At 41.7% G+C, this 53,381-nt stretch carries 49 protein-coding genes and 1 riboswitch; of the genes, 14 read left to right on the top strand and 35 right to left on the bottom strand.

The window, feature by feature from the left end:
• Positions 1–714, top strand: a 714-nt coding sequence (locus TY15_RS13480) for an exosporium glycoprotein BclB-related protein (protein ID WP_042374813.1), incomplete at its 5' end; no start/stop codon positions are given.
• 310 nt (positions 715–1,024) lie between these two features.
• On the opposite strand, the gene TY15_RS13475 is transcribed toward TY15_RS13480, so the two are convergent.
• Together TY15_RS13475 and TY15_RS25170 are read right to left on the bottom strand one after the other, a co-directional pair.
• On the bottom strand, positions 1,025–2,308 hold the full coding sequence (locus TY15_RS13475; protein ID WP_074432812.1) for a UDP-glucose dehydrogenase family protein: 1,284 nt from the start codon (positions 2,306–2,308) through the stop codon (positions 1,025–1,027).
• 532 nt (positions 2,309–2,840) lie between these two features.
• Positions 2,841–2,972, bottom strand: coding sequence for a hypothetical protein (locus tag TY15_RS25170; RefSeq protein ID WP_257000217.1), 132 nt, complete (start codon positions 2,970–2,972; stop codon positions 2,841–2,843).
• A 213-nt stretch (positions 2,973–3,185) separates the two neighbouring features.
• Between TY15_RS25170 and TY15_RS13470 the strand changes: the two genes are divergently transcribed.
• Positions 3,186–3,368, top strand: a complete 183-nt coding sequence (locus TY15_RS13470) for a hypothetical protein (RefSeq protein ID WP_040204255.1) — start codon at positions 3,186–3,188, stop codon at positions 3,366–3,368.
• 46 nt (positions 3,369–3,414) lie between these two features.
• On the opposite strand, the gene TY15_RS24290 is transcribed toward TY15_RS13470, so the two are convergent.
• Entirely contained in the window at positions 3,415–3,579 is a 165-nt protein-coding gene (locus TY15_RS24290; protein WP_157042260.1) for a hypothetical protein, read from the bottom strand.
• A 54-nt stretch (positions 3,580–3,633) separates the two neighbouring features.
• Positions 3,634–3,718, bottom strand: a riboswitch (cyclic di-GMP riboswitch).
• Between the two features lie 244 nt (positions 3,719–3,962).
• On the opposite strand from TY15_RS24290, the gene TY15_RS13465 reads away from it, so the two are divergent.
• Positions 3,963–4,730 (top strand): M15 family metallopeptidase, encoded by a 768-nt coding sequence (locus tag TY15_RS13465; RefSeq protein WP_040204257.1) that lies wholly within the window; start codon positions 3,963–3,965, stop codon positions 4,728–4,730.
• A 210-nt stretch (positions 4,731–4,940) separates the two neighbouring features.
• Here the strand turns inward: TY15_RS13465 and TY15_RS13460 are convergent, their stop codons facing one another.
• The 4 genes from TY15_RS13460 to wecB form a co-directional block, all read right to left on the bottom strand.
• Positions 4,941–6,122: a toxic anion resistance protein gene (locus TY15_RS13460; RefSeq protein WP_040204258.1), complete on the bottom strand. Its 1,182-nt coding sequence runs from the start codon at positions 6,120–6,122 to the stop codon at positions 4,941–4,943.
• On the bottom strand, positions 6,119–6,778 hold the full coding sequence (locus TY15_RS13455) for a 5-bromo-4-chloroindolyl phosphate hydrolysis family protein (protein ID WP_040204260.1): 660 nt from the start codon (positions 6,776–6,778) through the stop codon (positions 6,119–6,121). Before TY15_RS13455 ends, TY15_RS13460 begins: the two co-directional genes overlap by 4 nt.
• A gap of 384 nt (positions 6,779–7,162) precedes the next feature.
• Complete coding sequence (gene gloA2 / locus TY15_RS13450) at positions 7,163–7,549, bottom strand: SMU1112c/YaeR family gloxylase I-like metalloprotein (RefSeq protein ID WP_040204261.1); 387 nt, start codon at positions 7,547–7,549, stop codon at positions 7,163–7,165.
• A 156-nt stretch (positions 7,550–7,705) separates the two neighbouring features.
• Complete coding sequence (wecB, locus tag TY15_RS13445; RefSeq protein ID WP_040204263.1) at positions 7,706–8,857, bottom strand: non-hydrolyzing UDP-N-acetylglucosamine 2-epimerase; 1,152 nt, start codon at positions 8,855–8,857, stop codon at positions 7,706–7,708.
• A 292-nt stretch (positions 8,858–9,149) separates the two neighbouring features.
• On the opposite strand from wecB, the gene zupT reads away from it, so the two are divergent.
• Entirely contained in the window at positions 9,150–9,959 is an 810-nt protein-coding gene (gene zupT / locus TY15_RS13440; protein WP_040204265.1) for a zinc transporter ZupT, read from the top strand.
• A gap of 81 nt (positions 9,960–10,040) precedes the next feature.
• Here the strand turns inward: zupT and TY15_RS25255 are convergent, their stop codons facing one another.
• From TY15_RS25255 to TY15_RS13430, 3 genes are read right to left on the bottom strand one after another with little or no spacing between them, the layout of a single operon-like run.
• Positions 10,041–10,994, bottom strand: a complete 954-nt coding sequence (locus TY15_RS25255) for a YifB family Mg chelatase-like AAA ATPase (RefSeq protein ID WP_306454183.1) — start codon at positions 10,992–10,994, stop codon at positions 10,041–10,043.
• Positions 10,995–10,997: 3 nt separating this feature from the next.
• A complete protein-coding gene (locus tag TY15_RS25250) occupies positions 10,998–11,537 on the bottom strand; it encodes a magnesium chelatase domain-containing protein (protein WP_306454184.1) in 540 nt (179 codons plus the stop codon).
• On the bottom strand, positions 11,522–12,139 hold the full coding sequence (locus TY15_RS13430; RefSeq protein WP_244440930.1) for a transposase: 618 nt from the start codon (positions 12,137–12,139) through the stop codon (positions 11,522–11,524). The genes TY15_RS25250 and TY15_RS13430 overlap by 16 nt, the downstream gene beginning before the upstream one ends.
• 332 nt (positions 12,140–12,471) lie before the next feature.
• Between TY15_RS13430 and TY15_RS13425 the strand changes: the two genes are divergently transcribed.
• Entirely contained in the window at positions 12,472–12,735 is a 264-nt protein-coding gene (locus TY15_RS13425; RefSeq protein ID WP_040204267.1) for a hypothetical protein, read from the top strand.
• A 198-nt stretch (positions 12,736–12,933) separates the two neighbouring features.
• Here TY15_RS13425 and galU read toward each other — a convergent pair whose 3' ends face one another.
• The 17 genes from galU to TY15_RS13330 form a co-directional block, all read right to left on the bottom strand.
• Positions 12,934–13,845: a UTP--glucose-1-phosphate uridylyltransferase GalU gene (gene galU / locus TY15_RS13420; RefSeq protein WP_040204268.1), complete on the bottom strand. Its 912-nt coding sequence runs from the start codon at positions 13,843–13,845 to the stop codon at positions 12,934–12,936.
• Positions 13,846–13,968: 123 nt separating this feature from the next.
• Positions 13,969–15,291: a sensor histidine kinase gene (locus TY15_RS13415; protein WP_040204270.1), complete on the bottom strand. Its 1,323-nt coding sequence runs from the start codon at positions 15,289–15,291 to the stop codon at positions 13,969–13,971.
• A 1-nt stretch (position 15,292) separates the two neighbouring features.
• On the bottom strand, positions 15,293–15,970 hold the full coding sequence (locus tag TY15_RS13410) for a response regulator transcription factor (RefSeq protein ID WP_040204271.1): 678 nt from the start codon (positions 15,968–15,970) through the stop codon (positions 15,293–15,295).
• 304 nt (positions 15,971–16,274) lie between these two features.
• Positions 16,275–16,787, bottom strand: coding sequence for a hypothetical protein (locus tag TY15_RS13405; protein WP_040203175.1), 513 nt, complete (start codon positions 16,785–16,787; stop codon positions 16,275–16,277).
• A gap of 210 nt (positions 16,788–16,997) precedes the next feature.
• On the bottom strand, positions 16,998–18,299 hold the full coding sequence (locus TY15_RS13400) for a putative bifunctional diguanylate cyclase/phosphodiesterase (protein WP_040203173.1): 1,302 nt from the start codon (positions 18,297–18,299) through the stop codon (positions 16,998–17,000).
• 176 nt (positions 18,300–18,475) lie between these two features.
• A complete protein-coding gene (locus tag TY15_RS13395; protein ID WP_040203172.1) occupies positions 18,476–18,814 on the bottom strand; it encodes a hypothetical protein in 339 nt (112 codons plus the stop codon).
• 187 nt (positions 18,815–19,001) lie between these two features.
• On the bottom strand, positions 19,002–19,910 hold the full coding sequence (locus TY15_RS13390) for a sugar-binding transcriptional regulator (RefSeq protein ID WP_042374854.1): 909 nt from the start codon (positions 19,908–19,910) through the stop codon (positions 19,002–19,004).
• 274 nt (positions 19,911–20,184) lie between these two features.
• Complete coding sequence (gene lpdA, locus TY15_RS13380; protein ID WP_042374812.1) at positions 20,185–21,615, bottom strand: dihydrolipoyl dehydrogenase; 1,431 nt, start codon at positions 21,613–21,615, stop codon at positions 20,185–20,187.
• A 13-nt stretch (positions 21,616–21,628) separates the two neighbouring features.
• Entirely contained in the window at positions 21,629–22,963 is a 1,335-nt protein-coding gene (locus tag TY15_RS13375) for a dihydrolipoamide acetyltransferase family protein (RefSeq protein ID WP_040203166.1), read from the bottom strand.
• Between the two features lie 16 nt (positions 22,964–22,979).
• Positions 22,980–23,969, bottom strand: a complete 990-nt coding sequence (locus TY15_RS13370; protein WP_040203164.1) for an alpha-ketoacid dehydrogenase subunit beta — start codon at positions 23,967–23,969, stop codon at positions 22,980–22,982.
• An 18-nt stretch (positions 23,970–23,987) separates the two neighbouring features.
• On the bottom strand, positions 23,988–24,971 hold the full coding sequence (locus tag TY15_RS13365) for a thiamine pyrophosphate-dependent dehydrogenase E1 component subunit alpha (protein WP_040203162.1): 984 nt from the start codon (positions 24,969–24,971) through the stop codon (positions 23,988–23,990).
• 236 nt (positions 24,972–25,207) lie between these two features.
• Positions 25,208–25,561, bottom strand: coding sequence for a PTS glucitol/sorbitol transporter subunit IIA (locus TY15_RS13355; protein ID WP_198138245.1), 354 nt, complete (start codon positions 25,559–25,561; stop codon positions 25,208–25,210).
• A 24-nt stretch (positions 25,562–25,585) separates the two neighbouring features.
• Complete coding sequence (locus TY15_RS13350; protein ID WP_042374811.1) at positions 25,586–26,863, bottom strand: NAD(P)H-dependent oxidoreductase; 1,278 nt, start codon at positions 26,861–26,863, stop codon at positions 25,586–25,588.
• A 295-nt stretch (positions 26,864–27,158) separates the two neighbouring features.
• Positions 27,159–28,100 (bottom strand): sugar-binding transcriptional regulator, encoded by a 942-nt coding sequence (locus tag TY15_RS13345; RefSeq protein WP_040203156.1) that lies wholly within the window; start codon positions 28,098–28,100, stop codon positions 27,159–27,161.
• Between the two features lie 128 nt (positions 28,101–28,228).
• The gene (gene srlE / locus TY15_RS13340) at positions 28,229–29,242 is read right to left on the bottom strand and encodes a PTS glucitol/sorbitol transporter subunit IIB (protein WP_040203155.1); all 1,014 of its coding nucleotides are present in this window, start codon (positions 29,240–29,242) and stop codon (positions 28,229–28,231) included.
• A 19-nt stretch (positions 29,243–29,261) separates the two neighbouring features.
• Complete coding sequence (srlA, locus tag TY15_RS13335) at positions 29,262–29,789, bottom strand: PTS glucitol/sorbitol transporter subunit IIC (protein ID WP_040203154.1); 528 nt, start codon at positions 29,787–29,789, stop codon at positions 29,262–29,264.
• Positions 29,790–29,802: 13 nt separating this feature from the next.
• The gene (locus tag TY15_RS13330; RefSeq protein WP_040203179.1) at positions 29,803–30,228 is read right to left on the bottom strand and encodes a transcriptional regulator GutM; all 426 of its coding nucleotides are present in this window, start codon (positions 30,226–30,228) and stop codon (positions 29,803–29,805) included.
• A 333-nt stretch (positions 30,229–30,561) separates the two neighbouring features.
• On the opposite strand from TY15_RS13330, the gene TY15_RS13325 reads away from it, so the two are divergent.
• Positions 30,562–31,374, top strand: a complete 813-nt coding sequence (locus tag TY15_RS13325; protein WP_040203152.1) for a Cof-type HAD-IIB family hydrolase — start codon at positions 30,562–30,564, stop codon at positions 31,372–31,374.
• 133 nt (positions 31,375–31,507) lie between these two features.
• Here TY15_RS13325 and galE read toward each other — a convergent pair whose 3' ends face one another.
• A complete protein-coding gene (galE, locus tag TY15_RS13320) occupies positions 31,508–32,479 on the bottom strand; it encodes a UDP-glucose 4-epimerase GalE (protein ID WP_040203151.1) in 972 nt (323 codons plus the stop codon).
• Positions 32,480–32,668: 189 nt separating this feature from the next.
• Between galE and TY15_RS13315 the strand changes: the two genes are divergently transcribed.
• From TY15_RS13315 to TY15_RS13300, 4 genes are all read left to right on the top strand, one after another.
• Positions 32,669–34,150: a sensor domain-containing diguanylate cyclase gene (locus TY15_RS13315; RefSeq protein ID WP_052353773.1), complete on the top strand. Its 1,482-nt coding sequence runs from the start codon at positions 32,669–32,671 to the stop codon at positions 34,148–34,150.
• Positions 34,151–34,305: 155 nt separating this feature from the next.
• Entirely contained in the window at positions 34,306–36,681 is a 2,376-nt protein-coding gene (locus TY15_RS13310; RefSeq protein ID WP_052353772.1) for a putative bifunctional diguanylate cyclase/phosphodiesterase, read from the top strand.
• Between the two features lie 185 nt (positions 36,682–36,866).
• Complete coding sequence (locus TY15_RS13305) at positions 36,867–38,309, top strand: N-acetylmuramoyl-L-alanine amidase (RefSeq protein WP_040203149.1); 1,443 nt, start codon at positions 36,867–36,869, stop codon at positions 38,307–38,309.
• 209 nt (positions 38,310–38,518) lie between these two features.
• Complete coding sequence (locus TY15_RS13300) at positions 38,519–39,817, top strand: NCS2 family permease (protein WP_040203148.1); 1,299 nt, start codon at positions 38,519–38,521, stop codon at positions 39,815–39,817.
• A 72-nt stretch (positions 39,818–39,889) separates the two neighbouring features.
• Here TY15_RS13300 and TY15_RS13295 read toward each other — a convergent pair whose 3' ends face one another.
• The 6 genes from TY15_RS13295 to TY15_RS13270 all read right to left on the bottom strand — a co-directional run bounded on the left by TY15_RS13295 (position 39,890) and on the right by TY15_RS13270 (position 46,623).
• Positions 39,890–41,158, bottom strand: a complete 1,269-nt coding sequence (locus TY15_RS13295) for an MFS transporter (RefSeq protein WP_040203147.1) — start codon at positions 41,156–41,158, stop codon at positions 39,890–39,892.
• A gap of 186 nt (positions 41,159–41,344) precedes the next feature.
• Positions 41,345–42,352: a MupG family TIM beta-alpha barrel fold protein gene (locus TY15_RS13290; protein ID WP_040203144.1), complete on the bottom strand. Its 1,008-nt coding sequence runs from the start codon at positions 42,350–42,352 to the stop codon at positions 41,345–41,347.
• A complete protein-coding gene (locus TY15_RS13285) occupies positions 42,349–43,710 on the bottom strand; it encodes a PTS transporter subunit EIIC (protein ID WP_040203143.1) in 1,362 nt (453 codons plus the stop codon). Before TY15_RS13285 ends, TY15_RS13290 begins: the two co-directional genes overlap by 4 nt.
• Before the next feature lie 107 nt (positions 43,711–43,817).
• Positions 43,818–44,672 (bottom strand): MurR/RpiR family transcriptional regulator, encoded by an 855-nt coding sequence (locus TY15_RS13280; RefSeq protein ID WP_040203142.1) that lies wholly within the window; start codon positions 44,670–44,672, stop codon positions 43,818–43,820.
• 26 nt (positions 44,673–44,698) lie between these two features.
• The gene (gene murQ, locus TY15_RS13275; protein WP_040203140.1) at positions 44,699–45,610 is read right to left on the bottom strand and encodes an N-acetylmuramic acid 6-phosphate etherase; all 912 of its coding nucleotides are present in this window, start codon (positions 45,608–45,610) and stop codon (positions 44,699–44,701) included.
• Positions 45,611–45,759: 149 nt separating this feature from the next.
• Positions 45,760–46,623, bottom strand: coding sequence for a Cof-type HAD-IIB family hydrolase (locus TY15_RS13270; RefSeq protein WP_040203139.1), 864 nt, complete (start codon positions 46,621–46,623; stop codon positions 45,760–45,762).
• Positions 46,624–46,817: 194 nt separating this feature from the next.
• Here TY15_RS13270 and glcD point away from each other — a divergent pair, with 194 nt between their 5' ends.
• The 4 genes from glcD to TY15_RS13250 all read left to right on the top strand — a co-directional run bounded on the left by glcD (position 46,818) and on the right by TY15_RS13250 (position 51,482).
• Positions 46,818–48,230 carry a glycolate oxidase subunit GlcD gene (glcD, locus tag TY15_RS13265; RefSeq protein WP_040203138.1) on the top strand — a complete coding sequence of 471 codons (1,413 nt, stop codon included), beginning with the start codon at positions 46,818–46,820 and terminating at the stop codon, positions 48,228–48,230.
• Positions 48,227–49,564: a (Fe-S)-binding protein gene (locus TY15_RS13260; protein ID WP_040203136.1), complete on the top strand. Its 1,338-nt coding sequence runs from the start codon at positions 48,227–48,229 to the stop codon at positions 49,562–49,564. Before glcD ends, TY15_RS13260 begins: the two co-directional genes overlap by 4 nt.
• Before the next feature lie 203 nt (positions 49,565–49,767).
• Entirely contained in the window at positions 49,768–50,274 is a 507-nt protein-coding gene (locus TY15_RS13255; RefSeq protein WP_040203134.1) for an Lrp/AsnC family transcriptional regulator, read from the top strand.
• Positions 50,271–51,482: an aminotransferase gene (locus TY15_RS13250; RefSeq protein WP_040203132.1), complete on the top strand. Its 1,212-nt coding sequence runs from the start codon at positions 50,271–50,273 to the stop codon at positions 51,480–51,482. Before TY15_RS13255 ends, TY15_RS13250 begins: the two co-directional genes overlap by 4 nt.
• 164 nt (positions 51,483–51,646) lie before the next feature.
• On the opposite strand, the gene metG is transcribed toward TY15_RS13250, so the two are convergent.
• On the bottom strand, positions 51,647–53,287 hold the full coding sequence (gene metG / locus TY15_RS13245) for a methionine--tRNA ligase (protein WP_040203130.1): 1,641 nt from the start codon (positions 53,285–53,287) through the stop codon (positions 51,647–51,649).
• Between the last annotated feature and the right edge of the window lie 94 nt (positions 53,288–53,381).

The following is a 53,381-nucleotide window of genomic DNA, read 5'->3' as shown; positions in this document are numbered from 1 at the left end:
GGCGCTGCTGGTGTTGCTGGCGCTACCGGTCCTCAAGGTCCTACTGGTGCTGCTGGTATTGCTGGTGCTACTGGTCCTCAAGGCGCTACTGGCGCTGCTGGTATTGCTGGTGCTACTGGTCCTCAAGGCACTACTGGTGCTGCTGGTATTGCTGGTGCTACTGGTCCTCAAGGCGCTACCGGCGCGCCGGGTACAGGAGCAATTATTCCTTTAGCTTCGGGTGGTCCAATCGTCATGACAACAATTGCAGGTGGATTAGTTGGAACGGCTAGTGTTCTTGGATTCGGCAGTTCCGGGACAGGCATAAGTCTGCTAGGCGGAACCATCGATTTAACAGGCGATTTAGCCGGTCCTCTAATTAATTTTGCATTTTCCGTTCCTCGCGATGGAACCATTACATCCATTTCCGCATTCTTTAGTACCACGGTTGCATTAGCACTAGTAGGGTCGTCGGTTACAATTACTGCTCAGTTATACAGCGCTCCTGCCACGAGCAACGTGTTTACTCCAATCCCTGGTGCCTCAGTAACATTAACACCGGCTCTGACTGGCGTAATTGCATTAGGTACAATCAGCAGCGGAATTACAACATCTTTGGCCATACCAGTCGCTGAGACAGATCGTTTATTAATGGTCTTTTCCTCATCGGCAACAGGACTAAGTCTTATTAATACTGTTGCTGGCTACGCAAGTGCAGGATTTACCATTGAGTAATAAATAGAAAATAATGAAAAGGGGCTTCTATTCAAAAAGAATAGGCCCCCTTTGTATTAAAAAAACACCATCCAATAAAGAAAACTCGCCGATTGGCGAGTCCCTAAGGGCGAAGACAGAGGCGTAGTTCGTCGAAAAGCACAGCTTTTCGACTGCGATGCCAATGCTCCGAAGCTTTCCTTAGTGCACATATGCCTGAAAGGAAAGTTATACTTTCCTTTCAGCCAAAAAAAAAGAGTAGAAATCTACTCCTTCTCATCGTTTTAAATATTTTAAAATGAGCAAATAATAACATGTGTGCCTTACAGTTCTAATAATTAGCAACTCCTAAATAATGAAATCCAAAACCTTCCGTGTCATCCCGATCAATGATATTCCTGCCGTCAAAAATAAACGGCTGCTTCATTAACTGCTTGATGCCCGTCCAATCCAAGTTTTTATACTCATCCCAATCCGTACCAATGACTAAGGCATCCGCACCAGCTACCGTTTCCTCTATCGTAGCTAATTGCAAGAATGGCGACTCCTCCATTTTTACAATTGGATCATGCGCCTTCACCTGTACCTCCTCTTGTAACAATCTCTCAATTACTTTTAGACTAGGTGATTCTCGCGTATCGTCCGTATTAGCCTTAAAGGCTAATCCCAACACAGCAATTGTCTTATTTTTCAAATCATCGCCAAGGGTTGCTTTGATTTTTTCAATCAAATAGTGAGGCTGTTCCTCGTTTACAGTCACGACACTCTCTAATATCGATAACGGAACCTTATTTTCTTTCGCAGTTTTAATTAAGGCATTCACATCCTTTGGAAAACAGGATCCGCCATAACCCAAACCAGCATGAAGGAAATGTGGTCCAATCCGATGGTCAAGACCAATACCTTTTGAGATATCATTCACATTGATCTGAAGTTTATCACATAATCTCGCTAATTCATTAATAAAGGAAATTTTCATCGCTAGGAAGGAATTGGCAGCATACTTAATCATTTCGGAGGCTGTTGGATTGGTTTCAATGATTGGACATTCAAAATCCTTATATAAATCACGCATCATTATGGTCGCTGTTTCACTTGTTGTCCCAATGACGATTCGATCAGGTTTTAGAGCATCCTGGAGAGCGGAACCTTCCCGAAGAAACTCAGGATTGCTGACGACATCAAATGGAATTTGAGTCCTTTGTTTGTCGCTAACCCATTGGGTCACTAACTCAGCCGTTCCAACAGGCACTGTACTTTTCGTGACAATCACTTTATATTTGTTCATATATTTCCCAATTGATTCGGCAACGCTTTTTACATAGGAAAGATCTGCACTTCCATCCGCATCTTGTGGTGTTCCGACACAAATGAAAATCAAATCATTCTCTTTCACCGCTTTTTCTGTTTTCCTTGTAAAGGTTATATGTTTAGCAGCGACATGCTTACTTAACAAGGCATCGAGCCCTGGCTCGTAGAAATGAAGTTTACCCTCTTTTAAGGATCGGATTTTGTTTTCATCAAGATCTAAACCCGTTACCTGATGACCCATTTCACAAAAAATAAGGCCTGTCGTCGTCCCCACATAACCAGTGCCGACGATTAAAATTTTCACAGTTACTTATTCCCCCTTTGATTCAAATAGATAAAAAGATTGGTGACCATCCTTCCTTATTCAACTCATAGCCAGTCATTTCACAACGATTTTGAAACGCACCCTTCCCTTCTAACCTACTATTTAATTTATTCGCAAATGTAATTTGTGGAAGGTTGTCCAACCTATAAAGGGCAATAAATGGGGCGTTGTCCGTAGAGCTCAATAAGGATAGGGTCATTAGTCATGATTCATAAAAATGAAAAAATCACTTATACACAGATCCCCCCACAGTTATCAACATTTTTTATATTTCTATCCACAATTATCGCAATATTATCAACAGTTAAACTATAGTTACGCACATGATATGTGCATAACTGTTTGTTTATTTTATGAAAAATAAAAAATATTCACAAAGTTAATACATTTATCCACAATACAAAGGAAAATATCCACAAATCCCCAATATCTATCAATAGTTTTGCAAAAATTACTCACAAATAAAGACCTAGATAAAATTCTAGGCCTTTGGTACTCATCTTGTTATTTTTCAACTTTCAGGGGGTTCCGATTCATCACTGCGCTCAACGATTTCCTTTAGCTCTCCTGTATCCCCTTTAGCATTAATGATTTCAAAAATTTGATTTAACCCTTCACTTGTTTCATCCTGCTTATCTTTCAAAAAAACACCACCTTTTTCATATAGAATGTCCATTTACTGGTTAACTATTTATGATTTTCCATTATTTTTTAATGTGATAATTCCCGTAACAGTATCAACTGCTGGGTCAGGGAGAATGTCGAAAATATTCTTGTCCAGTTTGACAAGTTTCTTCTTTCTTCACCATTGTGATTTGCTATCTTAAAAGAAATAATAGGCAAGGGGGACAAATGAATGCACTTTGAATTATTGTTAGATGCCGTACTTGGTGAACGGCAAATATTCCATATAATTGAATGCCCTGTCTGTGGTTTTGAAGAAATCTATTATGAACATCTACTAACGAAAAGACTGGTTGGACGAGCCTGTTTCAACTGTAATTTTGTCCAGAGGTTTGAAAAACAACAAAAAGCCTAGGTTAGTTCCTAGGCTTTTCCTATTTTATCACTTAAAATAGTATCCATTACATTTTCATTTCGAATTCTACCGCCTTGCTACTATGATAAGTTGCTTTAACCTTTAGCTTCATTCTTAATTCTTCACTTAGGCAATCCTGCTGTAAGAGTTCATTGTGCCGGTGCTGGAACAGATGATAATAATATTTACCCCTAATGAACATTTTTAACACATGAAAACCTCCTCGATTGTTGGTTTACATAAATCGCGGGAGTTAGTCGTCGTGTTCGGTAACTGGCTAGCATCGTTGTTACACCTTAGCCCCTTTAGTTTTGCGTCACCATTTTTCAATGGTTTTGCCGTTTCGTACGATTTATGTGTTTATTAAAAATATAAGCAACATAACAATAAAATAAAAGAGTCTTAAGGCCCATCGTGTGTAAATATATGGTTGGTTTTGGTCATCTTGTTTACAAATGTGTTACACCTGAAACTTGTGCCATTCTTTAACGTCATATCGTTGTATACTTTATTATGGTCTTACGTTTTAAATGTCATAAATAGTGTCCATGATGGATATATAGAAATGAATTTTTATTATAAAGGAAGTTTATCATGCCAAAATTACTTTTCACTATTCTATTTCTAATGCTAGTACTCACTACAGCCGGCTGCTCAGGAAATTTTTCTCATAATAGCGAGAAAATAGTTAGTAAACCGCCCGTCCCTGCTAACAAGTCATCAGTACCTAGGAAAAATGAAAATAGTACCCAACAGGATACGAGTATCCAAGTCATTTCAGATCCAGAAGTCATTCCTGTGCTTGTCAATAAGAAGAATAAATTGCCAGAAAGTTATAATCCTAGCGATTTAGTTTTTCCAGACATTCCATTTACATTTAAAGAGAAATTACCAAAAAGAGAAATGCGCACCGAAGCGGCTGACGCTATCGAAAAATTATTTGCTGGTGCAAACCAAGATGGAGTGAGTCTCCTTGGTGTTTCAGCCTATCGATCCCACGAAACGCAGACTGCCTTATTTAATCACTACGTTAGCATGGATGGATACGATTCCGCCTTAACCTATAGTGCCTTGCCAGGAACGAGTGAGCATGAAACAGGCCTTGCGATTGATGTAACAGGCGGGAATGGAAAATGTGCGGCCGAGGAGTGTTTCGAAGGAACGCTTGAAGCTGAATGGCTCCAAAACCACGCAGCCGAATACGGCTTTATCATCCGCTATCCAAAAGGAAAAGAGTCAATCACCGGCTACAAATACGAACCATGGCACCTCCGTTACGTCGGAGAAGCCATCGCCAAAGAAATCATGAACCGTGGCATCACCCTTGAAGAATACCTAAATACCACACCGGTGAATCACTAATTGGTGCCTGACACCCTTTATGGACACTGTCCACCCGTAGTGGACACATCCGTGATTAATTCAGAATTAAGCTGCTTTTTCATAAACAAAACAGGGCCTCCGCTGAAGTGTTCAGCGGAGGCCCTGTTTTGTGTTAAATTAGTTTATATGTTTCGAGGTTGAGAAATGTCCAGCTCTGTACGCCAAAAAGTGGGCAACTTAACGTTTTTCTTATTTCCCTTTTATTTCTAATAGCTTTAGACGAAGGTCGTTTTCCATGTTTGCGAGTTCCTGCTCAGCAAGGCGGCGTTTGTTTCTGCCTTCTTCTTGGATTCGCATCGTTTCTTCAAGTGTGGAGATTAAGCTTTCCTGTGTTTTCTTGAGTGTTTCAATATCGACAAGACCGCGCTCGTTTTCTTTCGCTGTTTCAATCGTATTTGTCTTTAACATTTCCGCATTCTTTAATAATAGCTCATTGGTGGTTTTCGATACTTGTTTCTGTGCCTCAACCGCATGACGCTGGCGGATTAATGTTAAAGCAATCGCTACTTGATTCTTCCATAAAGGAATAGCTGTCACAATCGATGATTGAATCTTTTCTGCTAGCGCCTGGTTCGTGTTTTGAATCAATCGGATTTGCGGTGCACTCTGAATCGTGATTTCACGACTTAATTTTAAATCATGCAGACGCTTGTCTAAGCGGTCAGCAAATTGAATCATGTCATTGACTTCTTGGAACTTCATTTGATCATTGGTAGTTTCTGCTGCTTTTTTTAACTGAGGAATGATCTTTGTCTGCATTTCTTCCAACTTGATTTCACCAGCTGCAATATAAATATTCAGGGCATGGAAATATTCTTTATTCGTTTCATAAAGCTGTTCAAGAAGTTTAATGTCTGATAAAAGGACATTTTTACTACGATCGAGCTTCACGCTGATTCGATCAATCTGTGCACCTGTTTTTTGATATTTAGAGAGCACTTCTTGAAGTGAGCCAGAAATTTTCCCAAACATACGTGCAAATAAGGATGGCTTCCCTTCCTTCAAGTCATCTGGATTTACCTCATTCAGCCGCTTCATTAAATCATTGATGATATCCCCAATTTCGCCAACATCTTTTTTCTGCACATGCTCAAGCATGGCATGAGAGAAGGATAGTAGTTTTCCTTGGGCTTGGGTACCGTAAAGGATCATGGCTTGATGGTTGGTCGGATCGATTTGTTCAGCAAGCTGGTACGCCTTTGCTCTGTTTTCCTCTGGAATGACATCAATTAACTTTACCGGTTTTGGTTCATTGGCTTGAGTTTGCTGTGGAGTTACACTTTTGCTGAGCTCTAGTTGATCGCCAAAAGGATTAGCGAGAATATCATCTAATAAATCTCCAGATTTCTGGAGTGGATTGTTTTCACTCATTTTTTTAGCCACCTATTTTCATCAGGGAATTTCAATTCTTTTTTCTTTTCAATGGTATGCTTAGCCACATCAATTTCAAAATTCAATGTGTCGATGTCATTGGAAATCACATGATACAAGTCCTCTTCCAATACCTTAGATAGTTCGTTTAAGGTTCTCCGCGTTTCAATAAGGGATTGCCCCATTTCTGCATTTTTCTTCGGTTGCGCAGATAAGAAGCTATACTTTTCAGTCAGCTCAACAATCGAATCTAAATGGGAAAAATAAAATTCTTCTGCTTGGTAAAAACGCTTTGGTTCCTTGCTCGTCATCTTGTGTATTTTTTTGGTAATCCTGTGTATGTCAATTCGTTGTTTAACAGAATAGATATCACGAATCTTGAAGATGTTCTTATTCAAGCGTTTGATTTTCAGCTTCGCTTCCCTTAGATTTTTCTGAATGTAACGATATTCCTTTCTAGAGAGCTGGTGCTTTTTCAAATAGGTTGTGTTCATAAATAAAGACATGACCACATGGGTAAGAATTCCCCCTAGGATGGCATAGAAAATAGATGTCCAGAAGGTGAAATCCAATGGTATAAAGCATATAAGCCATGTAAGAACAGTTATAGGAACTGCTACAAACGAGCGAACGAAAAATGACAAAATCGGGTTCATACTGAATCGACTCCTGACTTATTAATCCTTTATATTCATACGAATAAACATAAAGGAATGTTTCACTAACTTAAAAAAAACCTCATCAAAACAAGTCCTAATCATTTACTACTTCCACAATACACCAAAAAACTCCTGCCTACCATAGACCATAAACGGAAAGAAACCTAAGACTTAAGACGTATTTTTTGGTGATGTTGTTTTTGGTGGTGTCAGGCACCGCTCGTGGACACCGTCCGCCTGGAGTAGACACTATAAACAAACGAGTCCTAGTTATAGTTTGGACTCGCCCGGTTGTTTTTCCTTCTATTAACTTAAAGGATGGTTATTTTTTAATTGCGACAGTAATTCCGGCCGATATTTATTCCTCCGTCTTACGATAAATTACCGTTCGTACAGTTCAATTGGCAGTCCATCTGGATCGGCGAAGAAGGTGAATTTTTTGCTAGTTTGTAAATCGATACGGATCGGTTCAACTGTAATGTGATGACGGATTAATTCCTGTATTGCTTCTTCAATGTCCTCTACTTCAAACGCAATATGCCGTAACCCTCTAGCTTCTGGATAGCTTGGGCGTTCCGGTGGATTAGGGAATGAAAATAATTCAATCTGGTATTGTCCGCCCACTTCTAACTCTAGCTTATAGGAATCCCTTTCTGCTCGGTATATTTCACTTAGCGGTGTTAGTCCTAGAACGTCCACATAAAAATTCTTTGATCGTTGGTAATCTGAACAAATCACGGCAACATGATGAATCTTCTTTAACTTCATATACAATAACCTCCTAAAACAATCTCACAAACAAAAACCCCCTTGCCTACCTAAATAGACTAGAGGGCCAAACAAACTCGCAACATACCTCAAATAGAGTTAATTGTCCTCCTGAGGCGGAGGGTGTCCACGAGTGGTGCCTGACACCACTTTAGTTTAATTGCCCCCCACAAAGTCCTCAGGTCTCTCTTGGCCCTTGTTGAAGTGGTAGAGGATGGCTTCGACGATTCTCTTCGATGCATAGCCGTCTCCATATGGGTTTGAGGCTTTTGCCATTTGATCATGGGCAGCTCTTTCTGAAAGCAGTTCATCCGCCATACCAAAAATTGTCTCTTCATCGGTTCCTGCCAATTTTAAGGTACCAGCTTCTATTCCTTCTGGACGCTCGGTGGTGTCTCTTAGTACAAGCACTGGTACCCCTAATGATGGAGCCTCTTCCTGAACACCGCCAGAGTCAGTCAAAATTAAATAGGCTCTTGAGGCAAAATTATGGAAATCAATGACATCAAGCGGTTCAATCAGATGAATTCTGTCATTTTCCCCCAATATACGATTGGCGATTTCACGAACAACAGGATTCATGTGCACGGGGTATACTACTTGAACATCATCATGCTTTTCCACCACACGGCGAATTGCACGGAACATATTTTCCATTGGTTCTCCTGTATTCTCACGGCGATGTGCTGTCATTAAAACTAGGCGATCTTCGCTAAGTTTTTCTAATACAGGGTGAGAATAATTTTCCTTTACAGTCGTTTTTAAAGCATCGATTGCAGTATTGCCTGTAATGAAAATAGCTTCCTCCCTTTTATTTTCCACTATCAGGTTTTGCTTTGATTGAATAGTTGGTGAAAAATGTAAATCTGCCAAAACCCCCGTCAACTGACGATTCATTTCCTCTGGATATGGAGAATATTTATTATGCGTCCGCAGTCCTGCCTCCACATGACCTATTGGAATAGAATGATAGAAAGCAGCCAGACTTGCAACGAACGTGGTCGTCGTATCACCATGAACCAACACAATGTCAGGTTTCACTTCTGCTAAAACCTGATTTAGCCCTTCTAAACTTCGAGTCGTGACATCAATTAATGATTGTCTTGCTTTCATGATATTTAAATCGTAATCCGGTGTTATATCAAAAATTGTCAAGACCTGATCAAGCATTTCACGGTGCTGAGCCGTTACCGTTACAATTGATTGAATTTGGTCAGGATATTTTTCTAATTCTTTTACAAGTGGAGCCATTTTAATAGCTTCCGGCCTCGTTCCGAATACGGTCATTACCTTCAACTGATTTTTCATAAAAACCTCCGGGTATACTAGATCCTCTCTATGCCACTATACAAAATTGAGATTATCGACAGGATCCAGCATATTTATTTTTTCAATTATAAATTATTTCCCCATAATTCTACACTAATATGATAACAAATTCTTTACTATTCCAAAAGCAACGCAATTAACCTAATTAATTAGATATTTCTCATCGGAAACATTTCTGAATACGTGCATATAGAATATAACTAAACAGAAAAAGTCTAGGCGGAATGATGGGTATTTGATAAGATCCCGTTCATAAAGGAGTGAAGCGAGGTTGACTGAAAATCTGCTATTAGCTTTTGGATTAACATTATTTGCTGGCCTTGCCACCGGAATAGGCAGCGTTCTGGCATTTTTCACCTCACACACCAACACAAAATTTTTATCTCTTACCCTTGGCTTTTCTGCTGGGGTGATGATTTATGTCTCCATGATCGAAATTTTTGTAAAAGCCAAAATTGCACTTGTTGATGCGCTTGGACTCGTGCCAGGAAACTGGCTGACGGTCGGTAGCTTTTTTGCTGGCATGCTCTTAATTGCCAGTATCGACAAATTTATCCCCAAGCAAAGCAATCCACATGAACTGAAAAAAGTCGAAGATATGAATCTTCAAAGTAGCAATGGAACAACGCCCGATTTGTTAAAAATGGGAACTTTTACGGCCCTTGCGATCGGAATTCATAATTTTCCTGAGGGGATTGCCACCTTCACTTCTGCACTCCAAGATCCTAAGCTCGGTATCGCCATCGCCGTTGCAATAGCCATCCATAATATTCCTGAGGGAATTGCTGTTTCCGTTCCTGTCTACTTCGCAACAGGTGATAAGAAAAGAGCCTTTAAGCTTTCCTTCTTGTCAGGATTGTCTGAGCCAATTGGGGCATTAGTTGCTTATCTTTTCTTAATGCCGTTTCTAAATGAAATCATGTTTGGCATCATTTTTGCTGCGGTTGCAGGAATAATGGTATTTATTTCACTCGATGAATTATTGCCCGCTGCCAAAAGATACGACGAAGCACACTTATCAATCTATGGTCTGATCGGCGGCATGGCGGTCATGGCATTAAGCCTATTACTATTTATATAAAAGGGCCTCTTTTTCACTACATCTACCTAGTTAATGGTGCCTGACACCTTTAACTTCTCCCTTAAATTAAAAAATCTTTTATTACAGTTGATTGAGTTGAATGGCCTCCTCGATACTGTTGTCGGTAATGGAGGGGCACGCTTGCAGATCTGAAATCGTGCGGGCGAGGCGTATGATTTTGATTTGGCTGCGGTTACTCCAATTTTCTTTTAATGCTTTTTCCTGAATGATGGACTGTTGGGTGATTGATAAAGGACTTGCCCGCAAAAGTATTTCATACGGGACGCTACTATTACAGAGCTCTTTTCCATATCTTTCATATTGTCTTTCCCTAGCTTTTCTTACTCTTTCACGCACAATGCTAGACCGCTCCCCATTTCCCAACTTGGCGGTTTCATCAAATTTAATTGGTCTGAGGGATAGGTTAATATCAAATCGATCACGAAGCGGTCCTGAAAGTCTATTTTGATAAGAAAGAATTTGCTTTGGTGAACAGGTACAATAATGTGAATTTGAGCCAGCATATCCGCACGGACAAGGATTCATGGCTGCTATCAAAACAAAGGAAGCGGGATAGGTTATCGATGCATGGGTTCGGCTAATCGTTATGTGCCCACTCTCTAACGGTTGCCGTAACATATCTAATGTTTTTTTCGTGAACTCTCCAATTTCATCCAGAAAAAGTACACCACGATGAGCAAGCGAAATTTCACCTGGCTTTGGGTATTGCCCCCCGCCGATAATCGCGATGCCAGAGGCAGAGTGATGTGGATTTCGAAATGGAGGCATATTACATCGTGTGTAATTATTACGACTTAATTGATACAAACTGAGTACCTCTAGTTGAGCTTCCTTTGTTAATGGGGGAAGTATGGATGGAAAACTTTCGGCTAGCAAACTTTTCCCACAACCAGGTGGACCGGTCATTAAGACATGGTGTTCCCCAGCCGCTGCGACCTCTAGCGCGTGTTTGGCACTGGAATGCCCAACGATTTGTTGAAAATCCACATCAATTTCTGCATTAGAAAAATCCATTTCCTATTTCTTTTTTAAAATAGGAGGTACCCATAGACCTGTAAGATGTCCAATGACCTCTTTTAGCGAAGATATATATACGATGTCTAATCCTTCGATATCGAGCGTAGGGAAATGATCATCAACTGGTATATAAAGCCTCTGTAAGCCTAGTTTTTGGGCTGCAAGAACCGCAGGCAAAAGCCCCTCAACAGTTTGTACTGATCCATCTAAAGATAACGCCCCTAAGAAACCCGTATTTTCTGGAATGATTACCTCTAATTCATGCAGGCTCACTAACAAAGCAATCGCCATCGATAAATCAAATAATGACCCCATTTTCTTTTGATCCGCTGGTGAAAGGTTAATTATTATTTTATTACCTGATAAAACATATCCTAAAGAACGAAGAGCTGCAATTATCCTCTCTTTCGACTCTTTCACAGCGGTATCGGGTAAACCGACAATTTTAAAAGAATCATTCCCTACATACGTCCCCACTTCGACATTAACCCGATAGCCTTCCATACCCATTAAGCCGATACTCGTTACTCGTGCCCACATGGAAGCCACGCCCCCTCATGCTTGAGAAGTTTGCCGTTTTCCCAAAAAAACCTCTCAGTTGCAGCCGATTTTACATATTGTTCATATTGTTGGGGTTGCGGATCAGGAAAGTACGAAAGAATGGATTTGGGGTCAATATGAGGATTTTCTTCACCATATAGATAAGCCCGATAGCTGCTCCAAGGATAATCCTCAGGCTCGTCCACCATTCCTGCATTTACCGGGTTTAAATGAATATATTTGCTCACATCAATCTCATATTCTTGTGAATTTAGTAGTTCAGCACCATAGCGTTTATCAAACACATGGCCAGAAAAGTCATACTTTTTGTTAATATATTTGGCATATTTTGTATTGAGATTTTTCATGATGATGCTAAGGGGGGTATCAAGGGTTTCAAGTTGAAGATGGATATGATTGGTCATCAAGCAATAGGTGTGGAGATGAAAGGGGTATCGAGTTCTTGTTTCTTCTAAAAAAGAAAGATATTTCTCATAATCCTCCTCCTCATAAAATAGCCAACTCTTCCTAATCCCTCTGCTCGTGATATGAAACTTTGCTCCTTCAAACCACAAGCGAACATTTCGAGCCAAACTAATCACTCCTTTACGATATGATTACGATAAGATGATATCTGGTGTCAGGCACCACGGCTTACTTCTTTATTATACTAGGATTTTCCATGTTAGTTAGGGCTATTTGAAGTTGTAACAAAATGTTCAAAGCTGATTCTAGTATAAGCCCTGCTCATCCAAAGTGGGTGGTACCATTTGTCCAGGAAAACAACCAAGCCTGAAATTCGTCAATAACGTATAAAATGAGAAATGTTTAAATATTTATTTAGTAGATGCAACTCCATCAAGATTCAATCAAGACGGGTTTAACTAAACTTCTGTAGAGGACATTTTATTTCTTACTTTTTCTTAAGGGGGGAATGTCTCTGAAAATTATACGATTGCTTCAAAGAGTAGTGGGAATTCTCCTTCTTGGTTATGGAATTTATCTTATCTTCGGTACGCAGGATTTTTTTGGTACCATATTAATTATTTTGGCATTTTTAATTTTCCCAAGTTTAAATAAGGAGAAAGGCCAATCCCACGGCGATAGAGTTGATACTCACGACCAGTACCATAATTCAAGCGTCGATCACGACACTTCCTCCGGTGGCGGGGATTCAAACCAGGAAGGTGGAGATTAATCATTCTCCCTCATGCCATTCCAAAAAAATGTCCCTATTCTGTGAGCAGAACAGGGGCATTTTTTTGGAATGGACGGATGAATCAAACATCCTATTTTAACAATTCTTATAATAATAGCCAACCATCTTCCCAATAGCATGTCCCTCTCAGATGGACATTGTCCACGGACGGTGCCTGACACCATTTACCGACACCATTTATACTTCCTTTGTAGGGGTTTCTAGTTGATTACTTTTTTCGTTATCTGCGATGAGTTCTTTTAGGAATTGGATTAGTTCATCGTGAATGCCTTCTTGTTGGAGGGCAAACTCAATGGTTGTTTTGACGAAGCCCAATTTCTCTCCGACATCAAATCGTTTCCCTTCGAAATTATAAGCAAACACCCGTTGAATCTGATTGAGCTTTTGAATGGCATCTGTTAACTGAATTTCACCACCTGCGCCTTCCTCCTGCTGGTCTAAGTACATAAAGATCTCTGGCGTTAAAATATATCTTCCCATAATCGCTAAGTTTGATGGTGCCGTACCTGGCTTTGGCTTTTCTACAAAATTCTTAACTTGATAAAGCCTTCCATCCTGCTCCATCGGATCAACAATCCCATAGCGATGTGTCTCATTTTCTGGAACATGCTGCACCCCAATGATCGATGAAAAGGTGGATTCATATTGATCAATCAGCTGTTTTAAACATGGAGTGTCACTTTGAACAATATCGTCCCCTAAAAGGACTGCAAAGGGTTCATCCCCGATGAAATTCCTGGCACACCAAACCGCATGACCTAAACCTTTTGGTTCCTTCTGACGGATATAATGGATGTCAGCAAGATTAGAGGTATAGTTCACTTGTTTTAAGAGATCCCATTTTTCTTTTTCCATTAAATTTTTCTCTAGCTCTGGGGCAAAATCAAAATGATCCTCAATCGCACGTTTCCCTTTACCTGTGACAATAATAATATCTTCAATACCAGCTGCAATTGCTTCTTCGACAATATATTGAATCGTTGGTTTGTCCACAATAGGAAGCATTTCTTTTGGCATGGCCTTTGTCGCGGGTAAAAAGCGTGTCCCGAGCCCCGCAGCAGGGATAATGGCTTTACGAACTTTTTTCACGGAATGTCTCTCCTTTTAATCACTTTAACTATTTTGTAAATTATTACAATACATTCAGCTTTCCCCAAATTAAATAGACAATAATCAAAATGATTATAACATACCTGATAGTATTAGACATGGTTACATCGGAATACTTGTTTTAAAAACAGCACCCTCGATCTCCCCATTATAAGCCATGATGGACCCACCATGTCCCTCTATAATAGCCTTCGTTATCGCAAGTCCAATTCCTGAACCCCCAGCCTCACCACTATAAAATCGGTTAAACACTTTTTCCTCCTCGCCTGGAGAAAATCCTTGTCCATCATCGATTATCTCGATCATCATTTTCTTGTTCTCATGGTAACATTTTACCAAAACTGCTGTCTCCGCGTAACGAATGGCATTCCCTAATAAGTTAATTAAAGCACGCGTCAATTTCTCTTTGTCTAATGTCACTTTACCCATTAGCTGATTGTCGATGACTATGTTGATTCCCCTCTGATCAGCAACAACCATAACACTTTGAATGGCAGCTCGAATTACTTCTTCAAGTGATGTCACACCAAACCTGAAGCTATCTTCCATCCCCTCAAGCCTAGCTAAGTAGGTAATCCCCTCAACAATTTGTTTCAAGCGTTGGCTTTCGACAATAATTACGTTCAAGCTCCGCTCCACATTCTCGCCTACCACCACTCCATCCAGAATTCCCTCTGCATTGCCCTGAATCGCCATCAAAGGGGTTTTCAATTCATGCGAAGCATTCTGAAAAAATAACTTCTGGTCCTCATCATATTGCCTGAGTTTATGGGATAAGAGATTGAAGCTTTCTGCTAACTCCCCAATTTCATCCCTCGATTGGAGATCAATCTCATCAGTTCGCACCTTAAGAGAAAAATGTTTCATATGCTCCGCCAACCTTTGAATTGGCCGCGTCAGTTCCCGTTTGAAAAATAGCCCCAATACCACGGCGATTAAACCTGAAATAGCTAAACTGATGAGCTGCGACCTTCGCATCAACTTATTGACTTCCTGCAACTCCTCCAGATGCGCCACCAATGTAACATATCCAAGTGTCTTACCATTTTTATTCGAAATCGTAACTGTTTCAAAAACAAATTTTCTCCTGTTGCCTTGCCCAAATTTCATATCAATCAAGGCCGGATCATTCAAATCTGTATAAATGACCTCCCGCTCACTGCTCCATATGATCAATTTCGAAGACATTAATCGCTCCGAGACAGCAAGTGCCTTTCGATTCGTTAGCCTATCTTTCACTGTAGCACTCGATAGAACGGATTTGCCGAGTAATTGACTAACCACTTTTGCCTCTTTCTGTAGCTGAGCCTCCGTTTCATGAATTAAATAACTCTGGGAAATAAAGCGGAAGGACAAGCTAGTTAGTAAAAAAATACTGATGATTAGTAAAAAATATGTCAATAGGAGCTTTGTGCCAATCTTCATGCTATTCATCCAACCTATACCCATAGCCCCAAATGGTGGAAAGCTCAACTGAAGACTGATGCATTTCAAGCTTTTTCCGCACCCGTTTGACAAGGTCATCGATCAATCGCCCGTCCCCAGCAAATTCATACCCCCAGATAAACCCTAGCAGATCTTCTCTTGTAAAAGGTTTTCCTATATTTCGTGCCAAAAAGACGAATAATTCGTACTCTTTAGTTGTCAATTTAATTTCTAGACCATCCTTTTCTATGTAACGCCGCTCGAGGTCAATGGTTATATCCCGAATGATAATTGTTTGCTTCAGACAATCGCTTGCTTTTTCCATTCGTTTAAACAAATTCTTGATTCGTACCATCAGCTCTCTTGGACTAAAAGGCTTCGTCAAGTAATCATCGCCGCCAAGCTCCAACCCCAAAATCCGGTCAAACTCGCCATCACGTGCCGAAACAAAAATAATGGGTATATCGCTTGATTTCCTTATTTCCTTACAAAGCTCTAGACCATCAATATGGGGCAGCATAATATCAATAATCAGTAAATCTGGCTTTAAGCGCAGCATCTCTTGATAAACATTCTTCCCATCTGAAAAAAGAGTTATCTTATAGCCTTCATTTTCTATGTATTTTTGCAAAATATCACGGATGTTTTTTTCATCATCCACGACAAAAATATGCTTCATCACCAGATCACCTCGTTCCCATTATATAAAGAAAACTAGCCGATTGGCGAGCCGTAAGGAGAAGACAGGTACGCTATACTAATTGGAAGGCTTATAGGAAAAGCGCAAGGCGCCCGCCTATCGGCGACAAGCACAAGACGAGCCGGCCGAAAGGTTGTTCTTTAACCTTTTGGTCGGATTGGCTTGTGACCTCGAGCCGATGGCGCCTGGAGCTGGACAATTCTCAAAGTCAAAATTTATACTTTCTTATCTTATAAAAAAGAGAAGATAGCTCTTCAACACTATCTCCTCTTACGAAGTCTCCCTATTTCAATAGATCAATGAGCTTATCTAGCTCTGTCAATTTCTCCTTTAATTTCGCATTCACCTGCTGCTGTGTAGCCAATAGCTTCGTAAATTGGTCACTGCCCTCACCCTTTTTCATCGCTTCTTTTAAAGCCTTTCGCTCATCTTTCCCCTCTGTTAACAAAGGTTTCAGTTGCTCGTTTAATGTTTTGAGTTGCTTTTTAATCTCTTTTGCTTGTTTGAAGTTCTCTTTAGACCCGCTATTTTTAGCTGCTATCAATAGATCCACTAGCATATCTTTTTTTACAATCGCCTGTTTTCTAAGATCTAGCCGATCTTCCCTCAATTGATTGACTTGGTGAATTTGATCTTTAAATTGGCTGAGCATATCCAACCGATTGCCAAGATGATTACCCATTCCATTTGCCTCTATCACTTGTTGGTCACCAGCTGCAGAAACACTGTGAATCCCATATACACCTCCACCTAACAATATGAGCGTTCCAAGTCCTGCAATTAAGCCCTTTTTCATCACTATCATCCTCTCTCTTCACTTGTCCTGATTACACCCTCAGTATAGTCAAAAGTTACGGCACAACTTCGGAACAAATAAGTGAAAAGTATGTGAAAATAGATTCCTTTTTAACTACTGTTAAAAATCCATAAAATCAGTAGATTCGAAAGCCATAAAACTACGAACCTGAAGGATAAAAAAACCGAGCTTTATAAATAGATCTGGTTCCTAAGACTTTTCTTCGACTCTGGCTTCAATTTTTGCAATGGAAGCAGTCAAAACTACAGAAGATAAAGGCCTACTAATAAAATATCCTTGAATAATATCACAGTTTAGGTTTTTCCATTCCCTATATTGTTGTGCATCCTCAATGCCTTCAATAATCACCTGCACATTTAAATTATGGGCCATCTGAATAATTGGTGAAATAACGCCGACATGGTTTTTATTTTTCAATAAGCTAAAAACAAAATTTCGATCTAGCTTAAGATAATCGATAGGAAGCTTCAGAAAATCAGAGATTGAGAAATAACCATTTCCAAAATCGTCCAAAGCAATCGTAAATCCCATTTCCTTCAACGAATACAACCGTTCATTAACATCTTTCACCGTATAAACCTCAATATTTTCAGTGATTTCTAATGTTAATTGCGATGCGGAAACCGCGTATTGGCTAAGTAGATTGGAGATTCTTAGTAAGAGAGAATCCAGCAACAGTTGATTAACCGACAGATTGATCGAATATTTCAGCGGCACATTCTGCTCACTAGCAATTTGTTGACAAACTGTTTCAAACACCCAGTAAAATAAGCTATTCCCTATGCCCGTCTCCTCCGCATAGTTAATAAATTCAGCAGGTGAAATCTCTCCTAAGTCTGGATGATGCCAACGGATCAAGGCTTCTACACCGATAATCCTCCGTTGCCCTAAATGGTACTGAGGCTGATATTGAACATAGAGCTGTCCTTTTTTCAGGGCATACGGAAGGTCATTTTCAATCAACATCTTCCGGTAAGCGGCTTCGTTCAACTCCCCATTGAAAAAGGAAAAGCAATTCTCCCCGCTCTTTTCTGCTTCCATCATTTGCACTTTCGCCGTTTCCTTTAATGTATGTGGCTCCTCGGCTCCATACGGATACATGCAGATTCCTATATTACTTGTTATCGAAACATGATGGAAATCAACAGTATACCGCTCAGAACAGGCTTGGATAATTCGCTCGCAGATTACCCTGCAATCATCCTCCGTAATATCTGCGATCACCAGGATAAAATCAGTACGATTCACTCGTATGATCGTATCAATGTCCCTAATAGACCGGTTAAGTCTGGTAATCATTTTGCTCATTAAGATGGTTTCTATTTCAACATCCTTCTGATGTAATAACTCGAGTGGAATATGGAATCTTAGATAACAAACTGCTGTCGACAATTGCAATCTCTTACTAAAAGCTAACGTCAATTTGAGACGTTCATTGAGACGTTCTATATTCGAGAATTCGGCCTTATATTCATTATTTTTCCCTTCCATATTTACCGCTCCCCCCAATAGATTGGTTTTAGACGATTTCTTCGCTGCTTCCTCCACGAGAATCAAGAAACATAAAATGGACCCATTCCCAAATCAAAATTCAACGCTAGCCATAAAAAAAGACAGGGATTCTGCTCACTGTTCCGAGTGTCAGGCACCTAACCCCATGTCTATATTTATTGAACCTTTTTATTGATTTTTTTCAAGGCTTCCTTCGTCTCATTTAAGTACTTTACAAGCCTTAACGGTTTACTTAGGACTCGCTTTGGAAATCCTTCGATAAATTTCCCGTGATCGGTTTTGTATTCATCGGTTAATCTTGTTGGTTTTGACGTAACACGCTTATAAACTTCCTTATATAGTTCCCTCATCGGGTTCATTTCCGTCTCGATTGTACGGCGGCAGTTTGTACAATCAATGCTTTGAATCTTATCGTTTAAATATTGAACATGATGCAAGGTTTCATCATGACAATGTGAGCAATAAAGGGTGACATCTATTTCTGAAATTTTCATATAGGTCTTCTCCTTTACAAATAGTTCACAAACTCTCTGATTGTAGGACATAACACTGATTTCTTAGTATTTACTAATGAACCTTGATTTTATATATCCTCTACTATATATATTAATTAAAATTGTTAAACAAGTACCAGTATAAACTCAAGTTTTTTTCAATATTTTTAAAAAAATATAAAGGCCATTACTCCTTAACCTTCTTTAAAATTGCACTTGCCATTTGTTCATCGACGATCAGCACGTTTATAAACTGACCTCTTAATGCACCGAGTACACTTTCTGCTTTTTGTTCCCCTTCGACAACGGCAACCACTTTTTGGATTCCCTTTAATTCGTCCAAGGTAATCCCGATGATTTTATTGCTTGTTGGATCACTGATTTGCTCGCCCTGTTCGTCAAAAAAACGAAAGCCAATATCGCCGACAGCTCCCAATTCACGGAGATGGCTCACATCCTCTTCTGTCAAATACCCAATCTTCATTAAAGTGGAATCGTTAAAGGGATTGCCAATGCCGATCAGGGCAAGGTCGACCTGCCTGCCACTTTCTAAAACCGTCTCAATATCCTGCATGGCCATTAACCGTTCCCTCAGCTCTTCTGTCTCGACAATCGCCGGGGCATATAGATAGGTGCAAGTACCGTTAATTTTCTTCGCGAATTCGTTGGCTAGTTGGTTCGCATGAATTTCAACTTCCTTAACACCCATCCCCCCTTCCAATGGGACAATCTTAATTTCGTCTCTTCGCTCATATGGATATTCTTGAACGAGAGCAGCAAGTGTCCGCCCCCATGAAATCCCAATCCTTTGGACACCCTTCATATTATGCGAAATATAGTTGGCACCGGCCAGCCCTACGGCCCGTTTTACTATTTCTCTCGATTGACCGCTATTCGGCACCACAATGGCATCGTTCAATCCGAAACGTTTTTCTAGCTGCTGTTCGAGTTCCACGGTTCTAACTGTTTCATCTTTTATATAAATATTTACAATCCCTTCATCCTTTGCTTTTTGCAGCAATTTGGATATGACGGGTCTTGATACACCTAATTTATTAGCAATTTCGGCTTGCGTCCAGCCATCCTTATAATACATGCTGGAGACTTTCACCAACTGCCTCTTTTCTTGCCACTCCACGAATCCATCTCCTCACGACACGTCGGTAAAATCCATTTTTTGTCTATCCTTATTTTACACGATACGGTTTCCAAAATCATCCTTAGTGACTAAGAATTGTCCATGTTCACATTTCGATAAGGGGGAGCTAGAATCCTCCTTGTCGAAATAAGTAAATCTAATACTAAATAGAAAAGCGCCGAGGCTCTTGTCCCCAGCACTAAACAAAACGGATCCCATCCCCATTTCTAAATCAAAACACTTGTTCAATCGGATTAGCATACTGCTTTACCGGCTTCCCCTTCCTTTTTAGCTGGTGTACAGCCTTCACAGCGGCTTCAAAAAAGGTTTCAGAAATCGTTGGGTGCGGATGGATCATTTTTGCCGCTTCCTCAATCGTTCCTTCTAGATACATAAATGCCGATGCTTCAGAAATCATTTCTGTTACATGCGAACCGACCATGACCACACCAATGATTTCACCGTATTTCTCCTCGTAAATCACTTTTGTGAAACCATCTGGTTCTCCGGCACTCAAGGCCTTTCCGCTTCCCGCAAAATCAAATTTTTCAATGCGCACCTCGATCCCCTGCTTTTTGGCCTCTTCTTCCGATAATCCTACAGAGGCAATCTCTGGAAGTGTATAAATACAGCGCGGCATCACGCTGTAATCGATTTGGTCGGTGATTCCGGCTGCATTATTGGCAGCAACTACCCCTTCAGCACTGGCAGCATGGGCAAGCTGCCAGCCGCCAATCACATCGCCAACAGCGTACACATTTGGCATACTGGTCTGCATTTGCTTATTCACCTTAATAAAAGGCCCTTCTTGCTCTAAGTTTACCGCGCTTACTGCCGTCACATTTGGACGTCGGCCCGTGCTGACAAGTAGCGTCTCTGCCGATAAGGTTAACCTATTTCCCTTTGCATCCACGCCTATAACCGTCTTCCGGTCAGCTGCTTCTTGTACCTCCAGCACCTTGGCGCCGAGATGAAGCTTTATTCCTTTCTTCTTCAAACTCCTTGCCAACAATTTAGCGGCATCCGCATCCTCGGTTGGCACAATCTGATCAGCCGCCTCCACGATCGTCACCTCTGCCTTCAACGAGGCAAAAATGGTCGCAAATTCGACGCCTATCACACCGCCTCCGATGATGAGTACCGATTGCGGAATTGCTGGTAGATCAAAAATCGTATCACTCGTGTCATACTTTACTGAAGCAAGTCCAGGGATGGGTGGTACTGCAGGCGTCGACCCCGTAGCAACGATGACCTTTTCGGCCTGAAGGATCTCCTCACCAGCTGCTGTTTTGACCTTGACAACCCCGTCTGGAAAAAGGAAACCGTACCCGTTGTAGACATCAATCTTACCCTGTTTTAGTAAAAAGGCGATCCCGGCGCGTAACCGCTCAATCACATCATTTTTTCGTTTTTTCATTTTATCGAATGAAAGGGTCAAGGGACCGGTCTCAATTCCCCAGTCTCTTGCCTTTTCAATCTGTTCAATGATTTCCGCATGCTTTAAATACGTTTTAGATGGAATACAGCCTCGATTTAAACAAGTCCCACCGAGAAAGTCAGCCTCAATCAGGGCAGTTCTTTTGCCAAGTTCGGCTGCATGAAGGGCAGCCACGTAACCGCCAGGACCTCCACCTATCACGACTATTTCATAGGATGGTTTCAACTCGTTCACCTCCTTACACAAGTAATTCAAATGGATTTTCAAGAATTTGTTTCAGTTCAGTTAAAAAAGCAGCTGCCGGTGCACCGTCAATGGCACGATGGTCAAAGGATAGGCTGAGTGTCATCATCGGACGGATTTCAAGTGCGCCATTGATCGCCACTGGTTTATCGAGAATTCGACCTACGCCGAGAATGGCACTTTCAGGCTGGTTAATGATTGGCGTAAACGCATCTATTGCATACATGCCAAGATTGCTAATCGTAAACGTAGAGCCTTTCAACTGCTCAGGGAGTAATTTATTTTCCCGGGCCCGCTGCCCAATTTCCTTTGCTGCTTGGGTAAGCTCCGCCAATCCCTTCCTAAGAACATCCTTCACAACTGGTACCATTAAACCACCAGGTACAGCCACCGCCAGTCCAATATGAATGTGTTCGTGCTGAAGGATTTCGTCTCCTTCAATCGATACATTCACTTCTGGATGACGGGAAAGGGCTGCAGCTGAAGCCTTGATTAACACTTCTGTATAGGATAAACGTAGATCTGTTTGCTTCTCGACGATTGGTAAAAGGGAGGCGCGAAGCTCCTTCACCTTTGTCATGTCCACATCTGTCGTCAATGTGACGTGTGGAGCAGTGTATGCACTATGTGCCATCCGTTCCGCAATCACCTTTCGCATGCCAGACATTTTCTTTCGTGTTGCTGGAACAGGAATGGTCTCTTTTTTAGGTGTTGAGGCAACGACATCCATTTTTGTGATTTTCCCGTTGATCCCGCTGCCTGTCACAGCTGCTAAATCAATTTGTTCGCCAGCTGCCAGCTTCCGTGCCAATGGTGTCGCCTTTGGTGAAGTCGTTGCTCCTTCCAACACAGCAATGACATCCTTCCTATGCACACGGCCATTTGGGCCACTTCCTTTTATAGCTGTTAAAGTTAATTGATTCACTCTGGCAAGCTTACGGGCTGCTGGAGTGGCACGTGGCTTTTCTGTCTGCTGATTATTGTCAGCGCTTACTTCAACAAGACTAGAAGTTTCTGCAGATACAGCTTGATGCTTCATCCCCACTTCTTCAGTACCAGATATACCTGGTGAAACATCAGGGATGGTTTCATCCGCAACACCGATATAACCAATAATTTGATTGACCGGTACTTGATCATCGACTTCGACATACTTTTTTAACAATATACCCGCGTCATACGCTTCCACTTCGATATTAATTTTATCAGTCATAATTTCAAAAAGCGGTTCGCCAATCTCAACGCTTTCCCCTTCCTCTTTCAACCACTGAAGGAGAGTACCTACTTCCATCGTGCTACTAAGCTTTGGCATAAAAATTTCCTTTGCCACGGTTAAGCCCTCCTTGTTATTTATACTTGACTGTTTCTCTTACAGCGGCGAGGATGTCTGGCACTTGAGGAATAGCGGCTTTTTCTAAATTAGGGTTGTAAGGAATCGGTACCTCTTTTCCACCAAGACGTTTAATCGGTGCGTCCAAATAATCAAACGCTTCACTTTCTGCTACCATGCTGGCAATTTCCCCACCGATGCCGCCGCGGCGTACGGCTTCATGGACCACAATTAACCGACCGGTCTTTTTCACTGAATCAATAATCGTCTCCTTATCAAGTGGGACAATCGTCCGAGGATCGATCACCTCGACGCTAATGCCTTCTTTTTCAAGTTGTGCAGCTGCCTCAAGTGCTTTATGGACCATGATTGCCGTAGCGACAACGGTCACATCTGTTCCTTCGCGTTTGATATCTGCCTTGCCAATTTCAATGGAGTAGGGTTCTTCCGGTACTTCAGCGGATGTTTTGTACAATAATTTATGCTCGTAAAAAATAACGGGATTGTCATCGTCCATTGCCGCCTTCAATAACCCTTTCACATCATAGGCCGTAGACGGCTGCACGACTTTTAAGCCTGGGATATGGGCCATCCACGCCTCTAAGCTTTGGGAATGCTGGGCGGCTGCGCCTGTTCCCGAGCCGGCTGGAGTCCGTAACACCATAGGAACTTTTCCTTTTCCGCCAAACATATAGCGTGTTTTTGCGGCCTGGTTAACCATTTGGTCCATCGCGATGGTGATAAAGTCTGAGAATTGCAATTCTAAGATCGGTCGCATGCCTGTTAACGCCGCTCCGATCGCTGCACCGGCAATAGCTGCCTCCGATATAGGGGTATTGCGCACCCTCTCTGGTCCAAATTCTTCGATCATACCACGGGTAACACCGAACGCCCCGCCGTATACGCCAATATCTTCACCCAGGATAAAGACATCCTCATTTTGCCGCATCTCCTGGCTCATCGCTTCCCTAACCGCTTCTAAATACGTAATTTCTCTTGTCGCCATTCTGTTCTCCTCCTTTATTTAAGCGTATAGATCCTCTAGTAAACTATCGATCGATGGTTCAGGGCTGTTTTCTGCAAACCTCACGGCCTCCTCAATTTCTGCAAGGGCCGCATCCTGTAGCTGTTTTGCCTCTTCTTCGTTGAGAACCCCTTCACTCTTCAAGAACTCTTTAAAGCGCTTAATGCCATCCTTTGCTCTCCACTCATTTTCCTCTTCACGCGTCCGATATTTTTTGGCATCACTTTTGGAGTGACCCTTCCAGCGGTATGTTTTCATTTCGATTAAGGATGGTCCAAAACCATTCCGTGCACGTTGTACGGCTTCGTCGACTGTATTCATAATTTCAACCATATCAAGTCCATCTACAACCTTGCCAGGGATTCCATATGCGTCAGCACGATCCGCAATATTTTCAATATTAGTCATTTCTTTTACTGATCCAGACATACCATATTGATTGTTTTCACAAATGAAGACAACGGGCAAATCCCAAATGGAGGCAAGGTTAACAGATTCATGAAAGCTTCCTTCATTAGAAGCTCCATCGCCAAAGAAGCAAAGGACAACATAGTTTTCTTTTTTCATTTTCGAGGTAAGGGCGGCTCCAACTGCAAGGGGTAAACCGCCACCGACAATTCCATTTGCCCCAAGGTTTCCTTTTTCCACATCGGCAATGTGCATCGATCCGCCTTTTCCTTTACAATAACCAGTTACACGACCGAACAGCTCCGCCATCATTTTGTTGACGTCTCCTTCTTTTGCGATGCAATGACCATGGCCGCGGTGAGTACTAACAATTTTATCCTTTGTCCCAATTACAGCGATCGAACCCGCAGCAGATGCCTCCTGACCGACACAGAGGTGAGTGGTTCCATGAATCAACCCTTTGGCAAAGAACTGATCCACCTTCTCATCAAAATAACGAATCGTCCACATTTGCTTATATAAATCCTTCAACTTTTCTTCCGTAATCATCTCAGGGAGTTTCAAAGTTTTCATCATTTCTTTTTCCTCCTTTTACATTTGTTCTTATATGTTACATTTGTAAACATCATAACCCCTATTACCCTTTCGGTCAAGTGAAATGAGGTAATTTTCTGAAATTTCCGGATAAAAAAAGGAAAAAAGTGGACAAGGTTTCTGCCAACCCATTCCTCCTTTTTCCTACCGCTGTTATTTTTCATCCATGTAAAAATCATTTGATGTTTCTCATAGCAATCATGCTTGGACCATCGATTTTATTTAATGGTAATAATTGTTCCTTCTTCAATAGTTGGAAAGTGATGTGGGGCAGCAAACACAGCCCCTGGCAGCACTTCCTCCATTGGTTCTTGAAAATAAATTGAGATGTGACCTAACTCTTCAAAGTTATGGTTCGCTAGTGTTCCAAGTGCTGTAATCGTAAAGGACTCTTCACCAAACTGAATGGTGCCGCCTTCCTTTAATGGCTCCTTCGTTAACGTTTCAAATTCATGTATGACCGCCAATTCTCGCAATTCCTTCGGGGCCTGCGGGCCGAAAAGAATGACGATTTTCTCCTCTTTAAACGTTGGTACTAAAACACCGATTTCTTGTACAACTGATTTCGTCACAATCATAACCTCCACAGAAAATCTTTATAACCTTACGAACGATCGATTTTCGATGCTTACTGGAAAAAGCTGATCCTGAAGGGCTCTTAATTTCCAAACGGTTGTTGATGGGTCAAGTTCGACATCCTCCACCGTTAAAAATTGCCCAACTTTGAGATCCTTTTTCACCACTACTTTTCCGCTGATCAAGCCGATTGGAATATGGCCGTTACGTTTCATGTCAACATGTGTCTCAAGTACACCGCGAACTGAATACCCACCGATACCATCCAATGTTTCGCCCGCTTTTATATCACGTTTTGCAACAGCAACAGTTTCAGAAATAGGTGCACCGATTGGATGAATCGAGGAATCATGCTGTAACACTGCTTTTGCGATCGTAATCGGCGTTTCTAAGCTTGCAAGGTGGTATGGGCGGTATAATGTATAATGGGGCCCGTTACCTACTTTTAAGTAACGAAGCTCTTCATCGACTGGCTCAAGTTCACTTTTTACAATAACGAATACGCCGGGTGCAAGACCGTCAACATATTCGACCACTCCGAAGTTATCTAACACACCGCCATTTTCTTTTAGGGTTAACTTTTCAGCCACATCTTGAACGGTTGCTGATACACCATGCATTCCCACTTTATCAGGAAGCAAGCCGGTGGCATTACTTAATAAGTTCATTTCTGCCATTGTTTTTGTACCATCTTGGAAAGCGGCGAGCATATGGGCACTCATATGTTTTTGTCTTGCTTCTTCGGCACAAACATCAGGATTGGACAAAGGGTTTAATTTATTGTTTTTCCCCTTACCAGCAACCAACACTTCTAAACCCATTGTTTTAGCAAATTCATATAATTCAAGAGTGGCGGCTGGCTCATCACCCGCAGAACCCGAATAAACCAATCCAGCATTATCAAACAATTGATACATAACAGAACCGATCGTAATATCGACTTCTACATTTAATAGAACAAGATGTTTTTTGGAACGCAATGTTTCTAGCGAGATATTTGCTCCAACTTCAGGGACCCCCGTTGCATCGACGATTACTTCCACATGTGGTGATTGAATCACCTCACGATAATCATTGGTGACAATAACAGGGTTTCTTACACTAGCCTGTGAGTGATAATAATCAGCCGCTCTTTGGGCAGCGGATACATTGACATCGCAGACCCCCGCCACAATCATGCCAGATATTTTAGCAATTTGTGCGATCATACCAAAGCCCATTTGACCCGCACCGATTACCCCTACCTTAATGGGGGCATTTTCACGTTCACGTTGTAAAAGCTGTTGATAAACTGACATGTAGATTCCTCCTAAATAAGTTCAATTCATAACGCTTACATTCTTTTCAACTAGTAATCTCTCCTGAATGATACCTAGTTCAAATGTTATCATGCGTGGCATAACATTTGAAAAATTCACATTTGTTAAACGCGTTATCATTTGTTCCTTCTTCATCAGTCTAAACCCACACTAATACTCTGTCAAGTATGAATTTTCCAAAAATTAAAACTCCGGTAAAGGAAGATTCAAGTCCATTGTTGCTATTTACTAAAAGGAAAAGCTGCACTTGAATTCCAGGTGCAGCCATCAAGTATTATCCTTCCACCAATGCATTTGCCGTCACTTCATCGGTAATGAGGACATGTATTAGACTTCCTTCTAGTGCTGCTTTAATGGCATCCACCTTTTCGATTCCCGCGGCCACCCCAATCACAAGTGGGATCTGCTGTAATTTTCTCAGATCAAGGGCGATCACCCGTTCATTCCAAGAATTGTCGACAGGCTTGCCGAACTTATTAATAAAGTTATAGCAAATATCGCCAACAATTTCTGTGTCCTCTGTAATGGTTTGATAGTCAGTACCGAGGTAGGATTGAACCATTGTCGAATGCTCTGGCCGTCCGCCAATACCCACGACAGCAATATTCGATTGTTCAGCTAAATCAAACGTGCTTTTGATGGTTGGCTGTCTCATCAGCACTTCTTTTGCCTCTTTTGTATCCACCATCACTGGGAGGTGGAGAAATTCACATTGTGACTGAAAAGCCGCACCAATTTTAGCAACAATCGAATTGGAGTGGATATCGACCCGCTCATTTCCTACGCCGCCCACTAATGGAACAATCGTAAGGGAAGGAAACAATTGTGGTGATTGAATGACCTTTGCCACTTCATTTAAGGTTGTTCCAGATGAGAAACCAATGATTTGACCATCCTTAATTACCCGTTGTAAAAATTCACTTACAGCTTCTCCTAGCTGCTTTTTTGAGGAATCCTGGCCGACACTTTCAATACAAACGACCTCCCGAAGGTTATAGAGGCGCTCGACCTTTCGCTCTAGTTGACTAAATTGGTGGAGACCTTCATCATGAATCGTGATTTCCACAATCCCCAATTCCCTCGCCTTCGTCAAATACTTTGATATCAGCGAGCGACTGACCCCGATTACCTCCGCAATCTCTGATTGGGTTGCCCCTTCGTCATAATACATTTGAGCCACTTTTACTAATATTCTTCTATTATCTAGAATAACCACCGAACATCCTCTTCCTAACTAAAATGATTGCTGTTACACCTTCTAGATGAATCCACTATATTAGTATAGCTTGATTTCTTAATTCACACTATAAGATTATGGAATATTTTAGAAATAGAAACTTCCAGTTAATACATTCCAAAGCTAGCAAAGTAAGCAATGATAACCGCGACCACCCCAGTGATTAAGCGGCTATAAAGCACGGCCGGGACACCATATCTCACTGTTTCTGGCTTTGCTTCTCCTAATGACAAACCAACCGGGATAAAGTCACAGCCTACCTGACCATTAATAGCAAATAAGGCCGGAAGTGCATATTGCGGTGGAATATTTCCTAAGGCAATCTGACTTCCGATTAATACCCCGATAACTTGGGCAATAACCGCACCTGGACCCAATACTGGCGATAAGAATGGCAGCGTACAAACGATAACAATTACCAGTAATCCCCACAATGAACCGGCAAGGGGTGATAGTGAATTGGCAATCACATCGCCAATTCCCGTATAAGTAATGATCCCCATTAACATACTGACGAAGGCCATAAAAGGAATAATATTTTTCAGTAACATTTCAACCGTATCACGTCCCGCTTGATAGAAGGTTCCCGTGACATTTCCAATTCCTTTTGAGAACTTTAATAAGAAATTATCATTATTTTGTGCATGCTCGTGCTTCAACTGTTGATAACTTTCTTGGAACTTTTCCTTGTCTTTCGTATTGAATTTCGGTTCTTCTTCCGCCTCTTGTGCCCCTGCTGCTTGTGTGTGACCTTCTGCTAAGGCAATGTCCTTTTCTGTTACCCCAGAGACAAAAATATCCTCAGTAATAAATTTTGATAATGGGCCTGAAGGAGAGGATGGTAACACATCTACTGTTGGGATCCGCTTCATTGGATAAACACCAATTCGGGCCGTGCCACCACAGTCAATAACCACGCACAACATTTCCTCTTCCGGATAGGAGCCTTTAAACCCATCGACGGCCTCTGCACCCGTTAGTTCAGCAATCCTTCTGGCAACAGGATGAATGCCTCCTCCCGTAATGGATACAACCTTATTCTTTTTACCATTTGGCTCTAGATAAAGGCCAACGCCCCAACCACCAGATCCTTTTGATACAAATACACCATGTTTTGACATCAAGAAGCTCCCCCTTCTATCATGATTCCGTTTCTACTTTTTTGGCTAAATAGTTTGTGATTAACTCGGTCACTACACCTCTAATAAAAATAATGACGATCCCAACTAAAAAGTACCGTACTGCCAGATCCGCAACGGGAAGGCCTAACTCCTTGATACCATTGGCGATCCCTAAATAGACAAATAGTTCACCGGCATTCGCATAGGGGAATAATCCTGTCACCGGATGAACGAAGGAAACAGCAGAATCATAGAAGGCCGGTTTTTGTTTTTCAGGTAAAAAGCGACCAAATGTATACGCCATCGGATTTGTTAACAATAAAACAGAAAGAATAGGCATAAGTGTATAGCGTAGCAAGGTATACTTGGCAGCAAACTGAATGGCTCTACTCACTCGATCTTCACCGACAAATTTCATCACTGCATACGTAAACGTTAAAAGAACTACCAATGTAGGAACGATTCCTGTAAATAATCCCATAAAGGTTTCTCCGCCTGCATTAAACATCCCAATGAAATGTTCACCCAACCATTTAATCCATTCCATTATTTACCCTCCTTTATATTTCCGTCGAAATTTTTCGCTTTGATATGGTTAACAGTGCATTTTCTCCCGCTTGTAAAAGTGCCTTTTTAAAAGCTGGGACCCGCTTCTTTCCTTTTACTGTGTTGCCACTGTGGACCTCATTTACGATTTCCCCGACATGTTGACCCTTATAGGAATCGATCGGTTTAAACTTTGTCAATACCGACATCCCTTTCAACATGTGGCATTCGTGAACGATATAGTCTTGATCGACAACCAGAACAGCGATTGCTCCCGGACGGAATTTTCCTCTTTCCATCCCCGAGAACATGAAATAGCCATCTTCTCCTCGATAATCGCTAACGATTTTATCGATATTTTTCTTATATGATTTGATTTGAATGAGTGAAAGTACGTATTGAACAATAAGAATTGCACATAGTATAATAGCTAATTTCATAGAACTCCCCATTTCCCTATCTTCTTTGAAAAGATTTACGTCTCACCCCCTATAAATAAAACGCTTTCATTAATACTCTTAAAAAAACAGCAACTTGAAACATTTGTTATGCGTAATGACTTTTCAACATTAAATTCACATTTGTTATATTATATTACATTTGTTATGTATTTAGAATAATAAAAATATTTTGTACTGTCAATAAACTTTTAAATTTATTTTCGGTAATCATTGATATTTCGAGTATAATAGAAATGATTTTGTTCTGAATCACTCTTATTTTTATAGAGGAAGATGGATTCTTGTTAGCACAAGGAAAGGATTGAAACAACTATGAAGAAAAAAAAGCTAATTTTTTTCGATATCGACGGTACTCTTTTAACAGAGGAAAAGACCTTACCGCTATCCACAAAACAAGCCATTTATAGATTGAAAGAATTGGGGCATGAGCTTGCAATTGCGACCGGTCGTGCACCCTTTATGTTTAAAGAACTCCGAGAAGAACTAGGAATTGATTCATTTGTTAGTTTTAATGGCCAATATGTCGTTTATAATGGCAAACCCGTGTATCAAAATCCCTTAGATCAGGAAGAGCTCCAGCTCCTTATAGGGGAGGCAGAGCGCCAACAGAATCCGCTTATTTATGAAAATCATGAACAAATGTGCACCAATATCGAGTTCCACCCCCACATTGAGGAAGGCATGGGCTCCTTAAAACTTGCCCAAAAGCCGTTTTACAACCCCGTCTTTTATCAAGGAAGAGATATTTATCAATCTTTGCTTTTCTGTAATGAGACGGAACAAGCGGGGTATCGCGAGAAATTTAGCCAGTTTGAATTCGTGCGCTGGCATGAGCTGTCCGTCGATGTTTTACCTGCAGGCGGTTCGAAGGCTAAGGGAATCGAAGCGTTAATTCGCTATTTAAATATCCCACTTGAAGATGTGTATGCCTTTGGTGACGGTATGAATGATATTGAAATGCTGACATTCGTTCAAAACAGCGTTGCGATGGGCAATGCGGTTGATCAAGTAAAAGCTGTCGCCAAATACGTCACCAAGCATGTCGATGAGGACGGCCTCCTACGAGGATTAGAATTAGTAGGCTTATTGGAAAAGGAAAAGGAAAAGGAAGAGGAAGCAGTTTAACTTTGCCCCCCACACCAAATAAAAGCAATGCACTCACAAAGGGCGCATTGCTTTTTTACTAAAACAAGAAGGTCTGAAAACTTAATGCTGACAATCGTCCAGCTTCAGTGCTTAGGGCGATTTCGCTTTTCTATCAATATGGTTGATTTTGGTGCCATTTCCAGGCATCCGCAATAATCGTTTCTAAATTCCGCTCTGCTTTCCAGCCAAGTTCGGAATAAATCTTTTCTGAGGATGCAACAAGTCTTGCCGGATCACCTGCCCGGCGGTCCGCCATCTCCACATTAGCCTTGATCCCGGTTACTTTTTCACACGTCTCGATCACTTCTTTTACCGAATAACCAAGACCATTGCCTAGATTATAGGTTTCCGTAGATTTCTTACCAGACAACAAAGCTTCGAGCGCAAGGATATGGGCATGGGCTAAATCAGTGACATGGATATAATCACGGATACAGGTTCCATCGTTTGTGTCATAATCTGTGCCAAAGACTGCGATCTTTTCGCGTTGGCCCAACAGCTGTTGAAGGATAATAGGGATTAAGTGTGTTTCCGGGTCATGACTTTCGCCAATCATTGCCGATTTATGAGCGCCGGCTGCATTAAAGTAACGGAGTACGACATAATGGAGCCCGTAGGATTTTGAAAGATCACTTAGAATTTGCTCGACCATTAATTTGGAATGTCCATATGGATTGATCGGAGTCGTGTCACTTGCTTCATCAATGATTTCCACGTCAGGAATTCCATAGGTTGCTGCTGTTGAGGAGAAAATAAAGTTTTTCACCTTAAATTTCTGCATGACTCTTAACAAAGTTATAGTGGATGCAACGTTATTTTGATAATATTTCAAGGGATCAGCAACAGACTCGCCAACCAAGCTGTAGGCAGCAAAGTGCATGACCGCTTTTATGGGATAACTTCTAAAAACCATTAAGAGGTCATCCACATTCCCGAGATCCCCTTTTACAAAAATGGCACGGCTATCAACGGCCTCGCGGTGTCCAGTCGACAGGTTATCTAGCACAACAACATCTTCTTTTTCAACTAATTCCTTAACGAGATGGCTACCGATGTAACCAGCTCCGCCAACGACGAGAATCATATTCATTTCCCCTTAGCTAGAATTTCACTACAACTCTATCATTATAGCATTTTTGAAAAAAAACAGCTTGTTAATGATTCGCCCACATATTTCCACTTAATCCCTCTGATATATTCAAACTATTTCTTATGCAATCATCCCAATCTGTGCTAGAATTTTTCTAGATAATTGGAAAAAAGGATGATGACTATGCAATCCTTCACTACAAGTTTACTTACTGGGCAATTAACCAATCCGATTGCCGCCCAAAAATTTAATCAGTATCACTACGAGTATCTATTCAAGAGAATAAAACTTGTCTCCTATATGTTAATTCTGACCTATCCTGCTTTTTTTATTGTGGACTTTATCCTGTTGAAAGATGTTAGCGGCACAACGTTCCATTTTGTCCTAGCCTCAATCCACCTGACAGGACTTCTCATGTCTCTCGGATTTATCTGGTTATACCACAGCTCTTACAGAAAGGTTCCTCAGGGTATTGTTGTAAATAGTTATGTCCTCCTCTATTTATTGATCGGTGCAGTTTCTTCCATTAACAGCCAATTACTTACCCGGAACATTTATGCCTATATCATCATTCTATTGGGCGTTGCGGCTATCTTCCCGATTCGTCCTAAAAATTTATTTTTCTATTATGCTGGGATACAGCTCTTTTTTCTAATTGGTTTGCATCTAATGAATCCCAGTCACATTTCGTACTTAGGAATGTTAGTAAACTCAACAGGGGCCACCGTTATTTCATTCACGATTGCCCTAGCATTTTACTCGTTACGCAAAAATGATTATATAAACAAAATGAAGCTTAGTAAGAGGGAGGAGAGTTTCCGACGCCTGTTTAATCTAAACCCTAAGCCATTACTCCTGACGAGCTTAGTTGATAATAAAATTGTTCTGATGAACCACCAAGCCATCGAATATTATCAGCTCGATTTCAGGGACAGCGACTATATGGATGCCAATTTTCTATTTCATCACCCTAGTCAACGGGAAGAGATTTTACAAAGACTTGAAGAAGAAAAAAGCATTAAAAACTATGTGATTGAACACCAAATCTCCGCAGATGTTTGCAAATGGTCACTGCTTCATTTCGAATTGGTAGATTATTTAGATCACACTTGTATTTTAGTCGATACAACGGATATTACCGATTTGAAAAAGACGGAAGCAGAGTTATTCAAGTATGCCTCATATGATATGCTCACTGGCGTCAAGAACCGAAGAAGCGGAATGGAGCTTCTAGCTGAGCTATTAGCTGACGGGCCGCAATCTCAGGAGTTTATTCTTTGTTATATCGATATAAATAATTTAAAAATAGTCAATGATTGTTTTGGACATGCTGTTGGAGATGATTTAATCAAAACCTGTTGTGAAACAATTAGTAATCATCTAGTTTCAACAGACATCCTGTTCCGCTTAGGAGGGGATGAATTTATCATCGTGTTTATTAATAAGCCATTCGCTGAGGTTCAGCGCCTATGGGATGCCATCCAGAAGTCCTTTCACGACTTTAATATGTGCTCTCACAAACCGTTCCAACTCTCTGCAAGTCATGGGTTTTACCATTATAAGCCGGGTACACGGATGACGGTTGAGGACTTACTAGAATTTGCAGACAAAGAAATGTATAAAAAAAAGGCAGTTTATAAAGGGCAAGCAACTATCATTTTGTAACAAAAGGGTGGATTCTCGATTGAATCCACCCTTTTTATTTGTGTCCATCTGATAGAATGTAGCTGAACGTAGGGTGATTGTTAATAAAAAGTTAAGAATGTAAAGATAAGATGATTGTACTCAATTTGATTCGTGGACATCAGGAGGAATGAACTTTGGCAACCTATTTCCGCCGGAGGATTATCTTTATCGGCCTCTATTTTATCTTATTTTTATTATGGCTATCGATCTCTAAGGATCCTAAACCATTTGCTAGTTTGGGCATTAATGTTTTTTCGATCATTGCGTATCTTGTTACACTTATTTGGTTGATCCAATCCTACAAAGTTATGAAGGATAAACAACAAAGGAACTTTTGGCTTTTTTTCGCCATCGGAATTGGTTTTCTATTTTTGTCTAAACTCGCCACCAGCTATCATGGATTTCTATTTATCCTCGGGAGTGAACCGATGGTGCCAGGCACCGAAATACAAAATTATCCAATTGAGGATATGATCCGTTTGGTTGGGTATTTGTTTTTCTTCACGGGTTTTATGTATAAAATGAAAGTCATGAAAAATACCTTGCCGATGCTCCGCTTTCTATTAAACGTCATTATTGTCATCATTTCCGTCTTTAGTGTAAGCTGGGTGTTTTTGGTGAATCCCATCCTCGAGGGGAATCAAGATGTGACTCATATTGGCTTCCTGCTTTCATCGCTTTATCATGTATTAAATATTAGCTTGCTGTTTGCGGCAGGATGCATCATTTATATTTCGCAGGCTGAGCTTCACCAAAAAATAAGTTTTTATTTGATCGCTGCGGGCTTTTTCATTCAAGTAATTGGGGACTTTTTTTATATCAACCACGTTAACCAGATTGGTTATTGGCTATTTCTTTTATGGCCCGTGTCTATTTTCTTACTAGGGATTGCTGCTACTGTTGAACAAGAACATCCATGGAATCCAGATAAAGAGAATGAGAAATTAGAATACAAGAATTACTCTCTCTCCTTTATTAGCGCTGGAATTCTCCTTCTATTAACCTTTGTTAATCAACTTGATGAAACGAATCTATTACAAAAAGGGCTACATCTTACAGTATTGCTGCTTCTGTTCCAACAAGTGATTACAGCTGTTGAAAATAAGGCCATTTTTTCAAAGCTCAAGCATCTCGCTAATTCAGAGGGACATTTTCATTCTTCAAAACAGTCAAAGGATGACAGCGAAATGGCCAAACTGCTAAATAAAATAGAAACCTTAGCGCATTATGATCCCTTAACCAATTTACCCAATCGAAACTTATTTCAAAAACGCATGGATCAGCGGCTAAAATTGGCAACAGAAAAGGGCAAGCATTTTTCCCTTATGTATATTGATTTGGATCGATTTAAATATGTTAACGATAGCTTGGGACATGACAATGGAGACATCCTATTAAAAGAGGTTGCCAACCGTTTACATGCATCTGTAGACGATAAAGAAACGGTTGCGAGAATTGGTGGTGACGAATTCGCCATCATTCTTACAGAAACGGACCGGGAACGTTTGATACAAATTGCCAATCAACTTCTACATAAATTCGAAGCCCCTTTTCTGATTCAAGGACATGAAATATACACCACTCCCAGCATAGGAATAAGTATCTATCCAGTGGGCGGAGCCAACACAAATGAGCTGTTAAAAAGTGCTGATGTAGCCATGTACTTGGCAAAAGATGAGGGAAAGAATAAGTTTAAATTCTTTAATCCCGGCCTGAATGAAATGATGATAAAAAAAATGCAATTAGAAGCCAAATTGCGAAGAGGATTAGAGGAAAACCGGTTAAGTCTGTATTACCAACCCCAAGTAGACCTGAGAACGGAAAAAATCATCGGTTTAGAAGCCTTGATTCGCTGGCATGATCCCGAATTAGGAATGGTTTCACCAGTAGAATTTATTCCTATTGCTGAGGAAACGGGGTTAATTGAACCGATTGGAAGGTGGGTTATTCAAACAGCTTGTCAGCAGTTAAAGGAATGGCAAAAAATAGGGTTAATGGATGTGACTATGTCAGTCAATGTATCGATTCGCCAATTCCAAAATGCTCATTTTGTAAACGACGTAAGCAAGATATTAGCTGAAACCAAGTTAGAACCGCAATACTTGAAAATAGAAATAACCGAAAGTATTTTACAAAATATCAATAAAACACGTCATGTACTGAATGACCTAAGGGCACTAGGGATTCAGATTGCTATTGATGATTTTGGTACAGGTTATTCCTCCTTAAGTTATTTGAAAAACCTACCCGTCAACACATTGAAAATAGATAAAGCCTTTATTGATGAACTTACCTTCAATCCCGATGGTCCGATCGTAAAAACGATTATCGATATGGGAAGGAATATGAATTTCACCGTTATTGCCGAAGGGATCGAATCAAAGGAACATGTTGACTTTTTACGCGACAATAAGTGCTTTATTGGTCAAGGCTTTTTATTTAGTAAACCCCTTCCTGCCATTGAATTGGAGCGTATTTTACAGGCGGAAATTTTCGTGACTAATCCGTAGGTGACCACATAGAGAAACGCAGGTAGGCTAGTTACCTGCGTTCACTTTACTCATTTTACGATTCATTTTTATTCCGACTTGATCCTCCAAAGGCAATGCAAAGTTTTTGGTACTGAAACCCGAACGGATTAGAGCTTATCCCATATATATATAAAGTAGAAATTTAGCGAAATGGGGGAAGAAGAATGAAGCTTTATGTAGATCCAGGTCATGGCGGCACAGATCCTGGCGCCCAAGGCAATGGATTAAATGAGAAGGACCTTACCTTAGATATCGCCCTTAAACTTCAGTCGATCCTAACCAATGGCTATGAAAATATTGAAATTAAATTGAGCCGAACCAGCGATGTAACGAAAAGTCTAAGTCAGCGGACAAATGAGGCGAATAGCTGGGGCGCCAACTATTATTTAGCGATCCACATAAATGCGGCGAATGGTTCTGCACAAGGATACGAAGATTATATTTATAGTGGTTTATCGAATACATCACCAACTGCCAACTATCAAACGATCATTCACGCTGAAGTAATGAAACTGAATCAACTGACAGACCGCGGTCGGAAAAAGGCGAATTTCCACGTTTTACGCGAATCCACTATGCCAGCCTTTTTATCAGAAAATGGCTTTATTGATAATGCCCATGATACCGCATTAATGAAGCAGGCTTCTTGGCGTCAAAACGTGGCTCAAGGTCATGCAAATGGACTTGCTAAAGCCTTTAATCTGAAAGCAAAAGCAACTCCACCGCCCGCCCCAAGTGATCCAGGAGCAGGAGCACTTTATCGAGTCATTGCCGGATCGTTCCAAACAAGGGAAAATGCGGACGAACGAGTAACCTTCCTTCGTTCAAAGGGAATTGATTCGTTTGTCAATACCACAACTCTCTCGGGTAAAACCTGGTTTCGGGTTCAAGCAGGTGCCTATTCCAATCGTGAAAATGCCGAAAAGCGTTTGGCTGAAGTGAAAAAGGCTGGTATAGGGGATGCGTTCCTGGTTGTTGAAAACGGAGGGGCCACTCCAGCTGAGAGCAGCAGTGGGAATGATAACAGTACGGGCGGGAACAACGACAATAGTGGCAGCGGAAACAGCAGTGATATGACTATTGGAAGCAACAGCATAATGGGCCCTACCTCTTTGTCCGGTGCGCAAATGAATGCCTATGTAAAAACAATTAATCCAAATGCACCAGACTTAGGAAACTTCTATCAAAATCTTGGCGAATATTATGGGATCAGAGGTGATATTGCCTTTGCCCAAGCCATCCATGAAACCAATTATTTCCGCTTTACCGGAACTGTAAAAACAGAACAAAACAATTATGCTGGAATTGGCGCAACAGGAGGGTCTCAAACTGGGGCAAATTTTGCGACACCACAAGAAGGAGTTCTAGCCCATCTACAACATTTATACGCCTATGCAACGACTACTCCCTTACCACCACAATATCCACTAGTTGATCCCCGCTTTTCACTTGTTACCAGAGGCTCTGCTCCGAGATGGATTGACTTAAATGGAAAATGGGCCGTACCCGGTGAAACGTATGGACAAATGATATTAGAACTGTACGCAAAAATAGTGAGCCACACAATAAAAAATTTGCAAACCATCTTAACAGAACTTCCGTCATAGATTAAAACTGGAAGTTACGAAAGTCCTTCATTATTCAAAAGAAGGACTTTTTTATTTTCCATTCTGGATACACCAAATAATTGTAGGCTTTTTGTAAGCGTAGACAGCAATTTATCGGGGCAAAATAATCATTAGCTATTGAAAAATTAGTTAAAAACGAATAATATAATAAAGTTGTTTAAAAACGTTCGTATTTTGGAGGAACTTTTATGTTTAAGCTCAAAGAAAATCAGACAAATACAAAAACGGAACTGTTGGCTGGTATTACGACCTTTTTTACGATGGTCTATATTGTCATTGTAAACCCTGTCATTCTTGCCGATGCAGGCGTTCCGTTTGAACAAGTCTTTTCCGCCACCATCATCGCTTCCTTGGTCGGAACACTTTGGATGGCACTTTTCGCGAATTATCCGATCGCTATCGCACCTGGGATGGGCCTCAACGCCTACTTTGCCTACTCTGTTGTCGGCGGTCACGGCATTAACTACCAAACGGCCTTTGCCGCTGTCTTCATTGCCGGAATCATCTTTGTTCTATTATCGCTCACACCATTTAGAGAAAAATTAATTGAAGCGATACCGGATAATCTCAAGCATGGGATTACAGCAGGAATCGGATTATTTATTGCTTTTATTGGTCTGCGTCAAACCAAAATCATCACTGCCCATCCTTCCAATCTTGTTGGATTAGGCGACCTTCACTCTCCAGAAGCCCTTCTAGCCATAGTTGGCTTGGCTGTCACACTAATCCTGATGGTGCTTAGAGTGAATGGAGCTTTATTTTTCGGAATGATTATTACGGCGGTTATCGCCTTCTTTACCCATCAGCTCTCTTTCGATAAAGGGATTATGGCATTCCCTTCCCTTCCAGAGGGTCTAATGATCACAAATCCGATCACAGCCGTGACGGATGTGATTCATCACAGTCTTTATGCTGTTGTATTCTCCTTCATCCTTGTGACCATCTTTGATACAACAGGAACGATGATTGGTGTCGCGAATCAAGCAGGTTTAATGAAGGATGGCAAATTGCCGCGCGCCCGCCAAGCATTGCTGTCTGATTCCCTAGCTACCGCAGTCGGCGCCTTGTTTGGGACAAGCCCGACCACGGCCTTTATTGAATCTACTTCTGGAGTCGCTGCAGGTGGTCGGACTGGGTTAACGTCTTTAACTGTAGCCGTTTTATTTTTGGTATCGGCATTCTTCGGCCCACTCGTGAGTGCCGTATCTGGGATTGCAGCCATTACATCTCCAGCATTGATCATTGTCGGCAGCCTGATGATGGGCAGCATCGCTAAAATTCGTTGGGACGAAATTGACGAAGCCTTCCCTGCTTTCATCACAGTTTTGAGTATGCCGTTGACCTCCAGCATTGCAACTGGAATCGCACTTGGTTTTATTAGCTTCCCACTATTGAAGTTAGTGAAAGGGAAATGGCGTGACGTGCATCCATTGCTTTATGTGTTCGCCGTATTATTCTTTATACAACTCGCATTTTTGCAACATTAAGAAAAACGCAAGGCAAAAAAAATGGGTATTTCAGTCAAACTGAAATGCCCATTTTTTTTGAGATGATATAATCTAAACCGTCAGTTCACTTGGTTGCTTTGCTTCCTGACGTTGTTCCTTAATCAACAAGCCACCCATTAGCCCAAACATCGAGAATAGGACAGGAATGATAAAGCCATAGTGGTATCCCACACTAGGGGAGGCTGCCTGGAAATGATCCAATACTTTACCAAAAATGCTGGGCAAAAGGACAGCACTCAAAAAGCCCCCGGTATTGGCGAAGCCAGAAACCACGCCTACTTCCTTCATATCAAAAGAATTGCGCACGACCGCAAACGTTAGCGAACTCGAGCCATTTCCATAGCCGATTAGTAAAAAAATGATTACCAGCATATAATAGGGCGGCTGCCCGCTAATAAACAGGAACACCCAGCTTAGAAAAGCTACAAGATGCACAACTAAATAAGGTCGTTTAATGGAGCCGAACCGGCTGGAAATCCAACTTGTTAACGGAGCACCAATAATCGCCCCAAACAGACCAATCATGATTAGCTGACTTGAATCAGAACGCGTCATCCCATACACATGCATCCCATAAGGAACAGCCCATGAGCCAATAAATCCAACATACGTGCCGACAAGGCCAAAGTGACAAAAGAAGGTAGCCCATGCCTGGCGATTGGTAAAAATACGCCGCAATGTCACAAGGGTTTTTTCCCTTTGTTTCTTTGCTTTTACGGGTACAGACACATCGTTCTTAAATAGCTGGCTTGGTTTCCTCACAAGCACATAATTGAGTAGGAGCCCGCAAAGACATAACAAAATCCCCGTTGTAAAAAACGGTTGTCGCCAGCCTGCTACCGAAATCCAAGCGGAGAAAGGAACCGTCGCCAGCAAGAATCCTAAACTCCCTGACATACCTGCGACACCAAGTAGACTAACAAACTCCTTCACTTTAAACCATTGGCTCAAGATTAACACCAAGTTGACCCAAATGGTGGCGTCCCCTATTCCAGCCAATAATCTTGCAAAAAGAAGTACATATTCATTTGGAGCCAAGCTATAAGCTACAGCACCTAACCCATTCAACAAGGCCCCAATGATAAGGAAAAAATTCGGTCCAAATCGGTCCGATAAGATTCCAATTGGAACCTGCAATCCAGCATAGGCCAAAAACTGAATACTCGTCAGTAAACCAATCGTTGAAGCCGTTAAGCTAAAATCTTTCATTAATTGATCTGAAATTAAACCAGGGGCCGTCCGTTGGCTTACGATTAAAAAATACGTAAACAATACTGCCACAAAAACTACCCATCTATACTTGCTAGTCTGTTTTTCCACTGTTCACTACTCCTGTTACCTTTAATCTTCCCCCTATTATACTCTATTTTTTCAAGCTGAAATGATCAATTTAAGTTGATAACGTTTACATTTTTCGATTCCCGAAATAATTACATTCTTCAACTAAAATCAACGTTGGTCTAGATAAAAAAGCTGCCGCATCGACTCGATGTGACAGCTTCCTGTTTAGACTATATTAAAGTGTATAGTTTGACCTGGTTTCAATAAAGAAAGCAGTGGTAAATCTGTCTCCACTACCCTTCCGACAACATTTACTCGATCGTCAGACGGTAAATCACCAAGGCTGATTTGTACCTCACCACGATAACGGCCATAGCGATCATTATCTCTTGTGATCGTGCCCATAGGACGCGCTTCAGTATTTTCTGGAATAATAGAATCTGCACTTCGTGTATCCATAAAGCGAAGCACATCCCTAGAAAAATCAGGACGGAGTCGGAATTCCCCTTCTTGAAATCCTTCAATTCTGACCTGAACACGTTGATGTTGGTCAAAATCTATCAATTTCTTCAGCAGGTCTTCACTGACCTCTGGATCGCCAATATAAATATCTTCGACCCCCGCCCCGTTCAATTCCAACGCAGCTACATATGAATCAATATTCCGATGCTCCTCTAAGGTTGGTAACCCCTCAAACAACGGACCGCGCTTTTCCCCATCACCGGAAATATAGGCGCTAACTGGAATGCCAAACTTTTTATAAAGCCCATTTTGACTTTCAAAAAATGGCTTCGATAAGCCCGTTTCGCACCTTGGGTAAAAATTATGCCAGGCCAGTAGCTGGTCAGCTGTCAGTCCGTCTTTAAGTAAGGCCCGAATATCATCCTCAAACAAGATGCTGGCATTCAGTGCAAGTTTGAATTCCCTCGCTAGGTCCAAAATGGTTTCATGCGCAAAAAAGTCATCAAGTCTGAGTCCGATTACCCCTAAGGTTTTTAACTCAAATAAGCTATTCAATCCCAAATGTGCCGGCGTTCGTTCCGACACATCTGCATAGACTTCTATCCCAAAATCTTTAGCGGTTTGCAGCAATTGTTTGGCGCGGCTGGCTAAATCCCCAGATTCCTCGGGAATATGAAGCGAGGTAAACGCCCGCTTCACACCATATTTTCCCGCAACAGCAATCCGTTCTTCTGCTAAAGGATCATTTAAATAGAAGGAAATCCCGATCACTCAAATTCACCAGCCATCTCATCCTTGAAACCGAAGAGATAAGTAAAGACGAATCCAGCTGCATAAGCAACTAGTACCCCTAGTAAATACAGAAGAACTTGGCCGCCGACTACAAGAAAGGCAAGTGGTAATCCAGATACCCCAACTGCGATTGTTGCGACATGGAAAGCCGCCTGGAAGGCCCCGCCAACTCCGGCCCCTAAACATGCAGTTAAAAACGGACGTCCTAATGGAAGGGTAACCCCGAAAATAAGCGGCTCACCGATACCAAGAATTCCTGCTGGAAGTCCCCCGCCAATCGCTCTTTTTAAACTCTTTTTCTTCGTTTTGAAGTAAATGGCAAACGCTGCTCCTACTTGGGCAGCACCACCCATAGCCAAGATTGGAAGGAGCGGATCATCACCTAATGTATTAATTAGTTCTAAATGGATCGGTGTTAAACCTTGATGTAAACCTGTAACAACAAGCGGAAGGAAGGTTGCTCCAAGGACAAAGCCTGCGACAACTCCACCAACGTCAAGTAAAGAAGTTAATCCTTTTGTAATTAAATCTGACACAAAACCACCAATTGGCATAAAAACAAGATAAGTAACAATACCAGTAACCAGTAATGCAACCGTTGGTGTAACAAATAGGTCAATTGATTGATGTACATAACGACGAACTCGTTTTTCAACAAAGGCCATAAAAATCGCTGCAAACAGAACGCCAATTAAGCCCCCGCGTCCAGGCAGTAACGCCGTATCAAACAATTTGATGCCAGCCACTGCCGGGTTAATGATTAAAATTCCGGCAATGGCTCCAAGTGCTGGTGAACCACCGAATTCTTTCGCCGCATTTGTACCTACTAAAATACCTAGGTATCCAAATAATCCACCACCAATAACTGTTAAGATGGTTGCAAGCTGCGAATCTGCTGCCATCCACCCTGCTTGGATGATTGCTTTCGTGATCCCTGTAATCAAACCAGATGCCACGAGGGCAGGGATTAACGGGATAAAGATACTGGATATTTTTCGTAAAAATAGTTTAAATGGCGTCGCATTTTTCTTATTGATTTCTGCTTTTTTGCTTGCTGCCATTTCTTTCAAATCAATCCCGCCAGCAGCATCAATTAATTTTCCAAACTCTTCGGTTACTTTATTCACTTTTCCAGGTCCGAGAATGATTTGCAATGTTTCTTCTTCGACTACCCCAATAACCCCATCAATTTTCTTAATCGCTGCCTTGTTGATCACAGCATCATTTTTTGGCGTCACCCGAAGTCTGGTCATACAATGTGTATAACTGACAATATTCGCCGGACCACCTAATTGTTCAAGAATTTTCTCCGCTAATACTTTATTCTCTCCAGCCATATTAATTCCCCTTCTCTCTGTTAGTTAATGATCTCTTTATGTCCTGTTTCTACCTCTGCTGTTTTTCTCCTATTAAATGAGATGAAGGTACATCACCCCCTGAAATATTATTTTCCTTCTTTAATAAACCGGATAGCTTCCCTTGTTTGATCAATCGAGTGAATGGTTTCCTCATACTGACCAGTTGCCATTGATAAAAATAAGATATCAATCAGATATAACTGGGCAAGACGCGAGGAGGTTGCCGCACTTCTAAACGGTGCCTCTCCTGAATAGGCAGTAAACAGCTTTATATCAGCTAACGAAGACACAGTGGATTGTCCGTATTTCGTTAAACTAATGGTTGTGACCCCTCGTTCTTTCGCAAGGCCCATTACTTTACTGACCTCTTCGGTCTCACCTGAATGGGATATTCCAAACACGACATCACCCGGATTGGCATTGGCAATTAAGGTTGCCACTAAATGGGTATCCGTAAAAGCGGTTGCATTTTTCCGAATCCTCAGGAACTTTTGCTGCGCATCACTTGCAATAATATTAGAGGCACCAATGCCGAAGAAATGAACCGTTTGGGCTGCTAATAAGGTTTCGACAGCCCGTTCCAATTCATCGTAATTAATGATTTCTTCGGAATCACGGATCCCTTGGATACTGTTACTAGTAGTCTTCTGAACGATCGAGTAAAACGATTCACCGGGCTCGATGTCGCGATAACCTTGTTCAATTGGCCTCACTAAATCGCCTGCTATTCTTACCTTTAAATCTTGAAATCCCGTTAAGCCTAGGGATTTACACAGCCGAATAACGGCTGCGCCACTGGTATTGGCTTGAATCCCTATATCATTAACGGTACTGTTTAAAATACTTTGTGGATTTTCAAGAATAAATTCGGCAATTTTTCGTTCAGATGCTGGAAGCTGCTCCAGCATATTTTGAATCATTTTTAAACCGCCTGCCGCCATCCCAATGACCACCTTTTCAATCCCGATTATTCGTTACCTTTTTCAATTGCCTTTTTGACATACCCATTTGCTTCCGTTAACAATTTATCGGCGTCCTGTTTAGTCGTGCCCGTCTTAATCATGACAATCGCAGTTTTGACCTGTAATTCTGCCTTTTCTAATGTTTCTAAGGCAACTTCATAGGAAACGCCAGTAATTTTTCGAATAATCCCGATGGCCCGTTCCTTTAATTTTTGGTTGCTTACATGAACATCCACCATTAGATTTTCAAAGGCCTTCCCGATTAAGATCATCGACGAGGTTGAAATCATATTCAAAACCATCTTATGAGCCGTACCGGCCTTCAAACGGGTCGACCCTGTCAACACCTCTGGTCCCACGATGGCTTCAATGCTTTGATCGGCTTCCTTACTAATTGCCGCATCTTTATTACAAGAAAGCGCAACCGTCTTTGCCCCAATACTGCGGGCATACTTTAGAGCCCCAATGACATATGGCGTCCGTCCGCTTGCCGCGATCCCAATGACTGTATCCTTGCTCGTTAGGCGTAATGCTTGCAGGTCACGTACACCTAGATCTGGATCATCTTCTGCCCCTTCGACTGCTTTCAAGAAGGCGCCTTCACCTCCGGCCATCAGACCTTGCACCATTTCATGATCCGTGCTAAATGTCGGCGGGCATTCGACAGCATCCAGCACCCCTAAGCGGCCACTTGTTCCAGCCCCAAGATAAATCAATCTGCCTCCCTTTTGAAATGATTCAAAGACAAATCGTACTGCTACCTCTATGTCAGGCAGGACCTCGTTCACAGCTAATGCCACCAATTGATCTTGCTCATTCATGATTCGCAATATCTCCATCGGTTCAGCCGTATCAATCTTCAATGATTGGGGATTGCGCGATTCTGTTGTCAATAACTCCAAGTTTTCTTCCAACATATGATTAACCTCCAGTTTGTTATCTCTCGTTGTAAGCGGTTCATTGTAAACTCATTATAGGACTTTCGAAATATTAATTCAACATTTTTATTAAAATACTGAAATACTATTTTAAAAAACGAGTCTAATAGACTTTGTTGGAGCTAAGTTTAGTCAAGTAAATAACGGTGGATCGCTAACGCCACACCTGCTTCTTGATTCGTTCCTGTCACCTGATCGGCTAGTTGCTTTACCTTCTCAGGGGCATTGCCCATTGCAATCCCTAGTCCTGCAACGGAGAGCATCAAGGCATCGTTATAGTTATCGCCAATAGCTGCTGTTTGGGATATGGGGATTTCTAGCTGCTCGGTTAACTTTACGAGAGCTGATGCCTTTGTCACTCCTCTAGGAGATATCTCCAAATTTAAATAATCTAAGCTACTACTGATTTCTACATTCTCCACTTGTTCTGTGATTTGTTTGGAAAAATCATGAAGTCGGCCCCCTTCATCAAAGACGGCTATTTTTGTAATCATCGGTTGAGTTTCTTTCATGTAGCCGTAAAAATTGTCAATCAGCTTGACCTGACATTGTTTTCGGAAGCTTTCGCAATTTTTTACGGTTCCCCCTGATCTTTCTAAAGTGGGGATATTATTTTCAATCCAATTCTCATTCCATTTTGTCACCTTAGGAACAAGCAACTTATCTCCCTCATAAAAATGGGCATATATACCTTCCGCCTCACATAGTTCCCAAAAGCTTATGAGTGGTTCATGTTCAAAGGTCGATTGCGCACTTACCTGACCATGCTCATCCAGTAGGATCGCACCGTTATAGGCAATAATCGGTTCTCCTTCAAGGCCAATCGTGTTCGCAATCCACCTTGTCGATAGTGGTGAACGACCGCTGCAAATGACTACTCTCCCGCCACGCTTGCGGTACGCTTGAATTGCTTCAATCGTTTCAACCCCGATTTCTTTCTGATGGTTTAACAAGGTACCATCAAGATCTGTTGCCAAGAGTGGATATTTCATTTACTTTCAACTCCGATTATTTTTTTTAATATTATTATAAATATTTTGAAATTATATTTCAAATAGATAAAGATACAAAAATCAACTTATAATTCGTTCTATTTTTAGATTTTTATCCATAGCAGACATATGCCTGTTTTTTTATACTTTAACTAGTATGAAGATAGTATGAAGCTCGGAATGGGGGAAAAAACATGCTTTCTAAGGAAGTAAAAGAAAAATTGATCTCAATCGTAACCACGGAAAATTTTGCCGATTCAAAAACAGAACGACTGGTCTACTCCTATGATGCCACACCAAACTTTCAGTCCATGCCGGATGCAGTCGTCAGTCCTAGAAACACGATGGAGGTCGCTGAAATCTTAAAGGTTTGTAATGAATATAAAGTACCGATCGTGCCGCGCGGCTCAGGAACAAATCTTTGTGCCGGAACATGTCCTACTGAGGGCGGGATTGTCCTTCTTTTTAAACATATGCACAATATCCTCGAAATTGACGAAGAAAACTTAACGATTACCGTCCAGCCTGGTGTGATTACGCTCGATTTAATTCAGGCCGTCGAAGCAAAGGGACTTTTCTATCCACCAGACCCAAGTTCGATGAAAATCTCGACCATTGGTGGGAATATCAATGAAAACTCCGGCGGCTTGCGCGGTCTTAAGTATGGAGTCACCCGGGATTATGTTATCGCCCTTGAGGTCGTTTTGCCAAATGGTGATATCGTTCGCACTGGTGGAAAACTAGCAAAAGATGTCGCTGGCTATGACTTGACCCGACTGTTTGTTGGTTCTGAAGGGACATTATGCGTCATTACAGAAGCCACACTGAAATTAATTCCAATGCCAGAGACGCGGAAGACAATGCTTGTCCATTATCAGGACCTGAATGCTGCTGCAAAATCCGTTTCAAAGATTATAGCCAATAAAATCATTCCGACCACGCTCGAATTTCTCGATCAGCCAACCTTAAAGGTCGTTGAAGACTTTGCTCAAATCGGCTTGCCGACCAATGTAGAAGCTGTATTGCTAATTGAACAGGACGGTCCTTTAGAGGTGGTCGAAAGGGATATTTCGAAAATGGCCGAGGTGTGCAAATCAGAACAAGCCGTATCCATTCAAATTGCCGCGACCGAGGCGGAAGCCGATGCATTACGAACGGCACGACGGGCTGCCCTTTCTGCTGTTGCCCGGTTGAAGCCGACCACAATCCTAGAGGACGCAACCGTGCCGCGCTCGGAAATTGCCAATATGGTCAAGGCGATTAATGAAATCACGGAAAAATATCAGCTGACGATTTGTACGTTTGGCCATGCCGGAGATGGGAATCTTCACCCTACCTGTGCGACCGATGCGAGAAATCATGAAGAAATGGAACGAGTGGAAAAGGCATTTGCGGAAATTTTTGAAAAGGCGATTGAATTAGGCGGTACGATTACAGGAGAACACGGAGTCGGGGCAATGAAGGCGCCTTATTTGGAATGGAAGCTGAAAAAAGAGGGAATTGCAGCGATGCGCGGAATTAAGCTAGCCTTTGACCCGAATAACATTATGAATCCTGGCAAAGTATTTGCGAAAGACAGCAAGAAACGCGTGGTGGTGACAAGATGACCACTTTGCTAGAGCAGGAAAAAATTCAAGCGCAATTTAAAGCGCGTATGAATGAGGATGAGTTATTAAACTGTATGCGCTGTGGTTTTTGCCTTCCTACCTGCCCAACTTATATCGAATCAGGTTATAAAGAGTCCCATTCCCCACGGGGGCGGATTGCCTTAATGAAGGCAGTGGTCGACGGAATCATCGAACCGGATGAAGAGTTTGAACGTTCGCTTGAACTTTGCCTCGGCTGCCGGGCCTGTGAACCCGTCTGCCCATCTGGTGTGAATTACGGGCATTTATTAGAAGAAGCACGGGACATTATCAATCAAAACAAGAAGTTTTCTTTACCAGTCAGGGCTGTTCGAAAAACGGTTTTTGAAGGGTTATTTCCTCACCAGGGACGGATGCGCCAGACGGTTGGTCTGCTTGGATTCTACCAGCGCTCCGGAATTCAAACGATTGCCCGGAAAATTGGCTTTATTGGGCTGTTGCCTGAGAGTTTAAAGACGATGGAAAAAGTCCTCCCCAAGGTTCCTACGATGAGGGAGATGAAAAATCGCCCAGAATATTTACCGGCGATCGCCGAAAAGGTTCACAAGGTTGCTTTTTTCAGTGGCTGCTTAATGGACACCATGTTCATGAAGACGAACGATGCAACGATGAGGCTGCTTCAGTTAGCCGGTTGTGAAATTGTCATACCAAAAAACCAAGCCTGTTGCGGGGCGCTCCATGGCCATAGTGGAGAAAAAGACACAGCGAAGGAGCTCGCCAAACGGAATATTGCTGCCTTTGAGGACTTAGGGGCAGATTTCATTATTACCAATGCTGGTGGCTGTGGCGCCTTTTTAATCGATTATGATCATTTATTGCAGGATGATGCTGCGTGGAAGGACCGTGCCAGGGCCTTTAAGGAGAAGATCAAGGATATTTCTGAGATTTTGGTAGCCATTGATTTTCATAAAAAAGTAGAGCTGAAGCTTCCAGCGCAAGTGATTACGTATCAGGATTCCTGTCACCTTCGCAATGTGATGAAAACGGCGTCTGCCCCACGGGTGCTGCTTCAAACTATACAGGGCGTCGTTTACAACGAAATGAAAGAGGCGGACCGGTGCTGTGGTTCTGCTGGAATCTATAATATTGTCGAATCAGAATCGTCGATGGTAATGCTAGATTATAAGATGAAGCAAGCGAAAGCCACTCATGCCACAACAATCGTTACCGCCAATCCGGGTTGCCTGCTGCAGATGCAGCTCGGCATTGAACGCGAAGGCTTATCAGCAAAGATGCGTGCAGTTCATATTGTTGATTTATTGGCAGAGGCTGCAAAACATAGTGGAGAATTCTAAGAGAAGAACAGAGGCTACTTTTATATAAAGTAGTCTTTCTTATTGGAGATAGACGGCTGATGATATTTAGTAGAACTGAAGTATAGTAGTCCACCCCTAAGATTATCAAAACAATACAAAATTTCGCACAATTACGTGACAGACACCTTAATTAGGATTAAAATCATCATAAGTAAGAGAAAGAAGTTGAGGAGGCTGTTCACATGCATTTAAGCAGTGAGGAAATTGAAATACTAAGAATTATCGAAGAAAATCACAAACTACCGATCCAATCGATCGCCTTAATGGCCACTTGCAGTGAAGATACCGTCCAAAAGACGATTGATAAACTAGAGCAAGCACAAATTATTATGAGCTACCCAACCCTCATCGATTGGAGCAAGGTCGACGGACAGGAAAATGTCATCGCAATGATTGATGTAAAGGTTACCCCGAAACGTGGCGTTGGTTTTGATGAGGTGGCCCAAAGAATCAGCCGTTTCCCAGAAGTATCATCCCTCTACCTCATGTCAGGTGCCTATGATTTGTCGATTACCGTTGAAGGAAAATCAATGCATCAAATATCCAATTTTGTATCGGAAAAGTTATCAACAATTGATAACGTCATTTCGACCACCACACATTTCATGTTAAAAAAATATAAGCATGATGGCGTGATTTTTAACAGTGGCAGCGATGACAAAGACCGCAGGATGGTGGTTTCACCATGAAACATGAGCTGGCACACTATCTTTCCCAGACAGCAAAAGAACTGCAGCCCTCGGGGATTAGAAAGTTCTTTGACCTAGCTGCCAGCATGGAGGGAGTCATTTCCCTAGGGGTCGGTGAACCGGACTTCATCACACCATGGAGCATTCGTGAAGCAACGATTCTTTCCCTCGAGCAAGGCTTTACCTCCTATACAGCAAACCCGGGGTTATTGGAATTGAGAGAGGAAATTACATTCTATTTGGAGCGAAGGTTCGGAGTGAAGTACGACCCGAGTAATCAAGTGATTGTAACGATCGGAGCCAGCCAAGCAATCGACCTCGCTTTTCGGGCGATTTTGAACCACGGCGATGAGGTGTTAATTGTCGAACCGGCCTTCGTCTCATATGCTCCATTAGTGGCGATTGCTGGTGGGAATCCTGTCCCGGTTGCCACTTCACCTGAAAATGGCTTTAAGGTAACCGCTAAGCAAATTGAAGCGGCGATCACGGAAAAAACGAAAGCAATTTTGTTGTGTTCACCAAATAATCCAACAGGGAGCACGTTAACGAAGGCAGATTTAGTCGAAATTGCTGCCATCATTGAGAAACACGATTTACTAGTTGTCTCCGACGAGATTTATGCAGAGCTCTGCTATGATGAAGACTTTACCAGTGTGGCCTCCATCCAAGGCATGTATGAGCGAACCATTCTTATTAATGGTTTTTCAAAAGGGTTTGCGATGACAGGCTGGCGCTTGGGCTTTTTGGCAGGGCCAACTGAGCTGGTCGAGGTGATGTTAAAAATCCATCAATATACGACGATGTGTGCACCGCATATGCTGCAGCATGGGGCAATCGAGGCACTTCGCAATACTTATCCTGAAGTGGTGTCAATGCGCAACAGCTACCGGCGCAGACGAAATTATGTGGTGCAAACCTTGAATCAAATGGGCTTGGGTTGTCATACTCCAGGTGGGGCCTTTTATGTGTTCCCTTCGATTCGTTCGACTGGCTTAAGTTCTGAGCAATTTGCCGAAGAATTGTTAATCCAGGAGAAGGTTGCAGTTGTACCAGGAAATGTATTTGGAGAAAGCGGTGAAGGTTATATTCGCTGTTCTTATGCAACCTCCATGCCACAGCTGCAAGAAGCCTTAAAACGAATGGGACGCTTTCTTGAAACAAAGGGTGTTACGGGAGATCCTTCTCCTAAAAAAGTGAATACACATTAATAGCAAAAAGCCCAGCTGTTTAGCCTGGGCTTTTGTGAGTGCTGGGGCGTTTTTTTTTGCTACCACGGGCACAATACTTAGGCTATTATAGCAATTCTAATGTTTCATAAACCATTTGCTCATATTCCTCAAGTTCTGAAATTATCGTAAAAATCCCCTAGACATTAGACAATTGCCGATTGGTTGGAAAGCCGCTCAAGCTCCTCCTCGATTTGAGTGATATCGATACGCTCAAACAGTGGTTCAATTTTCGCCAAAGTCTCAGGTTTCGCAAAAAAGGCCTTCCACCCTGCTTCACTTGTGTGAATCATTTCCTTCACCTTTTCACTCGAAAAAGGCAGGAATGGTGACAAGGTATGAGCAATATTAGCAATTAAATAGACACAATCCGCAAGCGTTTGCCGGCAAGATTCGGGATCTTCATCGACCATCTTCCACGGTTTCTGTTCATCAAAATATTTATTGGCAAACCGGACCACCTCAAATATCTTTTCTAGCCCTTGTTTAAACGAAGTTGTTTCGATAAATCCGCCCACCTCCACATACAGCTGCTCCACTTTCGCCTGAATCAAAGGCGTGATATTGTTAGCTGGAATCACTCCGCCAAAGGATTTTACGATAAACTTTAAAGTTCGATTGACCAGATTTCCATAGGCCCCGAGTAATTCACTATTATGACTATAAATAAATTCCTTCCAGGAAAAATCCGCATCGCGGCTTTCCGGAGCGTTAATCGTTAAAAAATAGCGAATAGAATCCGGGTCATACCTTTTAATCATATCGGGAACCCACACAGCCCAATTCTTACTGGTAGACAACTTCTTCTTTTCCAACGTCAAATATTCATTGGAAACAATGTGGGTCGGCAATGACTCTTTTTCTAGCCCCGCTAGAATCCCAGCCCAGATGATTGAATGGAACGGGATATTATCTTTGCCATGTACATAATAGGATTTAACCGAATCATTCCAAAAGGGTGAGTCATCTTGATTCGTTTCCTTCGCCCACAACTTACTGGCGGTATAATAGCCAGACACGGCTTCGATCCACACATAGATTTTCTTCTCCTCATAACCAGCTACTGGCACACTGACGCCAACCGGTAAATCCCTCGATACCGCTCGGTCCTGCAGCCCTTCCTTTAGGTATCGTTTCGTCAGGGCAATTGCATTATCCCGCCAGCGCTGCTCCTTTTCTGCTTTTTGTGTATAGTCCTGCAAAAAAGTTTGAAATCTGCTTAGCGCAAAGTAAAAGTGCTCGGTAAATCTTGTCGTCGGTGGCTGCCCACATATTTTGCATTTTCGCTCTAGCAACTCAAGTGGTTCTAAAATAGTAGAACAATGATCACACTGATCTCCTCTTGATGGTTGATGGCATACGGGACAAATCCCCTCAACATAACGTTCAGGTAAAAATTGCGAACAGGTTTCACAATAGGTTTGTTCGATTTCCTTTTTATAAATTAGCCCCTTCTCTAACAATTCTAGAAAGATCGCTTGCACGATTTGATGATGATGGGCCGTATCGGTTCGTGTGTACATATCATAGGAGAATCCTAATGTTGAAAAACAGTCTAGAAATTCTTGGTGATAGTGATCAGCAATCACCTCTGGCTTGACCCCCTCTTGTCTAGCCCGGATCGTAATTGGCGTTCCGTTACAGTCGCTTCCCGATACATATAAAACATTTTCACCCTTTAAACGGTAATATCTCGCTAAAATATCCCCCGGCAATAAACTTGAAATATGCCCTAAATGCAAGGAGCCATTGGCATAGGCCCAGGCCCCACCGATAAAAATAGTCATTCCTTTCATCCTCCAGTCGTGAAAATTTTAGACAACAAAAAAACCTCGCCCTAGCTGTTATAGCTAAGGACGAGGTTTGAATATCCACGTGGTA

The sequence above is a fragment of the Neobacillus jeddahensis genome (assembly GCF_000612625.1).
GTDB lineage: Bacteria > Bacillota > Bacilli > Bacillales > Cytobacillaceae > Neobacillus > Neobacillus jeddahensis.
Note: the sequence above shows the minus strand (reverse complement) of the source record. Positions and strands in the feature narration are given on the sequence as shown.

Excerpts from the sequence above, each read along its gene's own strand:
- TY15_RS13470 (WP_040204255.1), top strand. The coding sequence starts at position 3,186 with ATGCACTTTGAATTATTGTTAGATGCCGTACTTGGTGAACGGCAAATA.
- TY15_RS13465 (WP_040204257.1), top strand. The coding sequence starts at position 3,963 with ATGCCAAAATTACTTTTCACTATTCTATTTCTAATGCTAGTACTCACT.
- TY15_RS13460 (WP_040204258.1), bottom strand. The coding sequence starts at position 6,122 with ATGAGTGAAAACAATCCACTCCAGAAATCTGGAGATTTATTAGATGAT.
- TY15_RS13455 (WP_040204260.1), bottom strand. The coding sequence starts at position 6,778 with ATGAACCCGATTTTGTCATTTTTCGTTCGCTCGTTTGTAGCAGTTCCT.
- gloA2 (WP_040204261.1), bottom strand. The coding sequence starts at position 7,549 with ATGAAGTTAAAGAAGATTCATCATGTTGCCGTGATTTGTTCAGATTAC.
- wecB (WP_040204263.1), bottom strand. The coding sequence starts at position 8,857 with ATGAAAAATCAGTTGAAGGTAATGACCGTATTCGGAACGAGGCCGGAA.
- TY15_RS25255 (WP_306454183.1), bottom strand. The coding sequence starts at position 10,994 with ATGGATTTTTCTAATGCAGAAATTGATGTGGATTTTCAACAAATCGTT.
- TY15_RS25250 (WP_306454184.1), bottom strand. The coding sequence starts at position 11,537 with ATGTGGGCACGAGTAACGAGTATCGGCTTAATGGGTATGGAAGGCTAT.
- TY15_RS13425 (WP_040204267.1), top strand. The coding sequence starts at position 12,472 with ATGTCTCTGAAAATTATACGATTGCTTCAAAGAGTAGTGGGAATTCTC.
- TY15_RS13415 (WP_040204270.1), bottom strand. The coding sequence starts at position 15,291 with ATGAAGATTGGCACAAAGCTCCTATTGACATATTTTTTACTAATCATC.
- TY15_RS13410 (WP_040204271.1), bottom strand. The coding sequence starts at position 15,970 with ATGAAGCATATTTTTGTCGTGGATGATGAAAAAAACATCCGTGATATT.
- TY15_RS13405 (WP_040203175.1), bottom strand. The coding sequence starts at position 16,787 with ATGAAAAAGGGCTTAATTGCAGGACTTGGAACGCTCATATTGTTAGGT.
- TY15_RS13400 (WP_040203173.1), bottom strand. The coding sequence starts at position 18,299 with ATGGAAGGGAAAAATAATGAATATAAGGCCGAATTCTCGAATATAGAA.
- TY15_RS13395 (WP_040203172.1), bottom strand. The coding sequence starts at position 18,814 with ATGAAAATTTCAGAAATAGATGTCACCCTTTATTGCTCACATTGTCAT.
- TY15_RS13390 (WP_042374854.1), bottom strand. The coding sequence starts at position 19,910 with ATGTATTATAAGGATGGCTGGACGCAAGCCGAAATTGCTAATAAATTA.
- TY15_RS13370 (WP_040203164.1), bottom strand. The coding sequence starts at position 23,969 with ATGGCGACAAGAGAAATTACGTATTTAGAAGCGGTTAGGGAAGCGATG.
- TY15_RS13365 (WP_040203162.1), bottom strand. The coding sequence starts at position 24,971 with ATGATGAAAACTTTGAAACTCCCTGAGATGATTACGGAAGAAAAGTTG.
- TY15_RS13350 (WP_042374811.1), bottom strand. The coding sequence starts at position 26,863 with ATGTCAGTTTATCAACAGCTTTTACAACGTGAACGTGAAAATGCCCCC.
- srlE (WP_040203155.1), bottom strand. The coding sequence starts at position 29,242 with ATGTCAAAACATGGTGTATTTGTATCAAAAGGATCTGGTGGTTGGGGC.
- srlA (WP_040203154.1), bottom strand. The coding sequence starts at position 29,789 with ATGGAATGGATTAAATGGTTGGGTGAACATTTCATTGGGATGTTTAAT.
- TY15_RS13330 (WP_040203179.1), bottom strand. The coding sequence starts at position 30,228 with ATGAAATTAGCTATTATACTATGTGCAATTCTTATTGTTCAATACGTA.
- TY15_RS13325 (WP_040203152.1), top strand. The coding sequence starts at position 30,562 with ATGAAGAAAAAAAAGCTAATTTTTTTCGATATCGACGGTACTCTTTTA.
- galE (WP_040203151.1), bottom strand. The coding sequence starts at position 32,479 with ATGATTCTCGTCGTTGGCGGAGCTGGTTACATCGGTAGCCATCTCGTT.
- TY15_RS13315 (WP_052353773.1), top strand. The coding sequence starts at position 32,669 with ATGCAATCCTTCACTACAAGTTTACTTACTGGGCAATTAACCAATCCG.
- TY15_RS13305 (WP_040203149.1), top strand. The coding sequence starts at position 36,867 with ATGAAGCTTTATGTAGATCCAGGTCATGGCGGCACAGATCCTGGCGCC.
- TY15_RS13300 (WP_040203148.1), top strand. The coding sequence starts at position 38,519 with ATGTTTAAGCTCAAAGAAAATCAGACAAATACAAAAACGGAACTGTTG.
- TY15_RS13285 (WP_040203143.1), bottom strand. The coding sequence starts at position 43,710 with ATGGCTGGAGAGAATAAAGTATTAGCGGAGAAAATTCTTGAACAATTA.
- TY15_RS13280 (WP_040203142.1), bottom strand. The coding sequence starts at position 44,672 with ATGGCGGCAGGCGGTTTAAAAATGATTCAAAATATGCTGGAGCAGCTT.
- murQ (WP_040203140.1), bottom strand. The coding sequence starts at position 45,610 with ATGTTGGAAGAAAACTTGGAGTTATTGACAACAGAATCGCGCAATCCC.
- TY15_RS13270 (WP_040203139.1), bottom strand. The coding sequence starts at position 46,623 with ATGAAATATCCACTCTTGGCAACAGATCTTGATGGTACCTTGTTAAAC.
- glcD (WP_040203138.1), top strand. The coding sequence starts at position 46,818 with ATGCTTTCTAAGGAAGTAAAAGAAAAATTGATCTCAATCGTAACCACG.
- TY15_RS13260 (WP_040203136.1), top strand. The coding sequence starts at position 48,227 with ATGACCACTTTGCTAGAGCAGGAAAAAATTCAAGCGCAATTTAAAGCG.
- TY15_RS13255 (WP_040203134.1), top strand. The coding sequence starts at position 49,768 with ATGCATTTAAGCAGTGAGGAAATTGAAATACTAAGAATTATCGAAGAA.
- TY15_RS13250 (WP_040203132.1), top strand. The coding sequence starts at position 50,271 with ATGAAACATGAGCTGGCACACTATCTTTCCCAGACAGCAAAAGAACTG.
- metG (WP_040203130.1), bottom strand. The coding sequence starts at position 53,287 with ATGACTATTTTTATCGGTGGGGCCTGGGCCTATGCCAATGGCTCCTTG.